General features: G+C 71.5%; 50 protein-coding genes (1 of these 50 only partly in view). 16 read left to right on the forward strand and 34 right to left on the reverse strand.

What is annotated here, in order from left to right:
- On the forward strand, positions 1-422 hold the 3' portion of the coding sequence (locus tag OG711_RS13535) for an Mrp/NBP35 family ATP-binding protein (RefSeq protein ID WP_073785588.1). Its footprint begins 712 nt before the window's first position; only the last 422 of its 1134 coding nucleotides appear in the window; its start codon lies off the left edge, out of view; the stop codon is at positions 420-422.
- A 204-nt stretch (positions 423-626) separates the two neighbouring features.
- Here OG711_RS13535 and OG711_RS13540 read toward each other — a convergent pair whose 3' ends face one another.
- The 5 genes from OG711_RS13540 to sigE all read right to left on the reverse strand — a co-directional run bounded on the left by OG711_RS13540 (position 627) and on the right by sigE (position 5970).
- Positions 627-1292, reverse strand: coding sequence for a hypothetical protein (locus OG711_RS13540; RefSeq protein ID WP_073784646.1), 666 nt, complete (start codon positions 1290-1292; stop codon positions 627-629).
- Between the two features lie 287 nt (positions 1293-1579).
- Positions 1580-2053 carry a sec-independent translocase gene (locus tag OG711_RS13545; RefSeq protein WP_073784644.1) on the reverse strand — a complete coding sequence of 158 codons (474 nt, stop codon included), beginning with the start codon at positions 2051-2053 and terminating at the stop codon, positions 1580-1582.
- A gap of 171 nt (positions 2054-2224) precedes the next feature.
- On the reverse strand, positions 2225-3973 hold the full coding sequence (locus tag OG711_RS13550) for a S1C family serine protease (RefSeq protein ID WP_329559343.1): 1749 nt from the start codon (positions 3971-3973) through the stop codon (positions 2225-2227).
- A 156-nt stretch (positions 3974-4129) separates the two neighbouring features.
- Complete coding sequence (locus tag OG711_RS13555) at positions 4130-5206, reverse strand: anti-sigma factor family protein (RefSeq protein ID WP_329559344.1); 1077 nt, start codon at positions 5204-5206, stop codon at positions 4130-4132.
- Positions 5203-5970: an RNA polymerase sigma factor SigE gene (gene sigE / locus OG711_RS13560; protein ID WP_178390943.1), complete on the reverse strand. Its 768-nt coding sequence runs from the start codon at positions 5968-5970 to the stop codon at positions 5203-5205. The genes OG711_RS13555 and sigE overlap by 4 nt, the downstream gene beginning before the upstream one ends.
- 206 nt (positions 5971-6176) lie before the next feature.
- Here sigE and OG711_RS13565 point away from each other — a divergent pair, with 206 nt between their 5' ends.
- Positions 6177-6833 carry an O-methyltransferase gene (locus tag OG711_RS13565; RefSeq protein ID WP_079184343.1) on the forward strand — a complete coding sequence of 219 codons (657 nt, stop codon included), beginning with the start codon at positions 6177-6179 and terminating at the stop codon, positions 6831-6833.
- A gap of 401 nt (positions 6834-7234) precedes the next feature.
- Here OG711_RS13565 and OG711_RS13570 read toward each other — a convergent pair whose 3' ends face one another.
- Positions 7235-7402 (reverse strand): DUF3117 domain-containing protein, encoded by a 168-nt coding sequence (locus tag OG711_RS13570; RefSeq protein ID WP_069086806.1) that lies wholly within the window; start codon positions 7400-7402, stop codon positions 7235-7237.
- Between the two features lie 351 nt (positions 7403-7753).
- Here OG711_RS13570 and chcB point away from each other — a divergent pair, with 351 nt between their 5' ends.
- Positions 7754-8557, forward strand: a complete 804-nt coding sequence (chcB, locus tag OG711_RS13575; RefSeq protein ID WP_073784634.1) for a 2-cyclohexenylcarbonyl CoA isomerase — start codon at positions 7754-7756, stop codon at positions 8555-8557.
- A 27-nt stretch (positions 8558-8584) separates the two neighbouring features.
- Here the strand turns inward: chcB and OG711_RS13580 are convergent, their stop codons facing one another.
- Positions 8585-9178, reverse strand: coding sequence for a DNA-3-methyladenine glycosylase I (locus OG711_RS13580; RefSeq protein ID WP_266508127.1), 594 nt, complete (start codon positions 9176-9178; stop codon positions 8585-8587).
- Positions 9175-9573, reverse strand: coding sequence for a DivIVA domain-containing protein (locus tag OG711_RS13585; RefSeq protein WP_073784630.1), 399 nt, complete (start codon positions 9571-9573; stop codon positions 9175-9177). Before OG711_RS13585 ends, OG711_RS13580 begins: the two co-directional genes overlap by 4 nt.
- Before the next feature lie 146 nt (positions 9574-9719).
- On the opposite strand from OG711_RS13585, the gene folP reads away from it, so the two are divergent.
- Positions 9720-10580 (forward strand): dihydropteroate synthase, encoded by an 861-nt coding sequence (gene folP / locus OG711_RS13590; RefSeq protein ID WP_073784628.1) that lies wholly within the window; start codon positions 9720-9722, stop codon positions 10578-10580.
- A 733-nt stretch (positions 10581-11313) separates the two neighbouring features.
- Here the strand turns inward: folP and OG711_RS13595 are convergent.
- A complete protein-coding gene (locus OG711_RS13595; protein ID WP_073784626.1) occupies positions 11314-12063 on the reverse strand; it encodes an LOG family protein in 750 nt (249 codons plus the stop codon).
- 130 nt (positions 12064-12193) lie between these two features.
- Entirely contained in the window at positions 12194-13321 is a 1128-nt protein-coding gene (dapE, locus tag OG711_RS13600) for a succinyl-diaminopimelate desuccinylase (RefSeq protein ID WP_329559345.1), read from the reverse strand.
- A 138-nt stretch (positions 13322-13459) separates the two neighbouring features.
- Between dapE and OG711_RS13605 the strand changes: the two genes are divergently transcribed.
- Together OG711_RS13605 and OG711_RS13610 are read left to right on the forward strand one after the other, a co-directional pair.
- Complete coding sequence (locus OG711_RS13605; protein ID WP_329559346.1) at positions 13460-14404, forward strand: heavy metal transporter; 945 nt, start codon at positions 13460-13462, stop codon at positions 14402-14404.
- Positions 14405-14706: 302 nt separating this feature from the next.
- A complete protein-coding gene (locus OG711_RS13610; protein ID WP_073784620.1) occupies positions 14707-15105 on the forward strand; it encodes an ATP-binding protein in 399 nt (132 codons plus the stop codon).
- Between the two features lie 482 nt (positions 15106-15587).
- On the opposite strand, the gene dapC is transcribed toward OG711_RS13610, so the two are convergent.
- Together dapC and fdxA are read right to left on the reverse strand one after the other, a co-directional pair.
- Positions 15588-16691 (reverse strand): succinyldiaminopimelate transaminase, encoded by a 1104-nt coding sequence (gene dapC, locus OG711_RS13615; RefSeq protein WP_266508136.1) that lies wholly within the window; start codon positions 16689-16691, stop codon positions 15588-15590.
- A 130-nt stretch (positions 16692-16821) separates the two neighbouring features.
- Complete coding sequence (gene fdxA, locus OG711_RS13620) at positions 16822-17142, reverse strand: ferredoxin (RefSeq protein ID WP_073784614.1); 321 nt, start codon at positions 17140-17142, stop codon at positions 16822-16824.
- 140 nt (positions 17143-17282) lie between these two features.
- Here fdxA and OG711_RS13625 point away from each other — a divergent pair, with 140 nt between their 5' ends.
- A complete protein-coding gene (locus OG711_RS13625) occupies positions 17283-18290 on the forward strand; it encodes a GNAT family N-acetyltransferase (RefSeq protein ID WP_456341296.1) in 1008 nt (335 codons plus the stop codon).
- 140 nt (positions 18291-18430) lie between these two features.
- Entirely contained in the window at positions 18431-19255 is an 825-nt protein-coding gene (locus OG711_RS13630; protein ID WP_073784612.1) for a transglutaminase family protein, read from the forward strand.
- A 306-nt stretch (positions 19256-19561) separates the two neighbouring features.
- Here the strand turns inward: OG711_RS13630 and OG711_RS13635 are convergent, their stop codons facing one another.
- The 4 genes from OG711_RS13635 to OG711_RS13650 form a co-directional block, all read right to left on the reverse strand.
- On the reverse strand, positions 19562-21481 hold the full coding sequence (locus tag OG711_RS13635; RefSeq protein ID WP_329559348.1) for a hypothetical protein: 1920 nt from the start codon (positions 21479-21481) through the stop codon (positions 19562-19564).
- 180 nt (positions 21482-21661) lie between these two features.
- Complete coding sequence (locus OG711_RS13640) at positions 21662-22102, reverse strand: DUF6113 family protein (protein ID WP_245876630.1); 441 nt, start codon at positions 22100-22102, stop codon at positions 21662-21664.
- Positions 22099-23076 (reverse strand): N-acetyl-1-D-myo-inositol-2-amino-2-deoxy-alpha-D-glucopyranoside deacetylase, encoded by a 978-nt coding sequence (gene mshB / locus OG711_RS13645; RefSeq protein ID WP_329559349.1) that lies wholly within the window; start codon positions 23074-23076, stop codon positions 22099-22101. Before mshB ends, OG711_RS13640 begins: the two co-directional genes overlap by 4 nt.
- Positions 23077-23223: 147 nt before the next feature.
- Positions 23224-23418, reverse strand: coding sequence for a hypothetical protein (locus tag OG711_RS13650; protein ID WP_073784606.1), 195 nt, complete (start codon positions 23416-23418; stop codon positions 23224-23226).
- Positions 23419-23583: 165 nt separating this feature from the next.
- On the opposite strand from OG711_RS13650, the gene OG711_RS13655 reads away from it, so the two are divergent.
- Positions 23584-25725: a S9 family peptidase gene (locus tag OG711_RS13655; RefSeq protein WP_329559350.1), complete on the forward strand. Its 2142-nt coding sequence runs from the start codon at positions 23584-23586 to the stop codon at positions 25723-25725.
- Positions 25726-25934: 209 nt separating this feature from the next.
- Here the strand turns inward: OG711_RS13655 and OG711_RS13660 are convergent, their stop codons facing one another.
- From OG711_RS13660 to OG711_RS13725, 14 genes are all read right to left on the reverse strand, one after another.
- Positions 25935-27173: an ABC transporter ATP-binding protein gene (locus tag OG711_RS13660; RefSeq protein ID WP_329563794.1), complete on the reverse strand. Its 1239-nt coding sequence runs from the start codon at positions 27171-27173 to the stop codon at positions 25935-25937.
- A gap of 19 nt (positions 27174-27192) precedes the next feature.
- On the reverse strand, positions 27193-28167 hold the full coding sequence (locus OG711_RS13665) for an ABC transporter ATP-binding protein (RefSeq protein ID WP_073784602.1): 975 nt from the start codon (positions 28165-28167) through the stop codon (positions 27193-27195).
- Positions 28168-28180: 13 nt separating this feature from the next.
- Complete coding sequence (locus OG711_RS13670; RefSeq protein ID WP_073784600.1) at positions 28181-29158, reverse strand: ABC transporter permease; 978 nt, start codon at positions 29156-29158, stop codon at positions 28181-28183.
- Entirely contained in the window at positions 29151-30074 is a 924-nt protein-coding gene (locus OG711_RS13675; protein WP_073784598.1) for an ABC transporter permease, read from the reverse strand. The genes OG711_RS13670 and OG711_RS13675 overlap by 8 nt, the downstream gene beginning before the upstream one ends.
- A 99-nt stretch (positions 30075-30173) precedes the next feature.
- The gene (locus OG711_RS13680) at positions 30174-31820 is read right to left on the reverse strand and encodes a peptide ABC transporter substrate-binding protein (RefSeq protein WP_329559351.1); all 1647 of its coding nucleotides are present in this window, start codon (positions 31818-31820) and stop codon (positions 30174-30176) included.
- 574 nt (positions 31821-32394) lie between these two features.
- On the reverse strand, positions 32395-33093 hold the full coding sequence (locus OG711_RS13685) for a hypothetical protein (protein WP_329559352.1): 699 nt from the start codon (positions 33091-33093) through the stop codon (positions 32395-32397).
- The gene (locus OG711_RS13690; RefSeq protein ID WP_073784592.1) at positions 33090-33623 is read right to left on the reverse strand and encodes a SigE family RNA polymerase sigma factor; all 534 of its coding nucleotides are present in this window, start codon (positions 33621-33623) and stop codon (positions 33090-33092) included. Before OG711_RS13690 ends, OG711_RS13685 begins: the two co-directional genes overlap by 4 nt.
- Positions 33624-34207: 584 nt before the next feature.
- A complete protein-coding gene (locus OG711_RS13695; protein WP_073784590.1) occupies positions 34208-35371 on the reverse strand; it encodes an ABC transporter ATP-binding protein in 1164 nt (387 codons plus the stop codon).
- On the reverse strand, positions 35364-36422 hold the full coding sequence (locus OG711_RS13700) for an ABC transporter ATP-binding protein (RefSeq protein WP_329559353.1): 1059 nt from the start codon (positions 36420-36422) through the stop codon (positions 35364-35366). The genes OG711_RS13695 and OG711_RS13700 overlap by 8 nt, the downstream gene beginning before the upstream one ends.
- Positions 36423-36433: 11 nt before the next feature.
- A complete protein-coding gene (locus tag OG711_RS13705) occupies positions 36434-37378 on the reverse strand; it encodes an ABC transporter permease (protein ID WP_329559354.1) in 945 nt (314 codons plus the stop codon).
- Positions 37371-38303, reverse strand: coding sequence for an ABC transporter permease (locus OG711_RS13710; protein ID WP_073784586.1), 933 nt, complete (start codon positions 38301-38303; stop codon positions 37371-37373). Before OG711_RS13710 ends, OG711_RS13705 begins: the two co-directional genes overlap by 8 nt.
- 151 nt (positions 38304-38454) lie before the next feature.
- Positions 38455-40083, reverse strand: coding sequence for a peptide ABC transporter substrate-binding protein (locus OG711_RS13715; protein ID WP_329559355.1), 1629 nt, complete (start codon positions 40081-40083; stop codon positions 38455-38457).
- Between the two features lie 832 nt (positions 40084-40915).
- Complete coding sequence (gene typA / locus OG711_RS13720) at positions 40916-42814, reverse strand: translational GTPase TypA (RefSeq protein WP_073784581.1); 1899 nt, start codon at positions 42812-42814, stop codon at positions 40916-40918.
- Between the two features lie 432 nt (positions 42815-43246).
- Positions 43247-45532: an ABC transporter family substrate-binding protein gene (locus OG711_RS13725; protein WP_266508163.1), complete on the reverse strand. Its 2286-nt coding sequence runs from the start codon at positions 45530-45532 to the stop codon at positions 43247-43249.
- An 800-nt stretch (positions 45533-46332) separates the two neighbouring features.
- Between OG711_RS13725 and OG711_RS13730 the strand changes: the two genes are divergently transcribed.
- The 5 genes from OG711_RS13730 to OG711_RS13750 all read left to right on the forward strand — a co-directional run bounded on the left by OG711_RS13730 (position 46333) and on the right by OG711_RS13750 (position 52089).
- The gene (locus OG711_RS13730) at positions 46333-46674 is read left to right on the forward strand and encodes a hypothetical protein (RefSeq protein WP_073784577.1); all 342 of its coding nucleotides are present in this window, start codon (positions 46333-46335) and stop codon (positions 46672-46674) included.
- Between the two features lie 57 nt (positions 46675-46731).
- Complete coding sequence (locus tag OG711_RS13735) at positions 46732-47553, forward strand: hypothetical protein (protein WP_073784575.1); 822 nt, start codon at positions 46732-46734, stop codon at positions 47551-47553.
- On the forward strand, positions 47553-49532 hold the full coding sequence (locus OG711_RS13740) for a fumarate reductase/succinate dehydrogenase flavoprotein subunit (protein WP_329559356.1): 1980 nt from the start codon (positions 47553-47555) through the stop codon (positions 49530-49532). Before OG711_RS13735 ends, OG711_RS13740 begins: the two co-directional genes overlap by 1 nt.
- Entirely contained in the window at positions 49529-50314 is a 786-nt protein-coding gene (locus OG711_RS13745) for a succinate dehydrogenase/fumarate reductase iron-sulfur subunit (protein ID WP_073784571.1), read from the forward strand. The genes OG711_RS13740 and OG711_RS13745 overlap by 4 nt, the downstream gene beginning before the upstream one ends.
- A gap of 656 nt (positions 50315-50970) precedes the next feature.
- Complete coding sequence (locus tag OG711_RS13750; protein ID WP_073785580.1) at positions 50971-52089, forward strand: LacI family DNA-binding transcriptional regulator; 1119 nt, start codon at positions 50971-50973, stop codon at positions 52087-52089.
- A 57-nt stretch (positions 52090-52146) separates the two neighbouring features.
- On the opposite strand, the gene OG711_RS13755 is transcribed toward OG711_RS13750, so the two are convergent.
- From OG711_RS13755 to OG711_RS13765, 3 genes are all read right to left on the reverse strand, one after another.
- On the reverse strand, positions 52147-53226 hold the full coding sequence (locus OG711_RS13755; RefSeq protein WP_329559357.1) for an acetylxylan esterase: 1080 nt from the start codon (positions 53224-53226) through the stop codon (positions 52147-52149).
- A 154-nt stretch (positions 53227-53380) separates the two neighbouring features.
- A complete protein-coding gene (locus OG711_RS13760; RefSeq protein WP_329559358.1) occupies positions 53381-53593 on the reverse strand; it encodes a heavy-metal-associated domain-containing protein in 213 nt (70 codons plus the stop codon).
- The gene (locus tag OG711_RS13765; protein ID WP_073784569.1) at positions 53590-54003 is read right to left on the reverse strand and encodes a nuclear transport factor 2 family protein; all 414 of its coding nucleotides are present in this window, start codon (positions 54001-54003) and stop codon (positions 53590-53592) included. The genes OG711_RS13760 and OG711_RS13765 overlap by 4 nt, the downstream gene beginning before the upstream one ends.
- A 127-nt stretch (positions 54004-54130) precedes the next feature.
- On the opposite strand from OG711_RS13765, the gene OG711_RS13770 reads away from it, so the two are divergent.
- The gene (locus OG711_RS13770; RefSeq protein ID WP_329559359.1) at positions 54131-54754 is read left to right on the forward strand and encodes a TetR/AcrR family transcriptional regulator; all 624 of its coding nucleotides are present in this window, start codon (positions 54131-54133) and stop codon (positions 54752-54754) included.
- 611 nt (positions 54755-55365) lie between these two features.
- Here the strand turns inward: OG711_RS13770 and OG711_RS13775 are convergent.
- Positions 55366-55848, reverse strand: a complete 483-nt coding sequence (locus OG711_RS13775) for a GNAT family N-acetyltransferase (RefSeq protein ID WP_266508177.1) — start codon at positions 55846-55848, stop codon at positions 55366-55368.
- A gap of 574 nt (positions 55849-56422) precedes the next feature.
- Between OG711_RS13775 and OG711_RS13780 the strand changes: the two genes are divergently transcribed.
- On the forward strand, positions 56423-57667 hold the full coding sequence (locus tag OG711_RS13780; protein ID WP_266510393.1) for a sugar ABC transporter substrate-binding protein: 1245 nt from the start codon (positions 56423-56425) through the stop codon (positions 57665-57667).
- The last annotated feature ends 4 nt before the right edge of the window (positions 57668-57671 follow it).

Raw genomic sequence — 57671 nt, forward strand, 5'->3', positions numbered from 1 at the left:
AGCTCGTGCCCAACGCCGAGATCCTGGTGGTGACGACCCCGCAGCAGGCCGCGGCCGAGGTCGCCGAACGCGCCGGGTCGATCGCGGTGCAGACCCATCAGAAGATCGTCGGCGTCGTCGAGAACATGGCCGGACTGCCGTGTCCGCACTGCGGCGAGATGGTCGACGTGTTCGGCAGCGGCGGCGGACAGTCCGTCGCGGACGGACTCACCCGTACGACCGGGGCGACCGTCCCCGTACTCGGCTCCATCCCCATCGACGTCCGGCTGCGCGAGGGCGGCGACGAGGGCAAGCCCGTGGTCCTCACGGACCCCGACTCGGCGGCGGGTGCGGCGCTGCGCGCGATCGCGGGCAAGCTCGGCGGCCGTGCGCGGGGGCTGTCCGGTCTGTCGCTGGGGATCACCCCGCGCAACAAGTTCTGACGGCCGGGCGGGTCCCCCCGCCGGCCGGGTGACGGACGGCGGGCCTCCCGGACCCGGTCGCGTGACGGGCTTACGGCGGCCCGTGGGGCCCCGGGGGGACCGGGACCGCCCCGGGGTTCCGGTCCGGGGCTCCGCGGGCCTCCAGGGGCCCAGGGGTGGCACCGGAAGGGTGTCGGGGCCGGGCGGGTGCCCGGTCCGTGAGTGTTACGCGTACTCCTGGATGTCCTTGACGGCCGAGAAGCCCAGCCCGTACGCGCTCATCCCCCGCCCGTACGCGCCGAGATGGACGCCCTCGCGGGTGGACCCGGCAAGGACCCAGCCGAACTCCGACTCGCGGTAGTGGAACGGGGTGGCCTCCCCGTCCACGGGCAGGGTCAGCGAGGCCCAGTCGTCGCTGCCGAGGTCGTCCGCGAGGACCCACGCCGTGTCGGTCTGCTGCTCCAGCCAGTCGTCGCGCAGGCTGTGGTCCATCTGCGCGGGCCAGGTGACGGCGAGCAGTCCGGACCCGGCGAGCCAGGCCGCCGAGGACACCGAGGTGGCCTCCAGCACCCCCGTGCCGTCCGCGGTGCGCCGCAGCGGGCTGGCGGCGACGGTGATGACGACGGCGAACCGGTCGCGGTCCGCGCCGTCCCGGGCGTCGGCCCGCAGCGAGGGCTCGTCCCCGTGGCCGATCGAGCCGTGCTCGACCACTCCCTCGGCGGACGTACCCGCCTGGAGCAGCCACCGGGCGCCCGTGAACGCCCCGTCGAGGCCGTACCAGGGGAACGGTGCCAGCAGGAAGTTGTCGACCGTGCGGCGTGCCGACGCGGCCTGCTGCCCGCCTGCCGTCGCGGCGGGCACCTCCGTGCCCACCTGACCAGTGGTTTCCATCGCCGGACGCCTCCTCGCGCTCGTCGGACCGGAGCGGCCCGCCCCCCTCGGGCGACCTGGTGTCGGCCCGCACAACAACTAGGGAGAATAGCCACCCGCGTTCCCGGGCCCACGCCAACTGCACCGAAGTGGGGGGCAAAGCGGGCACAAACAGGCGACTGGCGGCACCGCGCGCCATCCGGACGGCCAGGGCCGCAGGACGGAAGCACCTGGAGCACCCGGGGGCACACGGCCGGGGCACGGAGAGGTCCCGCTGCCCGGGTGCGGGCGGCGGGACCGGGGTCGGATCAGGTCGCGTCGGAGTCGAAGGGCGGGCGCTCGTCCGCGTCGCGGCCGGGCTTCTTCAGCATGTCGATCCGGCCGCCGTCCGTGGCCGCCCCGGAGGACGAGCCGGACCGGCCGCCGGAGGGACCGTCGAGGAAGTCGTCGGAGGAGTCGCCCCGGTCGTTCACCGCGTCCGACAGATCGGACATCTCCTTGCGGAGGTCGAAGCTGTTGCGGATCTCCTGGAGGCCCAGCTCGTCATTGCCGAGCTGCTTGCGCATGAAGGTCTTCGGGTTGAGGTCCTCGAACTCGAAGTCCTTGAACTCGGGGCCCAGTTCATCGCGGATGTCCCGCTTGGCGCTGTCCGAGAAGTCGCGGATCTTGCGGATGGTCCGCGAGACGTCCTGGATCACCTTCGGAAGCTTGTCCGGGCCGAAGATGAGCATGCCGAGCACGGCCATCGCCAGGATCTCAAGCATACCTATGTCATTGAACACCTAGCGCTCCTTGAGATGTCCTCCGGCCCGCAGCAGGTCTTCCGTGGTCCCGGACCGCTCCCACGGTACCCGGCGACCAGGTGCGTCCGGTACTGTCCGGCCCGCCCCGGATGCGAGGTGTCTTCCCCGGCCGACGGGCGCGCCCGTCGGTCCGGTGTGCTGTTCCCCGTGTCATCCGCTCCGCGCGGAGCCGAGCACGAGTGTCACCTTCTTCTCCTGGCCGCCGCGTTCCAGGGTGAGCTGGAGCCGGTCGCCGGGCCGGTGGGCGCGGATCTTGACGATCAGCTCCTCACCGGAGTGCACCCGCTGACCGTCGACCTCGGTGATCACGTCCCCGGACCGGATGCCCGCCTTCTGGCCCGGTCCGCCGACGGTGACGGGCGGCGCGCCGTCGTTGCCCTCGGTGCCGACCCGGGCGCCGTCTCCCGTGAAGTCCATGTCGAGGGTGACCCCGATGATCGGGTGCGTGGCCTTCCCGGTGTTGATCAGTTCCTCGGCGACCCGCTTGCCCTGGTTGACGGGGATGGCGAAACCGAGGCCGATGGAACCCGACTGGCCGCTCTCCGGGCCGCCCGCGCCCTCGGCGGAGCGGATCGCGCTGTTGATCCCGATCACCCTGGCCCGGGAGTCCATCAGCGGGCCGCCGGAGTTGCCGGGGTTGATCGGCGCGTCGGTCTGGAGGGCGTCGACGTACGAGATGTCGCTGCCGTCGCCCTTCTCGCCGCCTGCCGTGATGGGGCGTTCCTTGGCGCTGATGATGCCGGAGGTGACGGTGTTGGCCAGGTCGAAGGGGGCGCCGATGGCGACGACCGGGTCACCGACCTGGACGTTGTCGGAGTTGCCGAGCGGCAGCGGCTTGAGGCCGGACACCCCGCTGACCTTGACCACCGCGAGGTCGTAGCCCGCGTCCCGGCCGACCACCTCCGCCGCGGCGACCTCGCCCCCGCTGAACGTCACCGATATCTCGCCCCCGGACCCGGCGGGCTCGACGACGTGGTTGTTGGTGAGGATGTGCCCGCGGCCGTCCAGCACGAAGCCGGTGCCGGTGCCCTGGTCGGAGCCGCCCCGCACATGCAGGGTCACCACCCCGGGCAGCGAACGCGCGGCGATCCCCGCCACGCTGTCGGGCGCCCGGCCCTCGGCCTCGGTACCGGCCTGCGGCAACTCGACCTGGACGGCGCGCCGGGCCTCCAGATTCGCCCCGACCACACCGCCGATCATGCCCGCCACCACTCCCAGCACCAGCACGCCGACCAGCGCACCGCGCCGTGCGCGGGGCTTGCCGGTGCCGTGCGGGCCCGCGCCGGTCTGCTGGAGCGGCGCCTGGGCCCATGGGTCGTACCGCCCCCAGGGACCCGGCTCCGCTCCCCCGCCGCCCGCGGGCCCGGCCGGGCCCATGTCGTGGGGCGGCGGAGCCGAGTCGTACGGGGGCGGGGACGTGTCGTAGGGCGGCGGAGCGGCGTCGTAGCCGGCCGGTGCCGGTGCCCGGTCGTAGCGGGGGGCGCCCGCGAGGGGGGTGCCGTGGCCGAGGGTGCCGGGGCTGTCCTGCGGCGGCGCTGTCACCGGTGCGGCGGGTCCCGGCACACCGTGCGCGGGGGTGCCGTGCGCGGGGGTGCCGTGCGCGGGGGTGCCGTCGGCGGGCGTGGTGGGGCCCTGGAGGGGCACACCGTGCGCCGGGGTCGTCCCGGGGTGCTGGACGGGTGGTGCGGGGGCCCAGGGGCCGGGCTCGCCGTAAGGCGGGGTGCTGTAGCGGTCGGGGTCGTGCAGGGGGATCCGGCGCTCGGGTCCGCGGTCCGTGGCGTGGCCCGCGCCCGGGTCGGACCCGGGATCGGGCGCACCACCGCCGTGCCCGTCGCCGGGCGGCCCGGCGGGGTCCGCGGGACCGGGGCGGCTCCACCACTTCGGCTTGCCCTCGTCCATCTTCTCCCCACACCCGGCTACGCGGCGGTGACCGCTCGTGATTCGTCGGCTCGGCGGCACGGGCCCTGCCGGGCGCGCGCCGTGCGGGAATTCAATCAGGTCCCATGGGTGGGGACGGAGCGGACGGCCCCGGGAAGGGGCCGCCGCCGGTCGGGCTCAGCGGGGGGACCCGGCACCGGGAGCCGCGCCGCCGGGTATCCCCGTGGTGGGCAGCGCGGAGGACGGCAGCCCCGGAAGGCCCGCCAAGGCAGGCTGCGGGGCCCTGAGCGGCCCCAGTACACCGGTGGCCGCGGACGACACCAGGGACGGCCGCTCCGGGTGCCGGAGACGGCCCTGGGGCGCCGAGCCGCCGATCGCTGGATCGTCCGCCGGGTGGACCCGGGGCGGGCGGGCATGGCCGTGCCCGGGCGGGACGAACTGCGGCAGTGGATGGAGCAGCGGCGATGCCACCGACGCACCGGCCAGCAGGGGTGCGGCCAGGGCGTGCACGGCCGCCGGTGGCGGCTGCGCTGGTGTCCCGGCCACCAGCGGGGCACCGGCGGACGCGGGGGCGACGGGTGCGGCGAGGGCGCCGCCGGTCCGCTGCCCCAGCATCGGTGCGGTGGCCCGGCGGCGGACGGCGTCCCCGGCCGGGGTGCCGCCGCCCTGGGTACGCAGCGGAGTGACGTTATTGCTGCTGGGACCGCGGGCGTCACCGCTGTCGACGGTGGCGGGGCCGGTGTTGACCCCGCCGAGGGCGATCGCGGCCAGCGAGACCGCGCCCGCCGCGGCGAAGGCGAAGCGGCGCCGGCCCCGGGCGGCGGACCGCTCGGACTCGGGCCTGCCCACGGCATGGATACGGAATCCGGGGGCAGTCGTGGGAAGGGCGGGTGCGGGCCGGGTGGCGGGAGCGAGGACGAAGGTGTCGGCGCCCATGTCGAAGAGGCCGCCGCCGAAGGCGTCGCGCTCATGCCTGGGGCCGCCGGGGCCTCCCGGACCGCCGGGATCGCCGGAACCGCCGCCGGGCAGGCCCTGAAGGCGTGCCAGGAAGCTCTCGGAGGGGGGCGGGGGCGCCGCTTCGGCGAAGACGTTCTTCAGCCGGCGCTGGGCGTCGGCCTCGGCCTTGCAGCGGGCGCAGGTGGCTAGATGGGCGAGGACCCGGTCGCGGGAGTCATGGCCCAGTTCGCCGTCGACGAGGGCGGCGAGCCGGTCCCCGAGGTGCTGTTCGACAGGTGTCGGACGTGATCCGGTCACGCGGGCGCGCCTCCTCCTCCCAGCACGGGGACACCGGAGGCCACGGGGGCGCGGCGCTCGGCGCGCGCGTGCGGCGACCGGTGCTGAAGGGCCTTGCGCAGCTGGGAACGGCCGCGGTGGATACGGCTGCGGACCGTACCGAGCTTGACGCCCAGGGTCGCGGCGATCTCCTCGTACGACAGGCCCTCGATGTCGCAGAGGACCACGGCGGCACGGAACTCCGGCGCGAGGGTGTCCAGCGCCTGCTGGACGTCCGCGTCGAAGTGGGTGTCGTTGAAGACCTGCTGCGGCGACGGCTCGCGGCTCGGCAGCCGCTCGGCGGCGTCGTCCCCGAGGGAGTCGAAGCGGATGCGCTGCCTTCGCCGCACCATGTCCAGGAAGAGGTTGGTGGTGATGCGGTGCAGCCAGCCCTCGAAGGTGCCGGGCGAGTACGTGGACAGCGAGCGGAAGACGCGGACGAAGACCTCCTGGGTGAGGTCCTCCGCGTCGTGCTGATTGCCCGTGAGGCGGTAGGCAAGGCGGTAGACACGGCCGCTGTGCGTGCTGACGATCTCCTCCCAACTGGGCGGAGTCCACGTCTGTGCGTCCGCGTCGGCGGTGAAGGTCGCTGTCTGTGCGGACTGGGCAACGTGGTCAGCGGTGTCGGTCACGGATTTCGGCTCACCCACCGCTCTGAAGAGGCGCCGCAGCACTCCTCCCCTGTCCGCGGGCGCAGCCGCACCTCCCCTATCGGCTCTGGTGGTGTCCAGTGGAGCCCCTACCATAGCCACCTCGCCCGTTAGCTCCGGATAAGCAGTTTTACGTGAATTTGGTACGCGCTTCAGGTCTTGCGTCAGCACTTGCCGGCCGAGCCCGTCCATTCCTCGCCCCCTTGTCCGGTGAATCCCCTCCCGGAGCCTTCCCCTGCCCTTCTTAACGCGCGGTCCCATCTGCGGGTTCCCGGCGGCAGCGGATACAGTCACGGCCAGACATCCCAGGGGGACAGGAGAGGGTCATTACCGGCAACCGGCAGACAGGCTTGGCCTTCGCTGACGCCTTTGTCGCCGAGGAGGAGGCGGTGCACTGGGCCCGTGACCGGGCCCGGGAGTCCGCGCTCCGCCCGGTGTCGCCCTCCACCGGCGCCGCGCTGCGGATGCTCGCCGCGACGGCCGGCGCCAAGGCCGTCGCCGAGATCGGCACCGGTACCGGGGTCTCCGGGATCCATCTTCTGCACGGGATGCGGCCCGACGGGGTGCTCACCACCGTCGACCCCGAGCCCGACCGCCAGCAGCTCGCGCGGCAGGCGTTCCGTCTCGCGGGATTCGCCACCAACAGGGCCCGCTTCATCCCGGGCCGGGCGCTGGATGTGCTGCCGAGGCTCGCGGACAGCGGATACGACCTCGTCTTCTGCGACGGCGACCGTATGGAGTGCGTGGACTACCTCGCCGAATCGTTGCGGCTCCTGCGCCCCGGCGGCCTGGTGTGCTTCGAGGGCGTCTTCGCGGACGGCCGGACGGTGGACTCGGGTCCGCAGCCGATGGAGGTACTGCGGCTGCGGGAGCTGGTCCGGGCGGTGCGGGAGAACACGGAGCTGGTGCCCTCGCTGCTGCCGGTCGGGGACGGGCTGCTCTGCGCGGTCAAGCGCTGAGCGCAGCTGCGCGGTGCGGTGCGGTGCAGCCCGGGTTGCGCCGGGATGGTCACGGCAGCCGGGTTCCGCTTCCGGGTGACGGTTCCGCTTCCGCTTCCGCTTCCGGGTGAACACGTCCCTGGTGACCGGTGCCCGTGCGGATGAGGTGCTCGTACCTTCCGGGCCTCCGTACGGGACCCCCGACGAGTGACCTGTCAGGACCCGCCGGGACCCACCCACCGGAACGGTCCCCGACTCCTTCGACACGGAGAGTCACGGCCGACGCCTCCCCCGGCACCCGCGCGGCGGACGTGTCGCATCCCACACCGGCGTGACGTCGGCGGACACAGCAGTGCCCCGGCACCGCGTACGATGCCGGGGCAACTGGGAAAGCCGAACAAACGCCAGGACGGCTTCCTCTGTTAGCCGACGACCTTCTTGAGGGCGTCGCCAAGAGCGCCCGCCTCGTCCGGCGTCAGCTCTACGACGAGCCGACCGCCGCCTTCGAGCGGAACGCGCATGACGATGCCCCGCCCCTCCTTTGTCACCTCGAGCGGGCCGTCGCCCGTCCGCGGCTTCATGGCCGCCATGCTCGTTCCCCTTCCTGAAACCAGCTCATCGTCAGCCGACGACAGCCCTATCGCAGGGCACGCGTCCGGCATCGAACACATTGCTTCCCAGCCATTATCCCGCATGTCGGGACCCGATGACCAACATCGGTCGGCATCGCTTGGGCAACGTGCGCCCGCAAAACCACTCAATTCGGCGGTGTGACCGCGTTACTTCGCCTCAGTCCCGGGTACACGAGGCCCAGAATTCTTTGATGCAGGTCACATACGGATGCCCGGCGATCTCCGCCATGCTGTGCTCGGACCGTGCTGAGTGAACGTACCGCACATGACCGCGTGTGCCCGCAGCCCAAAGCCGGAGGGACCCCCGCCATGGCCGACACCGTGCTCTACGAGGTGAGCGACGGACTCGCGACGATCACCTTGAACCGCCCCGACGCGATGAACGCGCTCGACACCGTGACCAAGGTCGCGCTGCGGGACGCCACCGAGGAAGCCGCGGCCGACCCGGCGGTCCGCGCGGTGCTGCTGACCGCGGCGGGCGACCGGGCGTTCTGCGTGGGGCAGGACCTCAAGGAGCACATCGGGGTGCTCGCGGCCGCCAGGGAATCGGGCTCCGGGCAGACCATGAGCACCGTCCGTGAGCACTACAACCCGGTACTGCGGGCACTGACCGGGATGGCGAAACCGGTGGTGGCGGGGGTCAACGGGGTCGCGGCGGGGGCGGGATTCGGCTTCGCGCTCGCCGCGGACTTCCGGGTGGTCGCGGACACGGCGTCGTTCACCACCGCGTTCGCCGGGGTGGCGCTGACCGCCGACTCCGGGGTGTCGTGGACGCTGCCCCGGGTCGTGGGTCCCGGCCGGGCCGCCGACCTGCTGTTCTTCCCCCGCTCGATCAAGGCGGCGGAGGCGTACGAGCTGGGAATCGCCAACCGGGTGGTCCCGGCGTCGGACCTGGCGGCCGAGGCCCGGCGGGTGGCCCTCGGACTGGCGCAGGGGCCCACGGTGGCGTACGCGGCGCTCAAGGAGTCGCTCGCGTACGCCCAGTCGCACTCCTTGGCCGAGACGCTCGCCAAGGAGGACGAGTTGCAGACCCGGGCCGGGGCGTCTGAGGACCACACGATCGCCGTGGCCGCGTTCGTCGACAAGGTGAAACCCGCGTTCGTGGGCCGCTGAACCGGCCGTCCCGCGGACCGGCGGGGCCTACCCGGCGCCGCGGGCGAAGCAGTCGCTCAGATGGTCGTCCACGAGGCCGCAGGCCTGCATCAGGGCGTAGGCCGTCGTGGGGCCGATGAAGCGCAGGCCGCGCTTCTTCAGCGCCTTGGACAGGGCCGTGGACGCGTCGGTGACGGCCGGGACGTCGCTGAGGGTACGCGGGGCCGGACGGGTGGCCGGGTCGGGGGCGTAGGACCAGACGAACCGGTCCAGCTCCCCCTCGGGCCACTCGGCGAGGAGCCGGGCGTTGGCGAGGGTCGCGTCGATCTTGGCGCGGTTGCGGATGATCCCGGGGTCGGCGAGCAGACGTACGGCGTCCGCGTCCGTGAACCGTGCCACCTCGGCGATCCGGAACCCCGCGAAGGCGGTACGGAAGCCCTCCCGGCGGCGCAGGATCGTGATCCAGGACAGCCCGGACTGGAACGCCTCCAGGCACAGCCGCTCGAACAGCGCGTCGTCGCCGTGGACGGCACGGCCCCACTCGTCGTCGTGGTACGCGATGTAGTCGTCGGCGGACAGTCCCCAGGGGCAGCGCGGACGGCCGTCCGGGCCGGGCACCGCGCCGCCGTCGTCAGCCGTCATCGCTCCTCCTCCGTCACGGGCCGCTCCACGGCCTTGGTGAGTACCGGCCGGTACTCCGCGTGCCCGGTGGGGTCGGCGGGGTCCTGGCGGCGGGCGTACGCGTCCGAGAGCGCGCTCTCCAGTTCCTGGATACGGGCGTCGCGCTCGGCCAGCTCCGCGCCGAGCCGCCCGAGCGCGTCGTCGACCTCGGCCATGCGGTAGCCGCGCACGGCGAGCGGGAACCGCAGCGCCTCGATGTCATCCCGCCCGACCGGACGGTCCGGGGGCAGGGGCTCGGCGTACCGCTCGGGTTCCGCCTCCGGCAGCGGACCGCTCTCGCCACCGCCCACGACGGCGAGCGTCACCGCGGCGACCACGACGACGAGCGCGATCAGCAGGAACAAGAACATGACCATCTCGGCGGTCCCCACGTCCGGTGGCCGGCCCGACCGGACCGGCGCGAAGAATGTCAGGCTCCGATCGTGCCATGCGCCTGTGACGGTTAAGGTCGCAGGCGACCCATCGGCACCACTTACGACCGTACTTCGGAGGGACACAGGGGATGCTCAGGCTGGGCAGGCGCGAGTTCGACGCGCACGAGCCGGTGATCATGGCGATCGTCAACCGCACCCCGGACTCCTTCTACGACCAGGGGGCCACGTTCCACGACGAACCGGCGCTCGGCCGGGTGGAGCAGGCGGTCGCCGAGGGGGCCGCGATCATCGACATCGGCGGCGTCAAGGCGGGCCCCGGCGCCGAGGTCACCGCCGAGGAGGAGGCCCGCCGCACGGTGGGTTTCGTGGCCGAGGTACGGCGCCGGTTCCCCGACGTGATCATCAGCGTGGACACCTGGCGGCACGAGGTCGGCGCGGCCGTGTGCGAGGCGGGCGCGGACCTGCTGAACGACGCGTGGGGCGGGGTCGACCCCAAGCTGGCGGAGGTGGCCGCGCGGTACGGGGTGGGGCTGGTCTGCACCCACGCGGGCGGGGCGGAGCCCCGGACCCGGCCGCACCGCGTCGGGTACGACGACGTGATGGCGGACATCCTGCGGGTCACCGTGGGGCTGGCCGAGCGGGCGGTGTCCCTCGGGGTGCCGCGCGAGTCCGTGCTGATCGATCCCGGGCACGACTTCGGGAAGAACACCCGGCACTCGCTGGAGGCCACGCGGCGGCTCGGGGAGATGGTGGTCACGGGGTGGCCCGTGCTGGTGTCACTGTCCAACAAGGACTTCGTCGGGGAGACGCTGGACCGGCCCGTCAAGGAGCGGGTGATCGGGACGCTGGCGACGACCGCGGTGTCCGCGTGGCTGGGGGCGCAGGTGTATCGCGTCCATGAGGTCGAGGAGACCCGGCAGGTGCTGGACATGGTCGCGACGATCGCGGGCCACCGGGCCCCGGCGGTCGCCCGCCGCGGCCTGGCGTGACGCCTTCGCTTGCGCTTTTGAGGTCTTCCCGGGTGGGCGCGCTTGTTCCCGTGCGGGTCGCTCGTGGGGTGCGCGGTTCCCCGCGCCCCTGGGTCTGTCCGGGTGGGCGCACTTCGTTCCTGTACAGGTCGTCCGTGGGTGCGCAGTTCCCCGCGCCCCTGGGTGGCGCCCCCCTTGCCGTCGCTCTTCGGGTGCGGGTCCGCCCTCGTCTTTTGCGCGGTTCCCCGCGCCCCTGGGTCTGTCCGGGTGGGCGCACTTGTCCCTGTGCCGTCGCTCGGTGGGTGCGCAGTTCCCCGCGCCCCTTTGGGGCTGTCCGCCATGCGGGTCCTTCGCTTGTGGACCCCCCTTCCTCCCGCAGTCGCGCTGCTGCGGGAGGGGGTGGGCGGGAATCTCTGCCCGCAGACTCCGATGCTCTTCAGTAGGACCACAGGGACGTCGTACCGAGCGCGTTGGAGCGAGGACGGAGAATCCCGACCGGCACCGACCCGAAGAACCCACAGGACGCGCCCCAAAGGGGCGCGGGGAACTGCGCGAAGGCGAGGGCCGACCCGCACCCTAAGAGCGACCGCAAGGGGGCAGCATCCAGGGGCGCGGGGAACTGCGCACCCCACGAGCGACGGCACAGGAACAAGCGCGTCCACCCGGACGGACCTCGGAAGCGCAAGCGAAGGCGACCCGCACAGGGAACAGGTACGCCCAGCCGGAGGGACCTCGAAAGCGCTAGCGAAGGCGGCTAGCCGGAGACCTCCTTCGTGACCATCTGGACGGCCTCCTCGACACTGTCGGTGACATGGAAGAGCAGCAGGTCCTTGTCCGCCGCCTTGCCGCTCGCGACCACCGTGTCGCGGAGCCAGTCGACGAGCCCGCCCCAGTACGCGGAGCCGAACAGCACGATCGGGAAGCGGGTGACCTTCCGGGTCTGCACCAGTGTCAGCGCCTCGAAGAGTTCGTCGAGCGTCCCGAACCCGCCGGGCAGCACCACGAACCCCTGGGCGTACTTCACGAACATCGTCTTGCGGACGAAGAAGTAGCGGAAGTTCACGCCGATGTCGACATGCTCGTTGAGCCCCTGCTCGAAGGGCAGCTCGATCCCGAGCCCGACGGAGATGCCCTGGGCCTCGCGCGCGCCCTTGTTCGCGGCCTCCATCGCGCCGGGGCCGCCCCCGGTGATGACCGCGAAGCCCGCGCCGACCAGCGCCTTGCCGATCTGCACCCCGGCCTCGTAGTCGGGCGTGCCGGGCCGGGTGCGGGCGGAGCCGAAGACGCTGATGGCGCTCGGCAGTTCCGCGAGCGCGCCGAAGCCCTCGACGAACTCGGACTGGATGCGCATGACCCGCCAGGGATCGGTGTGCACCCATTCCGAGTCACCCTCGGTGTCCAGCAGCCGCTGGTCGGTGGTGCCGGGCTGGATCTGCTCGCGCCGACGCACCACGGGCCCGAGTACCTGCTCCTCCGGCGGTCCCTGTGCTTCCGGAATGCCCATAGAACTCCCCTTCCACTGACGGTCTTGCGACTTCAGCCTAGATCCACCGGGGTGGCGAACGGGGCAATGCCGGATGTCCGGCGGGAGTCACACGCGGTTACGGGCGGGTGGACGGGCCGGACCGGGGCGGTCAGGAGGTGAGCCAGACCCGCAGCCGGTCCTCCGCCGCGAGGATCTTGCCGGTGTCCACCCGCTCGTCCCGCTTGTGCGCGAGGTGCGGGTTGCCGGGCCCGTAGTTCACCGCGGGCACGCCCAGCGCGCTGAACCGCGACACATCCGTCCAGCCGTACTTGGGCTGCGGGGTGCCGCCCACCGCCTCGATGAAGGCACGGGCCGCCGGGTGCGACAGCCCCGGCATCGCGGCGCCGCTGTGGTCGTCGATCACGAACTCGTCGATCCCGCAGTCCGCGAAGACCTCCCGCACATGGGCGAGCGCCTCGTCCTCCGTGCGGTCCGGGGCGTAGCGGAAGTTGACGGTGACGGTGCAGAGGTCCGGGATGACGTTCCCGGCGACGCCGCCCTCGATGCGTACGGCGTTCAGCCCCTCGCGGTACTCCAGCCCGTCGATGACCGGGTAGCGGGGCCGGTAGCCGGCGAGCCGGGCGAGGATCGGGGCGGCGGCGTGGATCGCGTTGGAGCCGAGCCATGAGCGCGCGGAGTGGGCGCGTTCGCCGCGGGTGCGCAGCAGGACCCGCAGGGTGCCCTGGCAGCCGCCCTCGACCTGCTGGTCGGAGGGTTCGAGGAGGACCGCGAAATCGGCCTCCAGCCAGCTCGGGTGGGCCGCGGCGAGGTGCTTGAGCCCGTTGCGCTCGGCGGCGACCTCCTCGTTGTCGTAGAACACGAAGGTGAGGTCGCGGTTGGGCTCGGTGACGGTGCGGGCGATCCGCAGCTGCACGGCGACACCGGACTTCATGTCGCAGGTGCCGCAGCCCCACAGGACGCCGTCCTCGTCGAGGCGGGAGGGGACGTTGTCCGCGATGGGCACGGTGTCGATGTGCCCGGCGAGCACGACGCGCTGCGCGCGGCCGAGTTCCGTGCGCGCGACGACGTTGTTGCCGTAGCGGTGGACCGTCAGGTGCGGGAGCGCGCGCAGGGCCGTCTCGATCGCGTCCGCGAGGGGCTTCTCCGTGCCGCTCTCGGACGGGATGTCCACGAGCCGGGCGGTGAGCTGGGCGGCGTCCTGGTCGAGGTCGAGGTCCAGGACGGGCGCGGGGCGCTCCTGGGACGACGGGGTTGCGGCGGGTGCGGTGCGGTCCATGGCTCCGACCCTAATACCCCGAACCGGGGGACGAACAAGGGCGATCCGGGCATTCCCCTTCGTCCGGGCGGGCGTCGGCCCGGGAAACCGCCTTCCGCCGCACCCCGTTTCGCCGGGTGGCTCCAGTAACGTGGACGTGTGTCCGAACCCACCCGCCCCGTACGGCGCGGCCGCCTCCTGAGACTCGGGGCGGCCGTGGTCGTCCTGCTCGCGGTCGCGGGCTATGTGGTGACGCACTACCTGACCGGTGGGCGGGGCGCCGCGCGCTGTGTGGTCGTGTCCGGGATGGGTGACGGGGCGTCCTACGAGTTCTCGTCCGACCAGGCGGTCAACGCGGCGACGATCGCGGCCGTCGGCACCGCGCGCGGGATGCCCGAGCGGGCGGTGACGATCGCGCTGGCGACCGCGCTCCAGGAGTCCGGGCTGCGCAACATCACGCACGGCGACCGGGACTCGGTCGGACTGTTCCAGCAGCGGCCCTCGCAGGGCTGGGGCACCGCGGAGCAGATCCAGGACCCGGTGTACTCGGCGGCCGAGTTCTACCGGCATCTGGACGAGGTGGCGGGCTACTCGCGGCTGCCGCTGACGGTCGCGGCCCAGCGGGTGCAGCGCAGCGGCTTCCCGCAGGCGTACGCGAAGCACGAACCGGACGCCACCCTGCTGTCGGCCGCACTGACCGGCCGCTCCGAGGCGTCACTGACCTGCGAGGACGGCGACGCGGTCCGCGCCGCCTCACCGTCGGCGGTACGCACCGCGCTGGTACGGGACTTCGGGCGCGGGGTGCTCCAGCCCGCGGGCGCCACGGTGGCGGGCGAGGACACTCCCCCGGCGTCCGCGGCTCCTTCGCCGCGCATGGGGGGCCGGGCGCTGCTGGTGCCCGTACCGCGCGGCCAGGAGGACGGGCGCGGGAGCCGTCAGCGGGGCTGGGAGCTGGCGCACTGGGCGGTGGCGAACGCGGCGGCGCTCGGGATCGACAAGGTCTCCTACGCGGGCCGGGAGTGGACGGGCGACCGCTGGCGCGACACCGGTGCGGGCGCGGCGGGGCGCGGGCCGGATCAGGTCCGAATCGTCACTGGACAGTAGCCCCGCGGCTCACCCACCAGGGGGACACGGTCGGGGGCGTCCCGCGGGCCCGCCGCGGACCGTCGGGCGCACCCTCCCGAAAGGGCCTCGGCCCTTGGGGGGCCAAGGGTCGGACGGGTCCGGCACCGTCGCCCCCCGAGGGGGTTTGCCCGCCTTTGCGCACGGCAGATAATGCGATGCATTACCAAGTCTTTGCTTTGCGATGCCGCAACCTTCGGCGGCTTCGAGCGGTAGTCACGGCGTCCGAGGCGTCCACCGGGCTTCGCGGACAAACCGTTCGTCCCCTGTTCTGAAGGAGCATCATGTCCCTCCCCCTGACCCGCCGGATCGCTCAGGCCGCGCTGCTGCTCGCGGCGACAGCGGCACCCGTGGTCGGTGCGGCCGGCTCCGCCAGCGCCGTCGACCTGCCCACCGCCGCCCCCCTGGGCGGGCTCTCCGCGCTCGACGGGGCCAACGTCGGCAACACCGTCGACGGCGCCGCGACCAATGCCGGCAAGACCGCCGGGGACGCCGGGAGCAAGGCCGTCAAGAAGGCCGTGCCGCAGGCCGGGAAGACCGTCGGCAAGGGCGCGAAGAAGGCCGCGCCGGCCGCGCAGAAGACCGCGGGGAGCCTTGGCGGCGGCGCGGGTGAGGTGCTCGGTGGGGTGACCGGGTCCGCCGCCAAGGGTGGGCTGCCGGGTGGTGGGCTTCCCCTCGGCTGATGCTGCCGCGGCGGGGTCCGGGGAGCCGTGCGGCTGCCTGGGCCCCGCCTTTGCGTGTCGCCTTCGCTTGCACTTCTGGGGTTCCACACCCTGGCGTACCTGTTCCCGTACCGGTTCCCCGTGGGTGCGCAGTTTCTCGCAGGTCGCCTTCGCTTGCGCTTCTGGGGTTCCACACCTGGGCGTCGCCACGTCCGTGCGGGTCGCTCGTGGGGCGCAGTTCCCCGCGCCCCTAGGTCTTCCCTGGTGGGCGTACCTGTTCCTGTGCGGGTCGCTCGTGGGTGCGCAGTTCCTCGCGCCCCTTAGGTCAACTCACCTGGGCGTCGCCACGTCCGTGCGGGGCGTTCGTGGGGCGCAGTTCCCCGCGCCCCTGGGGTTCCACACCTGGGCCGACTTGTTCCTGTGCGGGTACTGACGTGGGTGCGCGGTTCCTCGCGCCCCTTTGGGGCCCTCGTGGGCGTGCCCCCTCCGTGCGGGGAGTGGGGTCAGGTGAGGCGGGTGGCTGCTGCGGTTACCCGGTCATCGGTGGCTGTGAGGGCGATGCGGATGTGGCGGGCGCCCGCCTCACCGTAGAAGTCGCCGGGGGCCGCGAGGATGCCCAGGGTGGCCAGGTGGGCCACGGTGTCCCAGCAGGGCTCGTCGCGGGTGGCCCACAGATAGAGGCTGGCCTCGCTGTGGTCGATACGGAAGCCCGCGGCTTCCAGCGCCGTGCGCAGGGTGGCGCGGCGGGCCAGGTAGCGGGCGCGCTGCTCCTGGACATGGGTGTCGTCGGAGAGGGCCGCGACGACGGCGGCCTGGGTGGGCGCCGAGGTCATCATGCCGCCGTGCTTGCGCAGCTGGAGCAGCGGGCCGAGGACGGCCTCGTCGCCCGCGACGAACGCGGCCCGGTACCCCGCGAGGTTGGACCGCTTGGACAGCGAGTGGACGGCCACCAGACCCTGGTGGGAGTCGCCGCACACGTCCGGGTGGAGCACCGACACCGGGTCGGCCTCCCAGCCCAGCTCCAGGTAGCACTCGTCGGAGACGACCAGCACGCCGTGCGCACGCGCCCAGGCGACGGTTTCGGCGAGTTCCGCGCGGGACAGCACCCGGCCCGTCGGGTTCGACGGGGAGTTCAGCCACAGCAGCCGCAGACCGGTGGGATCGAGGTCGAGGGGGTTGTCGTACGTGACGTACTCGGCGCGGGCCAGGCGCGCGCCGACCTCGTACGTGGGGTACGCCAGGCGCGGGTAGGCGACCTTGTCCCCGGGGCCGAGGCCCAGTTGGGTGGGCAGCCAGGCGACGAACTCCTTGGAGCCGACGACCGGCAGGACGCCCTTGTGGGTGAGCCCCTTCGCGCCGAGCCGCCGCGCGCACCAGCCGGTGAGCGCGTCCCGCAGCTGCGGGGTGCCCCAGACGGTGGGATAGCCCGGTGAGTCGGCCGCCGCGACCAGCGCCTTCTGGATCAGGTCCGGGACGGGGTCCACGGGGGTGCCGACGGAGAGGTCGACGATGCCGTCCGGGTGGGCGGCGGCCGTCGCCTTGTACGGCTCCAGCCTGTCCCACGGGAAGACGGGCAGACGGTCGACGGGCGCTTCGGTCGCGGACACGGGATCAGATCGCTTTCTGCCGGGCGCGGGGCGGGGCTGTGCGGGGGACTCGGCCGGGGGCACGGACACCACGGTCCCGTACGACGGCGGGCCGTACGGGACCGTGGTGGTGCGTGGGTGGGTGGACCGCCTACTGGTTCTGCGGCGGCAGTGCGGCGATGAAGGGGTGGTCACGTTCGATCAGCCCGAGCTTGCTGGCACCACCGGGGGAGCCGAGCTCGTCGAAGTACTCGACGTTCGCCTTGTAGTAGTCCTTCCACTCCTCCGGGGTGTCGTCCTCGTAGAAGATCGCCTCGACCGGGCAGACCGGCTCACAGGCACCGCAGTCGACGCATTCGTCCGGGTGGATGTACAAGGACCGCGAGCCCTCGTAGATGCAGTCGACCGGGCACTCCTCGATGCACGCCTTGTCCTTGACGTCGACACAAGGCTGCGCGATGACGTAGGTCACGCTGTCGTTCCTCCTCGATAGGGCGCTGGCGGGCCTCCATAGGCTCCGCCGCCTGGCGCGCGGGAGCGCGGCGTCGTCGATGCCCACACCTAGTATCTCCGTTCTGGGGCATGATCCGAACAGGAGGGGTGGACAGAACCGTGGAATTCGGCACGCCAGGGCGGCTTGAGGTCCGTATCACACCTGCTGACGTGGGCAAACGCGTCTCGATTCGCAGACTCCACCACTCGGCGGAAGATGCGGCGAAGTTCACCGACACGGTCGGGGTTCTCACATCCTGGGACGCCGGTGTCCTCATGGTGACCAGGCGCACCGGGGAGGCCGTCCGGATCGCCGAATCGTCCCTGGTGGCGGGGAAGGTCGTCCCGGACGTCCCGGCGCGGCGGCGGGGTCCGGCGGCCTCGTACGAGGAGCTGGCGCGGGTCGCGGCGCGGTCCTGGCAGCCGGTCGAGAGCGGACGCCTCGGGGACTGGGAGCTGCGGGCCGCCGGGGGATTCACCCGGCGCGCCAACTCGGTGCTGCCGCTCGGTGATCCGGGAGTACCGCTGGACGAGGCCCTGACGCGGGTACGGGAGTGGTACGCGGCACGGGAGTTGCCCGCGTACGTCCAGACCGCCACCGGGTCCCCCGGGGCCCAGGACGCGCTCCACTCGGAGTTGACGTCCCGTGGCTGGCTCGTGGAGGTGTCGGCGGAGCTGCGGACCGGCGCGCTGGCGCCGCTCGCGGACACGGGCGCCGGGCCCGGAGCCGTACGGCTGGAGCGGGGTTTCGACGACGGCTGGCTGCGCCGGTACCAGCGTTCCCCGGAGTCCGGGGAGACGGTGCGCCGGGTGCTCGCGGCGGGTCCGTCGGTGTGGTTCGCGTCGGTCGGCGGCGGGGCGGGCGAGGTACCCGCAGCGATCGGGCGCTGTGTCGTGGACGGCCGCTGGGCCGGGTTCATGGCCGTCGAGGTCGACCCCGGGCAGCGGCGGCGGGGGCTGGGCACGGCCGTGATGGCCGCGCTCGCCGGTCGGGCGCTCGCGGAGGGCGCGTCGGCGGCCTGGCTCCAGGTCGAGGCGGACAACACGGCGGCGCGCGCGATGTACGACCGCGCGGGGTGCCGTACCCATCACACGTATCACCACCACCGGGCGCCCGAAGGGCCCTGAGCGGCGTTTGGCGGGCCCGGGGGCCGCGGTGGGCTTCACCGGGAGCCCCGGGCCCCCGGGGGACGGTCACGGGCCGCCGGGAGGTCCGTGCGGGGGCGGGGGACAGCGGGGGCAGGACGAGAGAGGGACGGACGGCGGACGTGCGGGAGAGCGAGTGGCGGCGGAGGTTCGCCGAGGAGGCCAGGGCCGAACGCCCGGATCTGGCGACGATGTGCCTGCTCATCGGGGCCGAGGCCGATCCGGCGCGGACCGCGGCCGATCTGGACGCGGCGCACGCGGAACTCGACCGGCTGGCGGGCGAGCTCCCCTACCGGCCCGGCGGCGCGCGGGAGTGGGCCGTGGCCGTCGGGGAACTCCTCGGCGGGCGGTACGGGTACCGGGGCGCCCCGGAGGACTACCGGCGGCTCACGTCGTCACTGCTGCCGGAGGTGCTGGAGCGGCGGCGCGGGCTGCCGATCCTGCTGTCCGTGGTGTGGCTGGAGGTCGCCCGCCGGGCCGGGGCGCCGGTGTACGGGGTGGCGCTGCCGGGGCACTTCGTGGTCGGGTTCGGGCCGCCCGGGGAGCAGGTGCTCGCTGATCCGTTCGACGGCGGGCGGCTGCTGACCGGGGATGACGCCGAGGCGCTGGTCAGGGGTGCGACGGGGGCGCCGCTCGATCCCTCGGCGCTGCGGCCCGCCGATCCGCTGGAGATCGTCACCCGCGTCCTCGACAACATCCGCGTGTGGGCGCGGGAAAGGCCCGAGCGGTCGGACGTGTCGCTGTGGGCGGTCGAGCTGGCGCTGACGCTGCCCTCGCATCCGGCGCGGCTGCGCTACGAGCGGGCCCAGCTGCTGGTGCGGCGGGGCGATTTCCCCGGCGGCGCGGCGGAGCTGGAGGCGTACGCGGAGGTGGTCGCGGCGGTCGACCCGGACGCGGCCCGGGAGCTGCTGGCGCAGGCCCTCGCCGCGCGGGCGCTGCTGAACTGAGCGGGGAGCCCGAGGGCGGGCGGGCGTCCGACGGCGGGCGGGCCGGGTGGCTCGTCCGGCGGGCCCTGGCGCCTCGTCCGGCGGGTGTCCGTCCGGCCCGCGCGGGCTCGTCCATCGGTGACCGGCCCGCGCGGCTGGTCCGGCAGGTGACCAGCCCGCGCGCGGCTGGTCCGCAGGCGGCCAGGCCATGCACCACCCACGCGCCACCCACCGCCCGTCCCCGCCCGTCCGGGCCGTTCGCCGCTGGAACCGGGTCCGCCCCCGGCGGAGGGCCGGGGGCGGACGCGGATGTGCGGGATGTGCGGGTCAGGACGGGTTCAGGGGGATGTCGACGGTGCGTTCCATGCCGGTGGCGCGGAGGGCCTGCTTGAGGGCGACGGCCACGTCCTGGGGGGTGACGGGGGTCTTCTCGCCCGTGCCCCGGGTGATCAGGACTCCGTCGAAGGTGCTGCCGTACAGCTCCTCAAGGGCCTTCAGGTCGTAGGTGTCGACGAGCTTGCCGTCCACCGCCTTCACGCCGATGATCTTCGGCAGCGAGAGGTCGGGGCCGAAGGGGATGCCCTGGCCGCCCGCCGTGATCTTCACCAGACCGGACATCGCGGGCCGGGCGAAGTCCTTCATCATCCGGTCGACCTCGGCCTTGCTGATCGTGGGCTCCCGGTCGGTGACCGCGAGCCGCACCGGGGTGGACCGGCCCGTGCGGACCTGGGTGCGGTACGCCTCCTCGACGGCCGGGAGGGAGCTCTTCACGTCGATGCCCTTGCCCGGCTTGCCGTAGACCGCGACGGCCTTGCCCGGCTCGAAGCGGATCGTGCCGTCACCCGCCCCGGTGCCCGCCCCGGCGGCGCGTTCCAGCTGGACCTGGAGCTTCTCCGTGTCGACGGGCATCTCCGGGGACACCACCCGCTCCTCCCCGAACAGCGAGGTCACGACGGAGACCGGGTGGTAGTCGCTGCCCGCGGCGGAGGCCACCGTGGCGGCGGTGTCGAGAGTGAGGCCCGACTGGTCGGGGCGCAGCGGGACGTTCTCGCCGTCGACGGAGAGCTGGAGCGGCTTGGCGATCCGCTCGCCGAGCGCCGCTTCGAGCTTCTTGACGGCCTCGTCACGGGTGCCGCCGCCGATGTCGACCCCGAGGACGGTGGTGCCCTTGGGGACGTCGGAGTGGTTGAGGAGCAGCCCGGCGCCGTAGGTCCCCCCGGCCGCGACGACGAGCAGGACGCAGAGCATGACGAGCTTGCTGCGGCCCTTCTTCTTCGGGCGGGGCGCGGCAGGCTTGGCGCCGCCGCCCGCCGGGGGCTCCGGTGTCCGCGGCTGGGTCCGCGGGCCGGTGCCGTCCGCTGCCGGGCCGGCCGGGAACGCGTCGTCCCGCGCGGCGGGCACCACGGGGATCCCGCTGGTGAGGGTGTGTCCGGAGACGTTCTCACCGGGTCCGCCGGGGGCACCGTCGAGGGGGCCGCCGGGGGCGCCCGGCTGGAGCGGGGCGAGCTGCTGCGGGGTGAGGATCGCGGTGTCGTCGCTCATCCTGGGCGCGGCCGCGCCGGGGGTCCGGGGGAGTTCGCCGGTGGCCTCGGGTCCCGCTTCGGGCGGGCCGGGGGTGAAGTACGGCAGGTCGCCGCCCTGCGACTGCGGGCCGCCGACGGGCAGCCCGCCGAGGTTGCCGCCGCCGGTGGCGGGGCCCCGGGCCCCGGGCCGCGCGGCTGCGGGCGGCGGGGTGCGCTGGGCGGGGGCCGCCGGGAGCGCGGCGGGTGAACCGCCGTGCTCGCCGGTGCCGTTCTGCTCGGGGGTGCCCGGACCGCCGCGTGGCGCGCCGGACTTGCGGGGCGCGAACCACTCGCTCGTCTTGTCCGGGCGTCCGGGCTCGCCGGGTGCGCCCGGTCCGGGCGGTGCGGCGGGGCCCGGGGTCCCGGGGGCCGGGGCGCCGGGCAGCCGGGTGGCCCCGGTGTCCGGTTCGGCGGCGGGTCCGGCGTTGATGTCGGACACGGGGGTCCGCATCACGACCGGCGGAATCGGCCGGGAACCGGGGATGTTGATCCGGACCCGGGTGGTCAGGGTCGTCTCGGTCTTGCGGTCCTCTGCGGGAGCGTCGACACTCTGGCGCTCGTTGTCCGCTCCGACCGCTGCGGCACCACCCTCGGTGGGTGTGCCGTACGGCGGCGTACCCGAGGGGTACGCGGCTCCGCCGCGCCCCTGGGGCCCGGAGGACGAACTGTCAGTTTCACGACTCAAGGCAGGATCTCCCGGTTGGCTCCACCGCCCGACTCGACCTCGCTCTGGGGTTTCCCCGGCCGGAGGTTGGGGAAGCTCGGCGGCGCGCACCACCATACTGGCCGCGGGCGGCCCGCGAACTGCGGCACTGGGTGAAACCCGTACCGTTCCCGGGCCGTCGTGCTACGGCGAAGTGGTACGTCACTTCCCAAGTCGGGAGGGAACGCCACCCGGTTGCACCCTCGCGCCGAGGGTGGCGGACATCACAGCGACCGCGATCCCGCCGAGAAGATACACGTACGAGCCGACCCCGGTGGCGAAGAGGAAGTCGCCTTCCGGGCGGCTGGAGGTCAGCAGGACGACCATGACGAGCCAGCCGGCGGCGGGGGCGACCGCTCCGCCGCGGGTGCGGGTGAGGAACGAGCCGCCGAGGAACAGTCCGGCCGTGCCGGCGAGCGCGAGCAGCAACCCACCCGGGAACAGCCCGCCTTGGACGAGTGAGCCCGCCACGCCGATCACCAGGCCCAGGGCGAAGAGCACCGCGTAGGCGGCGATCCGGGCCGGGGGCGGCGGGCCCTGGAGCAGGAAGCCGCCCGGGGCGGGACCGCCGCCGGCCGCGGCGCCCGGCCGGTCGCCGCTCATCGGACCTGGCTCCGGCCGCCGGGCGCGCCGGACGTGCCCGCGGGCCGCCCGTCCGTGTGGCCGTTGCGGGCGGCGGGCGGGGCGGGGGACGCGCCGGTGATCCCGGCGAACAGATCCGTCTCGGGGGCGCCCGCGGCGGTGCCGCGCGCCAACTCGTAGTATTCGGTGGCGAACAGCGGCTGCGCCAGCTGGTTGGAGAGCGCGAACCAGGGGCCCTCGACCACGACCTGGGTGACATGGGCGCGCATCGCGTCGGCCTTGCGGGTCGCGTAGGCGCTGCCGTCGATGACGGTGGTGACCGTCTCGTCGGCGGCGACCCCCGGGACGTCCCCGACCTCGGCGGCCCGGGGGAACGGCAGACCGGGCAGGGCCGCGTCGAGCCGGGCGAAGCCGTCCTCGGCGACCGACCTCGGGACGCGGTTCCAGTAGATCTTCTCGATGGTGTGCGGTTCACCGAGGTCACGGCGGTACGCGCGTTCACCCGCGAGGTCGGCGGCGCGGACGGCGACCCGGTGCGCCTTGACGTGGTCGGGGTGGCCGTAGCCGCCGTCGGGGTCGTAGGTGACCAGGACCTGCGGGCGGACCTCGCGGATGATCTCGACCAGATGGGCGGCGGCCTCGTCCAGGTCGGCGCTCCAGAAGGAGCCCTCGCGGCGGTTCTGGGGCAGGCCGGTCATACCGGAGTCGCGATAGCGGCCGGCACCCCCGAGATAACGATGATCATGGACGCCGAGGGCCTGCATGGCGGCCGCCAGCTCGCCGGCCCGGTGGGCGCCCAGGACGTCCTCCCGGTCGGCGGTCAGCCGCCCCAGACCGGGCGGGATGACCTCGCCCTCCTCGCCCAGGGTGCAGGTGACCAGGGTCACGCGGGCGCCTTCGGCCGCGTACTTGGCCATGGTGGCCCCGTTGGTGATCGACTCGTCGTCGGGGTGCGCGTGCACGAGGAGCAGGCGCCGCGCGGGCAGTTCCATCATGTGGACAGCCTACGATTCCGAGGCGGATCTTCGCCGGAGAACGTCCCGGTACCCCGGACGCGGGCGGCCGGGGGGGGTACGCGCTGTTCCTCGCGCCCCGGTCAGGGGCGGGCCCCACGCGCCTGGGCGGGCGCGGCGGGGCGGCGGTCAGAAGTCGATGTCGCCGATCATGCCCGCCACGTTCGAGGTGACCTCGGTGATCGTGGGCGCGATCGAGGAGCTCGCCAGATAGAAGCCGAGCAGCATGCAGATGACGGCGTGACCGCCCTTCAGTCCCGATTTCTTGATCAGGATGAAGACGATGATCGCCAGCAGCACCACCGCCGAAATCGAGAGTGCCACGGCGGTTCACCTCCCAAAAGACCGTCACGGTTCGAAACTTCGGACGCCAGCAGGTTGTTGATACCCACCTTGCGTCACGGATCATAACTTTCCGCGTGATCGTATGGATCGCACAAGGTCGGCTCACAGCAGCACAGGGGGGCGCATGCGCCCTACGCTCGGACAATGACTTCCGAGCCCCTGTCATTCCCGCGTCAGTATGCCCGTACTCAGCGCTTCACTCTGGGTGCTCCCCGCACGTTCAGGGTGTCCCCTGATGGGGAACGCGTCATTTTTCTCCGGTCGCGTTCCGGTACCGATCGGGCGAATCTCCTCTGGGTGCTGGACCTGGCGACGGGCGCCGAACGCGTCGTCGCGGACCCGTCGCAGCTGCTCGCGGGCGGTACGGAGCGGCTGTCCCCCGCCGAACGGGCCCGTCGTGAGCGGCTGCGGGAGGGCGGCGCGGGCATCGTCGGGTACGCGACGGACGACGCCGCGGAGTTGGCGGCTTTCACACTCTCCGGACGGCTGTTCGTGGCGGAGCCGCGTACCGGCGCGGTACGTGAACTCGCCGTACCGGGACCGGTGATCGATCCCCGGCCGTCCCCGGACGGGCGTCATGTCGCCTATGTGAGCGACGGCGCCCTGCGGGTGGTGCGGGTCGCGGCGGACGACGGCACCGGCGGGGGGCCCGACGACAGGGCGCTGGCCGCGCCCGAGGCGGCGACCGTGACCTACGGGCTCGCCGAGTTCATCGCCGCCGAGGAGATGGAGCGCTCCCGCGGCTTCTGGTGGTCGCCCGGCTCCGACCGGCTGCTGGTGGCCCGCGCCGACGACGCCCCGGTGCGCCGGTGGTGGATCACCGACCCGGCGCACCCCGACCGCGCGCCGGAGCAGATCGCCTATCCCCTGGCGGGCTCCCCGAACGCCGAGGTGCGGCTGTTCGCGCTGGGGCTCGACGGCTCCCGCACCGAGGTGGTCCACGACCGAGAGCGCTATCCGTACCTGGCGCGGGTGCACTGGTCGGCGGCCGGTCCCCCGCTGCTGCTCGTCCAGGCGAGGGACCAGCGGTCGCAGGTGTACCTCGCGGTGGACCCGGACAGCGGTTCGACCCGGATGGTGCACGCGGAGGACGCGGAGCCCTGGCTGGATCTTTTCCCCGGCGTCCCGTGCTGGACACCGGACGGACGGCTGGTGCGGATCACCGACGAGGGCGGCGCCCGGGTCCTGGCGGTGGGCGACCGGCCGCTGACCGGAGCGCAGTTGCACGTACGCGCCGTGCTCGACGTGTCCGCCGACGATGTCCTGGTGTCGGCCTCCGCGGGCGCCGAGGCGGCCGACCCGGAGACCGGCGAGGTCCATGTGTACCGGGTCGGCGAGCTGGGCGTGGAGCGCCTCTCGCAGGAGCCGGGGGTGCACGGGGCGACCCGCACCGGCGAGGTGACCGTACTGATCTCGGCGGTGCCGCACACCCCCGGCGCACGGACACGGGTGTGGCGGGACGACAAGCCCGTGGCGGAGGTGACGTCGTACGCCGAACGGCCGGATCTCACCCCGCGCGTGACGCTCACGGAGGGGGGCACACGCCGGATTCCGTGCGCCGTCCTGCTCCCCTCCGGCCACCCCGTGGACGGTGCGCCGCTGCCCGTCCTGCTCGACCCGTACGGCGGCCCGCACGCCGCCCGGGTGCACGCGGCGCACAACGCCTATCTGACCTCCCAGTGGTACGCGGACCAGGGCTTCGCCGTCGTCGTCGCCGACGGACGCGGCACCCCGCACCGCTCCCCCGGCTGGGAGAAGGCGATCCACCAGGACCTGACGGTCACCCTGGACGACCAGATCGACGCCTTGCAGGGGCTCGCCGGACGTTTCCCGCTGGACCTGTCCCGGGTGGCGATCCGGGGCTGGTCGTACGGCGGCTATCTCGCGGCGCTCGCCGTGCTGCGGCGGCCGGATGTGTTCCACGCGGCGGTCGCCGGCGCCCCCGTCACGGACTGGCGGCTGTACGACACCCACTACACCGAGCGGTATCTCGGGGACCCCGCCGAGCACCCGGCCGTGTACGCGGCGAACTCCCTGGTCACCGACGACGGCCTGGCCGCGCCCGCCGGGCAGCACCGGCCGCTGATGATCGTGCACGGACTGGCCGACGACAACGTCGTCTTCGGGCACAGTCTGCGGCTGTCGTCGGCGCTGCTCGCCGCAGGCCGGCCGCACGAGGTGCTGCCGCTGTCCGGGGTCACCCATATGGCCGCACAGGAAGAGGTGGCCGAAAACCTGCTGCTGCTCCAGGTGGACTTCCTGCGCCGGTCGCTCGGTCTGGACTAGCCGGACCGTCCGGCGGTACGGGCCGTGAACGGATCACCGGCCGGGGCGACATGGCGCGCCCCGGCCGGTCCACGGCACCCGCACGGCCGTGCGTGCGTCAGCCTGACGGGTCCGTATATCGACGCCGTGGCGAGCGGATTGCCGGGGCGTTAACGGGGTTCTCGTACGGGTGACGCGGCGGACGGCGGACGACGGGCGGTCGGCTCGGGTCAGACATGGGGCGGCCGGGGGCCGTCGGGGGGTGTGCGGTCAGGAGGTGCGCCGTCCGGGGGGCCGTCGGGGGGCGCGCCGTCCGGGGGGCTGTCCGGGGGGCCGTCCGGAGGGGTGTCCGGCGGAGGGCCGTCCGGGGGGCCGGATGCCGGGTCGGATGCCGGGTCGCTGTCCGGGTCCGGGGGGACCACCCGCTTCTCCTCCGCGAAGTGGCAGGCCGACGCGTGCGCCGCCAGTCCCCCGGCGTAGCGGAACTCGGCGGGGACCGCGAGCAGCGGCACCTCCAGCGCACAGCGCTCCTGGGCCTTCCAGCAGCGGGTGCGGAAGCGGCAGCCGGACGGCGGGTTCGCCGGTGAGGGCACGTCCCCGGTGAGGATGACGCGCTCGCGGTGCTCGCGCGCCTCGGGGTCGGGGACCGGCACCGCGGACAGCAGTGCCTGGGTGTACGGATGCGTCGGGTGGTCGTAGATCTCCAGATCGGTGCCGAGTTCCACGATGCGGCCCAGGTACATCACCCCGACCCGGTCGGAGATGTGCCGGACGATCGACAGATCGTGCGCGATGAAGAGGTACGAGAGGTCGAACTCGTCCTGGAGCCGCGCCATCAGATTGATGACCTGCGCCTGCACGGACACGTCGAGCGCGGAGACCGGTTCGTCGGCGACGATGATCTCCGGTCGCAGCGCGAGGCCGCGGGCGATACCGATGCGCTGGCGCTGACCGCCGGAGAACTGGTGCGGGTAGCGGTTGATGTACTCCGGGTTGAGCCCCACCACATCGAGCAGTTCCCGTACCTTGCGGCGCCGGTCGCCCTTCGGGGCCACCTCGGGGTGGATGTCGTACGGCTCACCGATGATGTCCCCGACGGTCATCCGGGGGTTCAGCGAGGTGTACGGGTCCTGGAACACCATCTGGATGTTGCGGCGCACCGCCTTCAGCGCGCGCCCCGACAAGCGGGTGATGTCCTCGCCCTTGTACTTGATCACTCCGGCCGTGGGGCGTTCCAGATGGACGAGCATCTTCGCGACGGTCGACTTGCCGCAGCCGGACTCCCCCACGATCCCCAGCGTCTCGCCCTGGTGCAGATCGAAGTCGACACCGTCGACGGCCTTGACCGCGCCGACCTGCTTCTTGAAGAGGATGCCCTGGGTCAGCGGATAGTGCTTGACCAGCCCGCGGACCTCCAGGATCGGCTCGCCGGGGGCGACGGGCGCGTCCAGCCGTTCGTCGACGGGCAGACCGGGCGGGGCGGTGGGGTCAGCCACGGAGCGTCTCCCTCCAGAAATGGCACGCGCTGCGGCGTTCGGCGGAGACCTCGGCGAGCGGGGGCTCGTCGGTGCGGCAGATGTCCTGGGCCATCGGGCAGCGGGGATGGAAGGCGCAGCCCGACGGGATGTGCATGAGGTTCGGCGGCAGGCCCTTGATGGCGAAGAGCTCCTGGCCCTTCTGGTCGAGGCGCGGGATCGATTCGAGCAGGCCCTTGGTGTAGGGGTGGGCGGGCGCCTTGTAGATGTCGTGGACGGGGGCGGTCTCCACGATCCGGCCCGCGTACATCACCGCGATCCGGTCGGCGACGTCCGCGACGACACCGAGGTCATGGGTGATGAGGATCAGGCCCATGTTCAGTTCCCGCTGGAGGTCCGCGAGCAGTTCCATGACCTGGGCCTGGACGGTGACGTCCAGGGCGGTGGTGGGTTCGTCCGCGATGATCAGGTCCGGTTCCAGGGCGAGCGCCATCGCGATCATGATGCGCTGGCGCATACCGCCGGAGAACTGGTGCGGGTACTGGCCGACGCGTTCGGCGGCGGCGGGGATGCGTACCCGTTCCATCAGCTCGACGGCCTGGGCGCGGGCGGCCTTGCGGGACGCGCCCCGGTGGACGCGGAACATCTCGCCGAGCTGGTCGCCGACGGTGAGGACGGGGTTCAGGGAGGACAGGGCGTCCTGGAAGATCATCGCCATCTCGGCGCCCCGGACCTTCCGCCGGGCGTCCTCCTTGAGGGTGAGCAGATCGCGGCCCTTGAAGAGGATCTCGCCGCCGGTGATCCGGCCGGGCGGGATGTCGAGGATGCCCATGATCGCCTGCGCGGTCACCGACTTGCCGGAACCGGACTCGCCGAGCACGGCCAGGGTCTCCCCGGCGTCGAGGGAGTACGACACGCCGTTGACGGCCTTGGCGACACCGTCCCTGGTCCGGAACTCCACCTGTAGTTCGCGTACGTCGAGCAGCATCTCGGCCGCCTCCTCAGCGCAGCTTGGGGTCGAGGGCGTCGCGTACGGCGTCGCCGAGCATGATGAACGCGAGCACGGTGACGGCCAGCGCTCCGGCGGGCCACAGCAGCGCGTGCGGGGCGTTGCGGATGTAGGGGGACGCCGAGGAGATGTCGATGCCCCAGGAGACGGTCGGCGGTTTCAGACCGACGCCGAGGTAGGACAGCGTGGCCTCCAGCGAGATGTACGTACCGAGGGCGATGGTCGCGACGACGATGACCGGGGCGACGGCGTTGGGTGTGATGTGGCGCAGCAGCATGCGGGAGCTGGACGCGCCGAGCGCGCGGGCGGCCTGGACGTAGTCGTTCTGTTTGGCGGTGATGACCGAGCCGCGGGCGATCCGGGAGATCTGGGGCCAGCCGAGCAGGATCATGAAGCCGATGACGGGCCAGACGGTGTTGCTGGTGACCACCGACAGCAGGACGAGTCCGCCGAGGACGACGGGGATCGCGAAGAACACATCGGTGAGCCGGGACAGCAGCGCGTCCCAGGTGCCGCCGAAGAATCCGGCGAGCCCGCCGAAGAGGGAGCCGAGCAACGCGACCCCGAGCGTGGCGCAGACACCGACGGTGACGGAGGTCCGGGCCCCGTACACGGTACGGGTGTACACATCGCAGCCCTGACCGTTGAAGCCGAAGGGGTGACCGGGTTCGGAGCCCTTCTGGGCGTCGGCGAGATTGCAGTCGAGGGGGCTGCCGGTGGTGATGGCGCCGGGCCACAGGGAGATGAAGACCAGGAAGAGGATGACGAAGGCGGAGAGCAGGAAGACCGGGTTGCGGCGCAGATCGTGCCAGGCGTCGGACCACAGGGAGCGTGCCTTGTGCTCGGGTCCGGTGCCCTCGGGCCCGCCGGGGACGCGCTCCAGGCTCGCGCCCTCGGCGGTGGCGAGATCCATGGCCCCGCCCGCGCCGGTCGAGGCGATCGCGCCGTCGTCGGGCAGTTGCTCAGGCATAGCGGATCCTCGGGTCGAGTACGGCGTAGAGCAGGTCGACGAGCAGGTTCGCCACCAGGAAGACCAGCACCAGCACGGTCACGAAGCCGACGACGGTCTGGGTGTTCTGCCGGAGGATGCCCTGGTAGAGCTGGTAGCCGACGCCGTGGATGTTGAAGATGCGCTCGGTGACGATGGCGCCGCCCATCAGTGCCCCGATGTCGGTGCCGATGAAGGTGATCACCGGGATGAGCGAGTTGCGCAGCAGATGCCGGCCGACGACGCGGCGCCGGGGCAGCCCCTTGGCGACGGCGGTACGGACGTAGTCGGCGCGCCGGTTCTCCGCGATGGAGGTCCGGGTCAGCCGGGTGACGTACGCGAGGGAGACCGAGGCGAGGACGAGACCGGGCACGATCAGCTCGTCCAGCGGGGCGCCCGGTGAGACGGACGGCCGGATCCAGCCCCACTCGACGCCGAGGAGCAGTTGCAGCAGCAGTCCGGTGACGAAGGTGGGCACCGAGATCACGACCAGGGTGAGCACGAGGACCCCGGTGTCGACGGGGGCGCCCCGGCGCATCCCGGTGATCACCCCGAGGGTGATGCCGATGACGATCTCGAAGAAGATCGCGACGAGGGTCAGCCGGATGGTCACCGGGAACGCGGACGCCATCAGCTCGGTGACCGGCTGGCCGTTGAAGGCGGTGCCGAAGTCACCGGTGAAGACATTGCCCATATAGGTCAGGTATTGCTGCCACACCGGTTTGTCGAGGCCGAACTCCTTCTCCAGCTGGGCGGCGGTCGACGCGTCGCAGGCCCGCTGTCCGCACAGACCCGCGATGGGGTCGCCCATCACGTTCACCATCAGGAAGATCAGCAGGGTCGCGCCGATGAAGACGGGGATCATCTGGAGCAGACGCCGGATCACATACCGTCCCATGTACCGCTCCGGGGGTCGTGGTTCGCCGGGGGGAGGACCGGGGGCCCGGCCCCGCGCGAGGCGGGTGCCGGGACCGGTGGACGGGCCGCCGCGTCGGCGTCAGCCGACCTTGATCTCGTTGTAGACGGGCACGCTGAACTGGTTCAGCGCGACGTTCGAGATCCGCTCCGAGTAGCCCGCGCTGCCGTTCTGGTACCAGAGCGGGATGGCCGCCATGTTGTCCCGGACGACCTCCTCCGCCTGCTGGAACAGCCCCACGGCCTTGGCCTGGTCGGTCTCGGCGTTGGCCTGGTCGACCAGCTTGTCGAAGTCCGGATCGGACCACTTGCCGTCGTTGGAGGAGGCGTTGGTGTAGTAGAGCGGCTGGAGGAAGTTCTGGATGAGCGGATAGTCCATCTGCCAGCCCGCGCGGAACGGGCCGGACATCTTGGACTGGGTGATCTGGCTGCGGAAGTCCGCGAAGGTGCCGATCGGGTTGCCGACACACGCCTCGCTGTTGCCGAGCGCGTTGTTGATGGAGTTGCAGACGGCGTCCACCCACTCCTTGTGGGAGCCGGTGTCGGCGTTGTACGAGATCTTCACCTGTCCGCCGGGCAGACCGCCGCCCTCGTCGATCAGCTTCTTGGCCGCGTCCGGGTCGTAGTCGCAGGAGTCACCGCACAGCCCTCCCTTGAAGCCGCCGTCCTCGCCGAGCACCGGGGAGGTCCAGTCGGTGGCGGGGGTGCGGGTCTGGTGGAAGATCGTGTCGGTGATCTGCTTGCGGTCGATCCCCCGGGACAGCCCCTGGCGGACCTTCAGGACCTTCTCGTCCGACCACGCCTTGTCGTAGAACGGGAAGGCGAGGGTCTGGATGATCCCGGCGGGGGTGTTGATGTAGCGGTCGCCGAGGTCCGCCTTGACGTTCCCCAGCTGGGCCGCCGGGATGTCGTCGACCAGATCGAGGTTGCCGGCGATCAGATCGGTGTACGCGGTGTTGTTGTCGGTGTAGACCTTGAGGTCGATCCCGCCGTTCTGCGCCTTGTCGGAGCCCGGGTAGTCGGCCCAGGCCCGCAGCGACATCTGGGAGCCCCTGTTGTACGAGTCGACGGCGTACGGGCCGTTGCCGACGGGCTTGGCGAGCCACGCCTGCCGGTCGTCGAAGAACGTCTGCGGCAGCGGGGCGAACGCGGCGTACCCGAGGGTGTCGGGGAACGTGGAGAACTTCTGGTTCAGCTTCACCGTGAACGTCAGATCGCTCTCGACCTTCAGCCCGGAGAGGGTGTCGGCGCTCTGGCTGCCGGAGTCCGGGTGGACCTTGTCGTAGCCGTCGATGTACCCGAAGAAGTACGCGTTCTTCTGGTTGTTCTTCAGGCTCGCCCCGTAGTTCCAGGCGTTGACGAAGGAGTGCGCGGTGACCGCCTCGCCGTTGCTGAACTTCCAGCCGCCCTTCACCGTGATCTTGAAGTTCTGCGAGTCCGACGTCTCGATCTTCTCCGCGAGCATGTCCTCGGCGGCGCCCGTGCCGGCGTTGTAGCGCTTGAGGCCGCGGAAGATCATGTCGAGGACCTTGCCGCCCTGCACTTCGTTGGTGTTGGCGGGTTCCAACGGGTTCTGCGGGTCCCCCCAGGAGGAACTCACGACCCCGGAGCCGTCGCCGCCGCCGCCACTGCTGCCGCCGCCCCCGCAGGCCGTCGCCGTCGCCGCGAGGGCCACGGCGGTGGCCGCGGTGGCCCTGGCGGCGCGGGTAGCGCGCGTGACTCCACGCATGCGGTGCCTCCTCGGTTCGCTCTCTTCACTTAGGCCCAAATATCGCCTCACTCTCCGCATTGCGCATATTCAGCCCACCCGGGTGGGTGCATGTCGCCTTCGCTCGCGCCCCCGGGGTTTCCTGTGCTGGACGCGCTTGTCCCTGTGCGGGTCGCCTTTGCTCGCGCCCCCGGGGTTTCCTGTGCTGGGCGCACTTGTCCCTGTGCCGTCGCTCGGTGGGTGCGCAGTTCCCCGCGCCCCTGGGAGGTGCCCCGGTCCGTTGTTCGTCGGCTGCGGGTCCGCCCTCGTCCTTTGCGCGGTTCCCCGCGCCCCTGGGTTTCCTGTGCTGGACGTACTCGTCCCTGTGCCGTCGCTCGGTGGGTGCGCAGTTCCCCGCGCCCCTGGGAGGTGCCCCAGTCCGTTGTTCGTCGGCTGCGGGTCCGCCCTCGTCTTTTGCGCAGTTCCCCGCGCCCCTGGGAGGTGCCCCGGCCCGTGGTTCTTCGGGTGCGGGACGGTTCTCGCTTGCGCGCGGTTCCCCGCGCTCCATTGGGGTGCCCGCTTCGGGGCGATCGTCGGCTTCGGGTCTGTCCGCTGGTCACTTGGGGGTGGGGGGGCGGGTTTCTGCGAGGTAGATCCAGTTGGTGGCGTGTTCGAGCATGACGTTCACCTTGCGGCCCTTGGCGTCCACGCCTGTGTAGCTGTCGGACGCGGACCGGCCCTTGTAGCCCGCCGCCTCACCCGAGCCCGCCTTCGTCAGGCCACAGGCCGTCAGGGCCTTCTGGATTCTGGTGAAGTCCGCCCTGGCGTCAGCCGGGTCCTCGAACTCCGCGTACCGCTGCATGGCGGTGGCGCCGCCCTTGCCCACGTGCTCCGAGCTGTACCCGTGGTTGCCGCGGTCGATGCCCGGGCCGCTGTCCGCGCCCCGGCACCTCAGATCGAGGGACAGCTCCGTGATGTTATCCGGCGATGTCCAGATCCCCGCACGGGTCTTCCACTGGGCGCGGTCGGCGTCCGGCAGGACATCCGGCTCCAGCAGCATGACGTCGTCGTCCACGCGGTACGGGGTCGAAGGCCGGCCGTCCGTCGATATCACGCTGGGCGAGCTCGCCGGACGGGACTCTCCGGGGCCGCTCTCCGGTACGACGGACCAGGCGATGACCCCGGCGGCCACCGCCACCGCCGCTCCGGCGCCCGCCAGGCGGCGCCCCCGGCGGCGGGCGGCCCGCGCCCTCAGCTCGGCCCCGCTCGGCATCAGCGTCACCGTGTCGTCCAGCAGTTCCTCGACCTCGTTCATCGGATCGCCCCTTTGCCACTCAGTTCGCCGCGAAATGCTTTGTCGTTCTCCGTGAGGCGCTCGCCGAGCACCTTGCGGGCCCGGCTCAGCCGGGTCCGCACCGCGCCGTTCGACGCGCCCGTCTCCCGGGCGACCTGCTCCACCGGCAGGTCCAGCAGATGGTGCAGGACCACCACCTGGCGCTGGTCCGGGGTCAGCTGCCGCAAGGCCGCCATCAGTGCGACCCGGTCCGCGGACAGCTCCGGTACGTCCCGCTGCGGGCCGTGCCGGAAGTGGGCGCGCATCCTGCCCTTCGTCCGGCGCCAGGTGCTGATCGCGAGGCGCAGGGCCACGCGGCGCACCCAGGGGAGGGGGTCACCCTCCCGAGTGAGTTTGGGCCAGCGCTGCCATGCCCTCACGAACGCTTCCTGTACCGCGTCCTCCGCCTCCGCAAGATCGCCTGTCGTCGCGTACACCGTCGCGACCAGGCGCTTGGCGGTGGCGCTGTAGAACGCGTCGAAATCCTCCGACGCGGTGGTGATCGTCGCCATCGTCCCCCCGTTCTGACCTGGGTCGGTCCGTCCTTCCTGCCATAAGCACGCTTGGGGGACCCCGGACGTTACAGATCACTTCCGCCGTCGCACCCCGGAGGTTCCCTGTGCTGAACCCACTTGTCCCCGCACAGGTCGCTCGTAGGTTGCGCAGTTCCCCGCGCCCCTGAACCTGACGGGGCACCCCTCTCCTCGTGCAGTCGCCCTGCTGCGGGAGGGGGTGGGCGGGAATCTCTGCCCGCAGACTCCGACGCCACCAATACCGCCGCTGGACGTCGTACCGAGCGCGTTGGAGCGAGGACGGAGAATCCCGACCGGCACCGACCCGAAGAACAATCCGGGTGCGCCCCAAAGGGGCGCGGGGAACTGCGCAAAAGACGAGGGCAGAGCCGCACCCGAAGAACAACACCAGACAGGCAGCGCCCCCAAAGGGGCGCGGGGAACTGCGCGAAGACGAGAACCGGCCCGCGCCCGGACAGCGACAGCACGCGGCAGCACCCGCAAGCGCGAGCGAAGGCGACCCGCGACCCCCGGGAAACGCGAAAGCGCCCCCTCGGGAGGAGGGGGCGCTTCGGGGAGGGGGATCAGGTCGCGTGGACCACGTCCATCTCCTCGGCGAAATGACACGCGGACTCATGCGCCGCGGGCGAGTCCGACCCCTGGAACCGCTCGGGGATCGCCAGCAACGGCACCTCCTCCGCACACCGCTCCTCCGCCTTCCAGCAGCGGGTACGGAACCGGCAGCCGGACGGCGGGTTCGCCGGTGACGGCACATCCCCGGTGAGGATGATCCGCTCACGGTTCTCGCGGGCCTCGGGGTCCGGGACCGGCACCGCCGACAGCAGCGCCTGGGTGTACGGATGCGTCGGGTGGTCGTAGATCTCCGTGTCCGTACCGATCTCGGCGATCTTGCCGAGGTACATCACCCCGACCCGGTCCGAGATGTGCCGGACGATCGAGAGGTCGTGCGCGATGAACAGGTAGGACAGGTTGAACTCGTCCTGGAGCTTGGCCATCAGGTTGATGACCTGCGCCTGCACGGACACGTCGAGCGCGGAGACCGGCTCGTCGCAGATGATGATCTCGGGGTTCAGCGCGAGGCCGCGGGCGATGCCGATGCGCTGGCGCTGACCGCCGGAGAACTGGTGCGGGTACCGGTTGATGTACTCCGGGTTGAGCCCCACCACGTCCAGGAGTTCCTGCACCTTGCGGCGCCGGTCGCCCTTGGGCGCCACCTCGGGGTGGATGTCGTACGGCTCACCGATGATGTCGCCGACCGTCATCCGGGGGTTCAGCGAGGTGTACGGGTCCTGGAACACCATCTGGATGTTGCGGCGCACCGCCTTCAGCGCGCGCCCCGACAGCCGGGTGATGTCCTGGCCCTTGTAGAAGACCTCACCGGCGGTGGCCCGCTCCAGGGTCATCAGCAGCTTGGCGACGGTCGACTTGCCGCAGCCGGACTCACCCACGATGCCGAGCGTCTCGCCCTGGTACAGGTCGAAGTCGACACCGTCGACGGCCTTGACCGCGCCGATCTGCTTCTTGAAGAGGATGCCCTGGGTCAGCGGGAAGTGCTTCTTCAGCCCGCGGACCTGGAGGATCGGCTCACCGCGTTCGGCCGGCGCCTCGACCGCGGCGACCGCCTCGGCCTCGGAGTGGGCGTCGACCACGGTCACACCGGAGACGTTCGGCATGACGGCGGCGTCCTGCGGCTCGCCGGACTTCGAGAGCTTCGGGGAGTCAGCCATGGATCGTCTCCTTCCAGAAGTGGCAGGCGGAGCGGCGGCCCGGGAGTGCGGAGCCGTCCCGCTCGGTCACCGCGTGCAGCACGGGGACATCGGTGCGGCACTCGTCCTGCGCCATCACACAGCGCGGGTTGAAGGCGCAGCCGCTCGGGACCCGCAGCAGGTTGGGCGGCAGGCCCTTGATCGCGAAGAGCTCCTGGCCCTTCTGATCGAGGCGCGGGATCGATTCGAGCAGGCCCTTGGTGTACGGGTGCGCGGGGCGCTTGTACAGCTCGTGGACCGGCGCGGTCTCGACGATCCGGCCCGCGTACATCACCGCGATCTTGTCGGCGACGTCCGCGACGACACCGAGGTCGTGGGTGATGAGGATCAGGCCCATGTTGTACTCGCGCTGGAGCTCCGCGAGCAGGTCCATGACCTGGGCCTGGACCGTCACGTCGAGGGCCGTGGTCGGCTCGTCCGCGATGATCAGGTCCGGCTCCAGGGCGAGCGCCATCGCGATCATGATGCGCTGGCGCATACCGCCCGAGAACTGGTGGGGGTAGTCGCTTACCCGGGAGGAGGCGGCCGGGATCTTGACCCGGTCCATCAGTTCGATGGACTTGGCCTTGGCCGCCCTCTTGGACAGTCCCTGGTGGACCCGGAACATCTCGCCGAGCTGGTAGCCGACGCTGAGGACCGGGTTGAGCGAGGACAGGGCGTCCTGGAAGATCATGGCGATCTTCTGGCCGCGGATCTTGCGCCGCTCCTCGCCGGACATGGTGAGCATGTCCTGGCCGCGGTAGAGGATCTGGCCCTGCGGGATCTTCGCCGGCGGCATGTCGAGGATGCCCATGACCGCCTGCGCGGTCACCGACTTGCCCGAGCCGGACTCACCGAGCACGGCCAGGGTCTCGCCCGCGTCGACGCTGTAGTTGACGCCGTTGACGGCCTTGACCACTCCGTCACGGGTGTGGAACTCGACGTGCAGGTCACGGACGTCCAGCAGGGGTCCGCCCTGTTCGGCGGCGTCCCGGGGACCCGGGACCGGTGCGGTCTTCTCGATGGTGGTCACGTACGCCTCCCTCAGCGTGTCTTCGGGTCAAGGGCGTTGCGGACGGCCTCACCGAGCATGATGAACGACAGCACCGTGATGCTGAGCAGGATCGACGGGTACAGCATGATGTGCTGCGCCACACGGATCTGGTTGCCGCCCGTGGAGATGTCGTTGCCCCATGACACGCCGCTCAGGCCGAGGCCCAGGTAGGACAGCGTGGCCTCCGCCGAGATGTAGACACCCAGCGAGATGGTGGCGACGACGATCACGGGCGCGACGGCGTTCGGCAGGATGTGGCGGAAGAGGATCCGCTTGGTGTCCGCGCCGAGCGCCTTGGCGGCCTGGACGTAGTCGGCCTGCTTGATGGTGATCACCGAACCGCGCATGACACGCGCGGTCTGCGTCCAGCCCAGGAAGGCCAGCGCGCCGATGACGATCGGGACGGTGCGGTCCGTGAACGAGTTCAGGACGACCATCGCGCCGAGCAGGAACGGGATACCGAAGAAGATGTCGGTCAGTCGCGACAGGATCGAGTCGATGATCCCGCCGTAGTAACCGGCGAGCATGCCCATGATCCCGCCGAGCAGGGTCACCAGCACGGTGGTGCCGATGCCGACCATGACGGAGGCACGAGTGCCGTAGATGGCACGGGCATAGACGCTGCGGCCCTGACCGTCATACCCGAGCCATTCCGGTGCGAAGAAGTGCCCGAGCTCGGGCTTCTTCAGGAAGTTGTTCTGGAGGTCGCCGACGATCGGGTCGGCGCTGGTGAACAGGCCGGGGAAGGCCGTGATCGCCAGCAGAAGGGCGATCATCACCGTGGAGACGATGAAGATGGGGTTGCGTCGCAGATCGATCCAGGCGTCGCCCCAGAGGCTGCGTGCCTTCTCCGCCTTCGGCTGCGGTGCCTGTTCCACCGTGGGAACGGATTCCTGCACGGCGGCGTCGGCGGCGGTCTTTGTCAGATCAGGCATAGCGAATCCTCGGGTCCAGGACCGCGTACAGCAGGTCGACGATCAGGCTGGCGGCGAGGTAGATGAGGACCAGGACGGTCACCAGGCCGACCAGGGTCGTGCCCTCGCGGCGCTGGATGGAGTCGAAGATCGTGCCGCCCACGCCCTGGATGTTGAACAGGCCCTCGGTGATGACCGCGCCGCCCATCAGGGCGCCGATGTCGGTGCCGAGGAAGGTGACCACGGGGATCAGCGAGTTGCGCATCAGGTGCACACCCACCACCCGGCGCTTGGGCAGGCCCTTGGCGACGGCGGTGCGGATGTAGTCGGCGCGCAGGTTCTCCGCGACGGAGGTACGGGTCAGACGCCCCACATAGGCCAGGGAGACCGCGGCCAGCACGATGGCCGGCATCAGTAGTTCGCCCATGTTCATGGAGTCGTTGACGTTCGGCTCCAGCCAGCCGAGCTGGAAGGCGAACACCGTCTTGAAGATGAAGCCGAGGACGAACACCGGGACCGAGATCAGCAGCAGCGAGAAGAGCAGGATCAGGGTGTCGGCGAGCTTTCCGGCCTTCATACCGGCGATGACGCCGAGACCGATACCGAGGATCACCTCGATGGTGAACGCGATGGCGGCGAGCCGCACCGTCACCGGGAACGCCTCGCCCAGGATCTCGGTCACCGGCCGCCCACTGGCGACCTGCGTACCGAAGTCGGCGTGCAGGACCATGTCCTTCATGTAATTGAAGTACTGCACGAGGATCGGCTGGTCGAAGCCGTACTCACGTCTCAGCGCGGCGATCGTCGCTTCGCTGCCGCCCTTGTCACCGAAGAGCCCGCGCACGGGGTCACCGGGCAGGGCGTAGACCATGAGGAAGATCAGCAGGGTCGTCCCGATGAAAACCGGGATCATCTGGAGCAGTCGTCGTGCGACATAACGCCCCATCGTGCCTCCATGTCAGTCACAGCGGCAGCCGTCAGGCCCCTTCCTCGCGAACCTGCTGAGTTCGCGGGGAAAGGGCCCCCCGGCCGCCCGTCCGTCCCACGACGGGACCGGCCGCGTGGGCCGGTCCCGTGGGGTCACGGGCTGTTTGCGGTTACTTCTTGACCTGGACGTCCGTCAGAACGGGGTCGCCCTTCTGGTTGTACTTGACGTCGCTGACGTTCTCGGAGTAACCAGCGTTGACCTTGTAGTACCAGAGCGGGATGCTCGGCATGTACTCGGGAAGCTTCTTCTCCAGCTCCTGGTACAGCTTCGTGGACTCCTCCAGCGACTTGGCGCCGTCGGCGGCCTTGATCAGAGCGTCGACCTCCTTGTTGGAGAAGCCGCTCTGGTTGCCGTCGGAGCTCGTCCCGAACAGGTCCCGGATGAAGTTGGCGTTCATCGGGAAGTCCAGGTTCCAGCCACTGCGGTACAGGGACTTGACCTGCTCGGCGGCGCGCGCCTGGAGGTCGGCCTGGAAGTCCGGCTTGGAGTCACCGGTGCACGCGACACCGGTCGCCTTGGTGATCGAGCCGCAGACGGCCTCGACCCACTCCTTGTGACCGCCGTCCGCGTTGAACTGGATGGTGATCTTGTTGCCCGGGACGCCGCCACCCTCCTTGATGAGGGCCTTGGCCTTCGCGGGGTCGAACTTGACGGCGTCGCCGGCGGCGTTCTCCTGGTAGCCGAGGACACCCTGGGCGACCCAGCCGGTCGCGGGCTCGCGAGTGCCCTGGAGGACCGTCTTGGTGATGGTCTCCCGGTCGATCGCCATCGACAGGCCCTTGACGACCTTGGGGTCGATGTCCTTGAACTGGTCGGTGTAGAACGCGGGAGCGATCGTCTGGATCGCCGAGTTCGAACCGTCGACCGCGCGGTCACCGAGGTCCTGCTTGTAGACCGGCAGGTCCTTCGGGGCGATCTGACGCAGGACGTCGACGTTGCCCGACTTCAGGTCCTCGTAGGCCGTCTCCAGGTTGGTGTAGTTCTTGAAGAGCACACCACCGTTCTTGGCCTTGTCAGGACCGGTGTACGCGTCGTAGCGCGCCACCTCGATCTGCTTCTTGTGCTGCCAGTTCACGAACTTGTACGGGCCGTTGCCGACGGGCTTCTGGCCCGCCTTCGCGGGGTCCGCGTAGAAGGACTCGGGAAGCGGCGAGAAGACCTCGTAGCCCAGCTTGTACACGTAGTACGGGATGGGGGTGGACAGCTCGATCGTGAAGGAGGTCTCGTCGACGACCTTCAGACCGGACAGCTCGGTGGCCTTGGGGGCGCCCTTGGTGGGCGAGACCTCGGCGTAACCCTTGATGTCGGAGAACCAGAAGCTGTTCTTCTGCTTGTTCTTCGGGTTCGCGGCCCAGTTCCACGCCTTGACGTACGACTCGGCGGTGACGGGGGTGCCGTCGTGGAACTTCCACCCGGCCTTCAGCTTGACCGTGTAGGTCTTGTTGTCCTTGGTCTCCACCGACTCGGCGTTGACCATCTCGATGTTGCCCTTGGCGTCGTAGTTCACGAGCTGTGAGAACAGCGCGCGAGTGACGATGCTGCCGTTGGACTCCATGGTGTTGGCCGGCTGAAGCGGGTTCTCCGGCTCGCCCACCTCTACGGAGAACTTGGCGTTCGGGTCGACCGCACCCTTGTTGCCGCTGTCCTTGCCGCCGCTCTCGCCGCCGCCACAGGCGGTTGCACCCAGCGCCACAACCGCTGCTATGGCGACCCACTTGGCGCTCTTGGCACCGCGCATGGGTTTTCCTCCTCATGAGTCCACTTGGTTCACTGCGAATGAGGGCACTTCCGATCACGCCGACACCCCTGACGGCGACGATCGGGTACCCAAGTGTGCTCGTGAGTCGGCGCTCCCCACAGCGCGTGACCCATTGACCCGAGCTCTACGCGGTCAACTATTAGCCATGGACTACGGCCCGACCACACTCTTTTGGTCTCGGTTAGATCACACCTGATGTGTACTTCTCCCAAAATCCGGACAAACCGATCCGATATAGATGGCCGCGAAACGGACGTGTTACATATCTATCGGTCAACGGTGTCCGCATTTCGGACAACATCGGGAGGAAAAGCGGTTGCGTAGCCGGGCGTAAGGTGAGATAAGCAACAATCACCCGAACAGGAGGGGGGCGGTGCGGACGTGGCGCCCCGGTCCCCGCGCGTAGAACGCTACCCCGCAGGGGTCTTCCCCTAACACACCGGTACGGCCTGTCGACCGCCGTCATGCCGGTCGGATGTCCAACTCGCCCCGTATCCGGCCCGGTTGCGCCTCCCGCTCCTGACCCGTCGGTCAGCGGGACCCGGCTTCCGTACGACCGCGCCGCGAGCCGTCACCCGTCCCGGATCTGTCACATCCCGGGGCGACCCGGCCCAGCGGCCCTGATCATCGCCCCGGCGGCCGTCCCGGTCACACTCCGTCACCGTCGGCGCGATCGGCGTACGCCGGCGGCCGTGCGGTCGGAGCGCGCCCCGGGAGACCCGCCGCCGTCACCGTGCGTGCCGTCGTGCGGGCATGTGACGGCCCCCCGGTCGAAGGACCGGGGGGCCGTGACGATGCGAGGGAGAAACGATCAGCCGTGCTTGGCGCGGCTCGCGGCCCGCGCGCGCTCGCGCCCGTCCAGGTTCACCTTGCGGATACGCACCGCCTCGGGAGTCACCTCGACGCACTCGTCGTCGCGGCAGAACTCCAGGGACTGCTCAAGCGACAGCTTGCGCGGCGGCACGATCGACTCGGAGACGTCCGCGTTGGACGACCGCATGTTCGTGAGCTTCTTCTCCTTGGTGATGTTCACGTCCATGTCGTCCATCCGGGAGTTCTCCCCGACGATCATGCCCTCGTACACCTCCGTACCGGGCTCGATGAAGAGGACACCGCGCTCCTGGAGGTTGGTCATCGCGAACGCGGTGACCGCGCCGGCGCGGTCCGCCACCAGGGAGCCGTTGTTCCGGGTCTTCAGCTCGCCGAACCACGGCTCGTGGCCCTCGTGGATGGAGTGCGCGATACCCGTACCGCGCGTCCCGGTCAGGAACTCCGTACGGAAGCCGATCAGACCGCGGGACGGGACGATGAACTCCATGCGCACCCAGCCGGAGCCGTGGTTCGACATGTTGTCCATCCGGCCCTTGCGGGTGCCCATGAGCTGCGTGACCGCGCCCATGTGCTCCTCGGGCACGTCGATCGTGATCCGCTCGATCGGCTCGTGGACCTTGCCGTCGACCTCCTTGGTGACGACCTGCGGCTTGCCGATGGTCAGCTCGAAGCCTTCCCGGCGCATGGTCTCCACCAGGATCGCCAGCGCCAGCTCGCCGCGGCCCTGGACCTCCCAGGTGTCGGGACGCTCGGTGGGCAGGACGCGCAGGCTGACGTTACCGACCAGCTCGCGCTCCAGGCGGTCCTTGACCAGCCGCGCGGTGACCTTGCGGTCCTTGACCACGGCGGTCGACGCGCCCTTGCCGGTCGCGCCCCGGCCGACCAGCGGCGAGTTGTTGGTACCGATGGTCATCGAGATCGCGGGCTCGTCCACCGTGATCAGCGGCAGCGCCACCGGGTTCTCGGGGTCCGCGAGGGTCTCGCCGATCATGATGTCGGGGATACCGGCGACGGCGCAGATGTCGCCGGGACCGGCGACCTCGGCGGGCTTGCGGGTCAGCGCCTCCGTCATCAGCAGCTCGCTGATCCGGACGTTCGACACGGTGCCGTCACGCTTGATCCACGCGACGGTCTGGCCCTTGCGCAGCTCGCCCTGCTCGACCCGGAGCAGCGCGATACGGCCGAGGAAGTTGTCGGCGTCCAGGTTGGTGACATGCGCCTGGAGCGGGGCCTGCTCGTCGTACGAGGGGGCCGGGATGGTGTCCAGGATCGTGGAGAAGAACGGCTCCAGGCTGGTGCTGTCCGGCGGGACCGTGCCGTTCTCCGGCTTGGTCAGCGAGGCGATGCCGTCCCGCGCGCAGGCGTAGACGATCGGGAACTCGATCTGGTCCTCGTCGGCGTCGAGGTCCAGGAAGAGGTCGTACGTCTCGTTGACGACCTCGTCGATACGGGAGTCCGGGCGGTCCGTCTTGTTGATGCAGAGGATCACGGGGAGCTTCGCGGTCAGCGCCTTGCGCAGCACGAACCGGGTCTGCGGGAGGGGGCCCTCCGACGCGTCCACCAGCAGGACGACGCCGTCGACCATCGACAGACCGCGCTCGACCTCACCGCCGAAGTCGGCGTGGCCGGGGGTGTCGATGATGTTGATGGTGATCGGGTCGCCACCGGCCTTGGGGTGGTACTTCACGGCCGTGTTCTTGGCGAGGATCGTGATCCCCTTCTCACGCTCCAGGTCGTTCGAGTCCATGACCCGGTCGTCGACATGCTGGTGCGCGGCGAAAGCTCCCGCCTGCTTGAGCATGGCGTCGACGAGTGTGGTCTTGCCGTGGTCGACGTGGGCGACGATGGCGACGTTGCGGATGTCGTGGCGCGTGGCCATATTGCGGCGCTTCTCCCGGGGTGAGTGGACGGCTGCTCGTACGACTGCTGTACGGCGCCATGCCGGGCTGGACACGCCACGGCCTCACCCCATCGTACGGGGCCCCGCGGGGGGTGGCCTCCGCGGGTCGTGGGGGACGGCGGCCACGCAGCCCGCGGGGCGGGGAGGCGGATCTGGGGGGAATCCGCTGGTCCGGGTGATTTCCGGGGGTCAATGGGGGGTGGTTCGACAGTGCAGGGCCCGTGCGGGGGGCGGCAAGGGATTTGAGGGAGTTCTGAGGGTTCTGGTGCGGACGGCCGGGGCCCCGCGCCGGTGTTCGTGCTCCGGGCGGGGCCTGGGCCGGGGGTCGCTGTTCGGCCAGGTCACGGGCCGGTGGGGGCCTGGCCCGGTCGGGTCATGGACCGGGGGCCGGTCGGGGAACGGCCGGAGGCGCTACTTCCGGCCGGGGGACTTGGCGAGGCCGATGTTCTGGTAGATCGGGGTCTCGAAGCCGAAGGCGCCCGCGTTGACGACGTTCTTGCGGACGGCGACGAGCTCGGGGCGCTGGTAGAGCGGGATCGAGCCGGCCGCCGCCCAGATACGGGCGTCGGCCTGGCGTACCAGGTCCCGCGACCGCTTCTCGTCCAGCTCGCTCGACGCCTGGTCGAGCAGCTGGTCGATGTGGTCGGTGCCGACCCGGGTGTAGTTCTGCTCCACGTTGAGCGAGCCGTCGGCGGCGGGCACGGGCTTGGCGTAGATGGGCCGGGCGTCCGTCGCGGGATAGGCGGTTCCCGGCCATGAGTACAGGGCCAGGTCGTACTGCCCGGAGGCGATGTGGTCCTTGAAGTAGCTGTCGTCCGCGACCTTCGTGGTCTCGGTGCGGATGCCGATCCGCTCCAGCATCCGGGAGATCCGCTCCCCCACGGCCCGCAGGGCCTCGGAGCCGGGTCCGGAAGGCAGGACGAACCGCAGGGTCAGCGGCTTGCCGTCCTTGGCGAGCGGTCCGGCCGCGGCCTCGGCGGGGGACGCGCCGGCGCTGGGGTCCCGGGGTGCGGCGGTGCCCTTGGGCGCGTAGGCGCCGGGGGCGCCGCCCTGCCCGATCCGCTGGGGTCCGTCCTGGCGGCGGGCCTGCTCGCCGTCCTCCCCGGCGGCCGGGGCGAACAGGGCCGCCTGACGCGCGACGGCGGTCCGCTGGGCCGCGGCGGCGGGCGCGGGGAGCGACACGGGGAGGTCGCCGGGCTTGGGGTCGTCCCGGCCCACGATGTACGCGCCGTCGGAGCCGTCCTGGCCTGATCCCGCTGCCTTGTCCGGGTCGGCCCCGGCCTTCTTCGCGTCGTCCTCCGCCTTCTCCTTGGCGTCCTTGGCGTCCTTGGTGCCCTTGACCGGGCCGCCGGGGACCCAGCCCGCGTCCGCGAGCAGGGCCCGGGCCTCGGCGGTGTCCTGCTTGCCGAGCGCGCCGCTGCTGTCGGTGTAGGCGGGCTGTCCGGCGAGCGCGAGATGGCTGCCGACGGGCTTCGCGGGCAGCCCGAGCGGCGACAGGACGACGGACGCGAGCTCGGCGCGGTCCAGCGCGCGGGCCACCGCGCGGCGGACCCGTTCGTCGGACAGGGGACCGGTGGAGCCGTTGAGGGCCAGCTGGGTGTAGGCGGGTTCCAGTGACTTGCGGACGGTGAGGTCGCGCAGTCCGGCCTGCTCGTCGGCGTACTTCTCGACGGCCTTGCGGGTACGGGCCCGGGCGAGCTGCTCCGCCTCGGCCGCCTCCTCGTCCTCACCGTGGGCGAGGGCCCAGGAACGCAGGGCCTGGCCGGGGGTGATCGCCGCGCCGGGGCCGTGGGCGAGCGGGCCGGAGGTGCCCCGGTCGCGGGCGGCGAGGGCGATCCGGCGGGCCTCACCGGGATCGACCTCGGCCAGGTCGACCTTGCCCGCGGCGAGCGCGGCGGCCCGCTTGTCGCGGGGGACGGCCCGCAGGACGAGCTTGTCGAGTTTGGCGGGGCCACCCCACCAGCGGGCGCTGCGCTGGAGGGTGGCCTCGCCCGCCTTGGTGTCGAACTTCTGCACGGCGAAGGGGCCCGCGGACACCTTCAGCTTGCCGCGCGCCCCGTCGTTGAAGCTGTCGGGGGTGCCCATCACGTCCTTGGGGTACAGCGGGGTGAACAGCGCGCGCCAGTCGGCGAAGGGCTTGGCGAAGGTGACCCGTACCTCCAGGTTGTTCGCGCCCCGGTCGATACGTTCGATGCGTTCGTAGCCCGCGTTGCGGGCCGTCCAGTACGCGGTGTCCTTGCCGGACAGGGCGCGCCACTGGGCGGCGAAGTCGTCGGCGCCGATCTCCCGGCCGTCGCTCCACACCGCCTGTTGGTTGAGCTTGTAGAGGACGACCTGGCGCGGTTCGGTCTCGACGACCTCGGCGGACTCCAGGAAGTCGGGGTCGCGCTGGGGGCGGCCCTGGGCGTCGAGACGGAACATCGCGGGCAGGGTGGCCTGGGCCACCCTGGTGGTGGCGGCGTCGGCGTCGGCCTGGAAGGCGTTGAGGGTCTCGGGGAGGGCGTCCACGGCCCAGGTGAGCGTGGCCCCGTCGGCGACCTTGTCGCGGGGGGTGAGGGCGATGTCCTGGGCGGCGGCGGGTGCCGAGGCCCGGTCGTCCGAGCTGCACGCCGTGAGGACCGGGAGCGTGAGGGCGCCCGCCGTCAGGAAGGCGACCGAGCGCATCACCGCGCGCGTGCTGAGGCCGTCGTGGGACATCCGTGTACCTCCGGGGTCGCCCGGCCCCCGGGGGTACGGCGCCTCCCGGCAGGGGTCGGTGTGATCACGTTCAGTGCGGGTGGACTGGTCGCGTCGGTGTGATTTGGCGCTGATCACATGTATGGCCGACGGCTCCACGGAACCCGAAGCGGCGCGTGCCCCGGCCACGACACGGCGACACCCGCCGGAACCTCACCCGCGCGGCGCAACGGAACCGCCGGTGCGGCGGGCGCCGTGGCGGCGGGCGCCGTGGCGGCGGAGGCGGTGTCCTGGGGCCGGGGGCACCCCCACCGGCCCCCGGGAGGACCCCACCCCCGCCAGGCCCGCACAGGACAAGTACGCCCACCCGGACAGACCTCAGCGGCGCGAGGAACCGCGCACCCACCGAGCGACGGCACAGGAACAAACACGCCCACCCGGGCAGACCTGGGGGGCGCGGGGAACCGCGCGCCCACCGAGCGACCCGCACAGGGACAAGTGCACCCACCGGTGGACCCCACGGCCGCGAGCGAGGGCGACCCGCACCGGGACAGTCACGGCCGGAGGGCGGACCCGGGGGCGCCGACCGAGGACCGACGGGAGGCGAACCGGTCAGCCACGCGAGGACCACCGAACCGCGCCGAAGGCGTTCCGCGGGTCCCCCACCTGCGCACGAACAGCCCCATCCGCACCGTGCAACCCACAAGTACCGGCCAGTGTCAAGAAAGCGCGGCCGGTGTCTTCCCAACCCGTGATGTGACACGGAACACTCACAGTCGCATGAACGTTGCCGCCCGCGACTGCGGAAGAGAGGGCAAATCATGTCAGTTCAGGATGACTTGACGGCTGTACAGCGCTGCATCGACGACCTCACACGGACCGTGGGACAGCTCACGGACCGGATCGGCCGGGAAGCACTGGAGGTCAGACGGGTCCGGACCGACGCCGCCCATCTGCGCGAGAGCGTGGAACTCCTCCGGGAGCTCATGACCGCGGGCGGCGGACCAGTCACCAGGGGCGGTGTCCCTCAGCACCGCGCCGTACCACCCCGCCCGGCCGACCGGCCGGACATCGTACGGATTCCCGACACCCCGTACGACAGCTCGCTGTGGACGGACTCGGACGACGAGGGACTCGGCGCCCGGGCCCGTCAAGCCCCCTGAGCCACCGCCGGCCCGGGGGCGATTCGAGTCCGAGTCCCGACCCGAGTGGAGTCCTCGTTGGCCACTGGCACGGAACCCCCCATCCAGCGCGGTGGTGTCCGCACGGGCACCCGCGCCGCGATCGGCGCAGCACATCTGCGGACCGATCGCTGGTGGCTCGCGCCCGCCGGAACAGCGGCCGGGCTGCTCGCCTTCATCGTCTACTCGACCTGGCGCGCGTTCGCGAACACCGACTACTACGCAGCCCCGTACGTGTCCCCGTTCTACTCCCCCTGCCTCGCCGAGAACTGCGCGCCGATGCGCGACGGGCCCAATCTGGAGATCATCGGCAGCTGGTGGGGACTGTCCCCCGCCCTGATCATCCTGGTCTTCCCGCTGGGCTTCCGGCTGACCTGCTACTACTACCGCAAGGCGTACTACCGCGGCTTCTGGGCGTCGCCGCCCGCCTGCGCGGTGGCCGAGCCGCACAAGAAGTACTCGGGTGAGACGCGCTTCCCGCTCATCCTCCAGAACCTGCACCGGTACTTCTTCTACGCGGCGCTGCTGGTCGCCGTGATCCTCACGTACGACACCGTCCTCACGTTCCGCGACGAGCACTACGCGTGGGGCCATATGGGCCTCGGTTCGCTGGTGTTCCTCGTCAACGTCGCGCTGATCTGGGCGTACACGCTGTCCTGTCACTCCTGCCGCCATATCGTCGGCGGCCGGCTGAAGCACTTCTCGAAGCACCCGGTGCGCTACCGGCTGTGGGGCTGGGTCGGCAGACTCAACGCCCGTCATATGCAGCTCGCATGGGCGTCCCTGGTGAGTGTGGGACTCGCCGACTTCTATGTGTATCTCCTGGCCAGTGGTGCTTTTGACGATCCGAGGTTGTTCTGATGGTTCAGGTGGAACGGCAGCAGTGGGACGTCGTCGTGGTCGGCGCCGGTGGCGCCGGGCTGCGGGCGGCGATCGAGGCCCGTGAACAGGGGCTGCGCACCGCGGTGATCTGCAAGTCGCTGTTCGGCAAGGCGCACACGGTCATGGCCGAGGGCGGTATCGCGGCGGCGATGGGCAATGTGAACTCCGGCGACAACTGGAAGGTCCACTTCCGGGACACGATGCGCGGCGGGAAGTTCCTCAACCAGTGGCGGATGGCCGAACTGCACGCCCAGGAGGCCCCCGACCGGGTATGGGAACTGGAGACCTGGGGCGCGCTCTTCGACCGGACCCGGGACGGCCGGATCTCCCAGCGGAACTTCGGCGGCCACGAGTACCCGAGACTCGCCCATGTCGGCGACCGTACGGGCCTTGAGCTGATCCGCACCCTCCAGCAGAAGATCGTCTCCCTCCAGCAGCACGCGGCGCTGGAGTCCGGCGACCACGAGTGCTGTCTGAAGGTCTACCAGGAGTGCACGGTCACCCGGGTGCTGAAGGGCCCGGACGGCAAGGTCGCGGGGGTCTTCTGCTACGAGCGGGAGACCGGGCGGTTCTTCGTGATCGAGGCACCGGCGGTGATCATCGCGACCGGCGGGATCGGCAAGTCCTTCAAGGTCACCTCGAACTCATGGGAGTACACGGGCGACGGGCACGCGCTCGCGCTGCTCGCGGGGGCTCCGCTGCTGAACATGGAGTTCGTGCAGTTCCATCCGACGGGCATGGTCTGGCCGCCGTCGGTGAAGGGCATCCTCGTCACGGAGTCGGTGCGCGGGGACGGCGGGGTGCTGCGCAACTCCGAGGGCAAACGGTTCATGTTCGACTACATCCCGGACGTCTTCAAGGAGAAGTACGCGCAGACGGAGGCGGAGGGCGACCGCTGGTACGAGGACCCGGACCACAACCGCCGGCCACCTGAGCTCCTCCCCCGCGACGAGGTGGCCCGGGCGATCAACTCCGAGGTCAAGGCGGGCCGGGGCTCCCCGCACGGCGGGGTCTTCCTCGATGTGTCCACCCGGATGCCCGCGGAGGCCATCCGGCGGCGGCTGCCGTCCATGTACCACCAGTTCAAGGAGCTGGCGGACGTCGACATCACGGCCGAGCCGATGGAGGTCGGTCCGACCTGTCACTACGTGATGGGCGGGATCGCCGTCGAGTCGGACACGGCCGCGGCCCGGGGCGTGCCGGGACTGTTCGCCGCGGGTGAGGTCGCGGGCGGGATGCACGGCTCCAACCGCCTCGGCGGCAACTCCCTCTCCGACCTGCTGGTCTTCGGCCGCCGCGCGGGGCTGCACGCGGCGCGGTACGCGGCCCGCTTCAAGGACGAACGCCCGGTCGCGGACGAGGCCCAGATCAGCGCGGCGGTGGAGGAGGCCCTGCGCCCCTTCGGCGCGGGGGAGGCGTCGGGTGCGTCCGGTACGACCCGCGCGGCCGGTACGACCGGCAGGCCGGGTGCGGCCGGGCCGGAGAACCCGTACACGCTGCACCAGGAGCTCCAGCAGACGATGAACGACCTGGTCGGCATCATCCGGCGCGAGGGCGAGATGGCCGACGCGCTGGAGCGGCTGGCGGATCTGCGGGTCCGGGCCCGCGACGTGGTCGTGGAGGGGCACCGGCAGTTCAACCCGGGCTGGCACCTCGCGCTCGACCTGCGGAACATGCTGCTGGTCAGCGAGTGCGTGGCGCGGGCCGCCCTCGAACGCACCGAGAGCCGGGGCGGCCACACCCGCGAGGACCGTCCCGGGATGGATCGCGCCTGGCGGAACGTGAACCTGCTGTGCGCCCTCACCGACCCGTCCGGGGCGGAGCAGGCCGGCGATCCGCGCCGTCCCCGGATCGAGCTGTCCCGGGTGGAGACGGAACCCATCCGCCCCGACCTGCTGGCCCTCTTCGACAAGGAGGAGCTGGTCAAGTACCTCGCCGAAGAGGAGCTGTACGAGTGACGACCACCGCATCCACCAGTTATGAGGCGCTCTTCCGGGTCTGGCGGGGGGACACCGGCGGCGGTGAGCTCACCGACTTCCGGGTGGAGGTGAACGAGGGCGAGGTGGTCCTGGACATCATCCACCGGCTCCAGGCCACCCAGGCCCCCGACCTCGCGGTCCGCTGGAACTGCAAGGCGGGCAAGTGCGGGTCGTGCAGCGCCGAGATCAACGGGCGGCCGCGGCTGCTGTGCATGACCCGGATGTCGGTCTTCTCCCGTACGGAGACGATCACGGTGACCCCGCTGCGGGCGTTCCCCGTGGTCCGGGACCTGGTGACCGACGTGGGGTTCAACTACACCAAGGCCCGGGAGATCCCGTCGTTCGTGCCGCCCCCGGACCTGGCCCCCGGTGAGTACCGGATGCTCCAGGAGGATGTCGACCGGTCGCAGGAGTTCCGCAAGTGCATCGAGTGCTTCCTGTGCCAGGACACCTGCCATGTGGTCCGCGACCACGAGGAGAACAAGACGGCGTTCGCCGGTCCGCGGTTCCTGATGCGGGTCGCCGAGCTGGACATGCATCCCCTGGACGCGGCCGACTCCGCCGGGCTCGACCGCAAGGCCACGGCGCAGGACGAGCACGGGCTCGGTTACTGCAACATCACCAAGTGCTGCACGGAGGTCTGCCCGGAGGGCATCAAGATCACGGACAATGCGCTGATCCCGCTGAAGGAACGGGCAGCGGATCGTAAGTACGATCCGCTGGTGTGGTTGGGGAACAAGATCCGGCGGCGGGGGGAATAGGGGGGCGGGTCGCCTTCGCTTGCGCTTTTCAGGTCTGTCCGGCTGGGCGAACTTCGTTCCTGTGCTGTCGTTCGTGGGGTGCGCAGTTCCCCGCGGGTCGCCTTCGCTTGCGCTTCGGAGGTCTGTCCGGCGTGACGCGCTTGTCCCTGTGCCGTCGCTCGGTGGGTTTTGCGCAGTTCCCCGCGCCCCTGTCGGGGCGCGTTCTGTCGGTTCTTCGGGTCGGTGCCGGTCGGGATTCTCCGTCCTCGCTCCAACGCGCTCGGTCGGACGTCCCCCTTGTCCTGCTGAAGAGCATCGGAGTCTGCGGGCAGAGATTCCCGCCCACCCCCTTACGTGAGTCCTGCGACTGCGCGAGGAGGAGGGTGAAAAACAACCTCAGGAGGCTGAAGCGCCCCCAAAGGGGCGCGGGGAACTGCGCGAAACCACCGAGCGACGGCACAGGAAACAAGTGCGCCCAGCACAAGAAACCCGGGGGCGCGGGGAACCGCGCACCCACGAACGACCTGTGCGGGAGCAAGGGCGCCCACCCGGGCAGACCTCGGAAGCGCGAGCGAAGGCAGGCCACCTTGCCCGACAGGGGCCGCCCGCCTAGGGTGAATGCGCTTACAAAGCGCGTGTACTGCGCATTCGGTTCGAACAGGCAGGCGGTCGGTCGGGTGAGCACAGTCCCCACGGTGTACGACGTCGCGGAGCGCTCGGGTGTCTCCATCGCGACGGTGTCACGGGTGTACCGCAACCCGGACTCCGTACGGCAGCAGACCCGGGACCGGGTGCTCGCCGCCGCCCGCGAACTGGGCTACGTACCGAGCGGGAACGCCCGGGGGCTGGCGAGCCGGTCGACCGGCGTCCTCGGACTCTGCTTCCCGGACTCCTCCGACCCCGACACCGAGTCGGAGGCGGGGGAATCGGACGACGACGACGCCGCGATGCTGTACTCGGACCAGATCATCCGCGGGATGGAACGCGCCGCCCGGCGCCACGGCTACGCGCTGCTGATCGCCGCCTCGCTCAAGGTCGGGCCGGAGAGCCTGGTCGCCAAGGTCGCGGGCCGGGTGGACGGCTTCGCCGTACTGGCGCGGACCGTGCCCACCGAGGACCTGGAGGTCATGTCCCGGCGGCTGCCGGTCGTGATGCTCGCCGGTCCCCGTGAGTCCGAGCAGCTCGATCATCTCGACCACATCGAGGTCGCCAACGAGTACGGCGAGCGCGAGCTCACCCGGCACCTCCTGGCAGATCACGGACTGAGCCGGCTCGCGTTCATCGGCAGCGCCGAGGACTCCCCGGACGTCGCGGCCCGCTTCCGGGGCTACCGTGCGGCATGCGCGGCGGCGGGGGTCCCCGTGGGGGACGTACCCGATCTGCGGGCGCCGACGATGACCCAGGCGGAGGGCGCACGGGCCGCCGACGCGCTGCTCGACCGCGCCGCCGCCGAAGGCACGCCCCCACCGCAGGGCATGCTCTTCGCCAACGACCAGATGGCCGTCGGCGCGTTGCATGCCCTGGAACGCCGGGGCGTGCGGGTCCCGGACGACATCGCCGTGACCGGTTTCGACGGCATCCCGCTGAGCCGTCTCGTCCGCCCCGCCCTCACCACCGTCCGCCAGCCGATGCGGCGGATGGGCGAGGCCGCCGTCGAGCTGCTCGTCCAGCGGCTGGCCGGACGGAACGGGACGGGGACGGGCGCCGGGAGCGATCTGACGGTGCGGCCCGGGGTACCGGTGTCGCTGATGCTTCCCGTGTCGGTGGCCCGCCGGGCGAGCTGCGGCTGCGGCTGACCCGCCCGGGAGACCCCGGCGGCGGTTGTCGGGAGGCCCGTGAGCAGCGGTCGACGGTCAGGGCTTCTCGTCCGCGACCAGCCAGGTGGCGAAGAACCGGCGGCGTGCGGCGTCCAGCGCGGCGTACTCGGAACGGGTCCCCGGGTGCTCGAAGTGCCCGGCCGTCAGCACATGCAGTTCCCGGGGCCCGGCGAGGGCGTTGTACACCGCGAACTGTCCCGGCGGCGGCACCGCCGGGTCGAACAGCGCGGGGGCGACGAGGGTGGGGGTCCGCAGCCGGGTCGCCGCCGTCGCCGCGTCGTACCAGCGGAGGACCTCCGTCACCCCGGGGTGCCCGGCCCGATGGGCGCGGACCGCCTCGCCGCTGCCCACGCACGGCAGTGTCAGCCGCAGCGGATGGTTCCCGAAGGTGGGCACGGTGAGCTGGGCCGCCCCGAACCGCTCGTCCCACGGCAGGGCCAGCGCCCCGAGCCCCCCGCCGAAGCTCTCCCCCACGTACCCGAGGCGCGGGGCACCGGGCCCGGCCAGCTCCGGTACCAGTTCCAGCAGCGCGGACGCCGCGCACCACAGGTCGGCGACGCAGTCACCGAGCACATAGGTGTCCCGTGCCGAGATCCCGTGCAGGACATGGGCGTCGGCGGTGTCCGGGATGCCCGGCAGCCGTCCGAGGCGGCCCATCCCCCGGACACAGGGCAGCAGGGCGGCGGCCCCGGCGAGCGGCAGCGGGAGCTCCGGCGCGGGGGTGTCCCGGCCCCCGTACCCGTGCCCGATCACGAATCCGTGGGTGACGGCCCGCCCGTCGGCGGGCAGCACCAGCCAGCCGCCGGTCCGGATGCCTCCGGTGGAGGCGTAGGTGACCCGGCGTACGCGGACGCCGTGCCGTTCGTCCTCCACCTCCACCGGACCGACCCGGGGCTCCGGCGCGACCGCTCGCGCCGCCGCGTACCGCGCCCGCCAGAACGCGTCGAACCCGGCGGGCGCCGGGGGCGCGGAGACACCGAGCAGCCGGGCCGGCGTGTAGCCGTAGGCCGGGTCGAAGGGGAATCCGTGCGCGAACCCCGGAACCTCGGATCCGGTGGAGTGGTCCGGGGGGCCGGGGTCGGCGGCCGGTTCGGGGCGGGGTTCGGGGGCGGGCATGGTCGGAGCGTAGGTCCCGGCCGGGGGGAAGGGTCGGCGGGGGGCGGCGGGGGTGTGGATCACCTTGCCCGTCCTGGGCTGGGCTGGACTGGGCTGTCCTGGGCTGAATCGCTCGGCGGGAACGGGGTCCGGCTCCGGCCGGGTGGCGGGGACGTCAGCGGTGCCGGATCTCGTAGCCCGCCTCCTCGACCGCCGCGCGGACCTCCGTGAGCGGCAGGGGGCGGTCGCTGGTGACCGTCACGGTTCCGGCCTCGACCGCCACGGACACCCCGGTCACCCCGGCGATCCGGGACACCTCCTCGGTGATCAGGTCCGCGCAGTTGCCGCAGACCATGCCCGGTACGGCGTACGTGACGGACCGGGTCACCGTTCCCCCTCGACCGGCCCGGGCAGCGCGCGGGTGAGCTGATGGGCCCGGCGCATCCGGCCGTCCGGGGCGAAGTCCCCGATGAAGTGCACCTCGGTGGCGAGGGTCCGGCCCTTGCGCATCCGGGCGTGCAGGGTGAACCGCGCCGCTACCCGCGATCCGACCGCGAGCACCTCATGCATCTCGTACCGGCACTCGACGGCGTTCCTGCGGACCGGGCGCATATGCGCGACCAGCCGTTCCCTGGTCAGCGCGATCCCATCGCTGATCTGCACGATGTCCGGGGTGAAGTGCCGGTCGACCGGTCCCCCGGGATCGTCGTCGCCGCTGAGGACGTCCTCCGTCAGCGAGGCGAAGAACTCGGTCAGGAACCGTTCGGGTTCGGTGGCCAGGAGGTCGGGCACGGTCATCGGGAGCTCCGTCGGGCTGGGGCTGGGGCAGAGTTCGGGTCGGCGCGCGATCTCTTACATGCATGTAAGAGGTGCGCGAGTAGTAAGGTATGCGCGGGAATCAACTTTGACAAGGGTGTAAGAATTCATGCCGTCCACCGCTTCTCCCGCCCCCCGGCCCCGACGGGCCGACGCCGAACGCAGCCGGGCGGCCGTCCTCGACGCGGCGACCGCCCTGCTCGCCGAGCGGCCGGACGCCGGCATGCGCGACATCGCCGCGGCGGCGGGTGTGACCCGCCAGACGGTCTACGCCCACTTCGCCTCCCGGGACGCACTGGTCGGCGCGGTGACGGAACGGGTCACCGGTGAGGCGGTCGCCGCGATGGACGAGGCGGGGCTGGAGGAGGGCCCGGCGGCGGAGGCGCTGACGCGGCTCCAGGACATCGGCTGGCGGCTGTTCCGCCGGAACCCGGTCGTGATCCAGGCGGGCACGGACCCCGTCCGGGGCGGTTCCGGCGAGACGCTGCACGAGCCCGTCGACGCCCGGCTCACCCGGCTCGTCGAACGGGGCCAGCGGGACGGGGAGTTCGACCCCGCTCCCCCGGCGGCGTGGCTGGTCGCCGTGGTGACCGCGCTGGGCCATGCGGCGGGCCACGAGGTCGCGGCGGGGCGGATGTCGGCGGACGAGGGCGCGGACGCGCTGCGCACCGCGACGCTCCGCGCCCTCGGCGCCCCGCCGTCCGTCCCGGGGGACGCCCCTTCGCCCCCCTGACCCCGGGTACCGTCACCGCCGCACGCACCCCGGACGGGCACGCCGCACGGACGAGCACGAGCGGGGTACGCCCACCTCCCACCTCGGTCCGCCTCCCGCCCCGGTCCGCCTTGGGTGCGCGCCCGTTCCCGCGCCCCTGGTCCCTCACGGGTTCGTCCACCTGCCCTAGGCCGGTCCCGCGCTGGTGAGTCCGCTTACCCCGGGCCGGTCCCGTGCGGGTGCGCGGTCCCTCGCGCCCCTGAGGTCTTCGACGGTGAACCCACTTGTTCCCATGCGGGCCTGACGGGGGTGCGCAGTTCCCCGCGCCCCTCCGGGGCCCCTCGCCCCGCCTCTTCGGACGCGCTGGCCAAGGCCGCAGCCGCTGGGCCCACTTGCCGCAGACCGGTCCCGTGCGAGTGCGCGAATTCCTCGCGCCCCTGAGGTCATGGACGGTGAACGCACTTGCTCCCGTGCGGGCCCGACGGGGGTGCGCAGTTCCCCGCGCCCCCTTCGGGGGCCCATGCCCCGCCTCTTCGGGGGCGCACGCCAGGGCCGCCGCCGCTGGGCCCACCCGCCCGGGGCCGGTTTCGCCCGGGTGCGCGAGCCCGCGCCCATTCGGGCACGCGCGGGGGCTACTTGCGTAGTTCCATGATGTGTCCGCTCGCGGCGAAGGACTCGTTGCCCTCCAGCTTTCCCGACTTCGTCTCGACGAGGGCGAAGCCCTCCCGCTCGTAGAGCGCGAGGGCGGCGGCGTTGCCCACCAGGACCGTGGTCCCGATCCGGGGACCGCCCCGCTCCACGGCATACCGCAGCAGCCGCGCACCGATGCCCCGGCGGTACGCGGCCGGGTCGACGTACAGCCAGGTGACCTCGTCGTCGGCCAGCGCCACGAATCCGGCGACGCGGCCGTCCGGTTCCTCCGCCACCCAGACCTCACCGTCGAAGAGCCCCTCGGTCTCGGCGGTCCGCTCCAGGGTGAGGAACGCCTCGACCCCGACGGAGTCGCGCAGCTCGTCCAGCCGGGCGGCGTCATGGATACGAGCGACGGCCTCCCAGTCACGGCCCTCGTAGTGACGGATGCGTACGGGGTGCTCACCAGCGCGCGTCGGCTTCATGGGCGCAGGATCACCGCGGGCCGACCTCCCCGCAAAGGCTTTTCCCGCGCCCCGACCTGTACCCCGGACGGCGCCCCGGACAGCCCCACGGCCCGCGCACCGCAGTCCGCGCACCGCCCGTCATCCGAGCCACCGAGCACGCGCACCCCCGCACCGGCTACTCCCCGGGACCGCCCCGGCTACACCCCGGCACCGTACGGCCACCGTCCGGACCTGCGGAAAGAGGGCGCCGCAGAAGCGTTTTGCGCCACATTCCCTTTCGGTACGTAAACATCCCGCCTAGCGTGCAAGGTGCATATATCTGCCCGTCCGGACCTCCACCCCCACACCGGCCCCCCACCATGCGATCACCTCCGCCGCACACCCCCACCGACCCACCCGGCCTCCGTTACCGGAGTGTGATGTGAAGCCCCCTTGCGTATCCCCGAGCGACTGTCGCAGAGTGATGTATGCGCTTACAGACAGCGCATACATCCGGACCGGCATCCGGGGTATCCGCAAGACATTCAGGGGTCTTCGGAGGAAGCAGTCAGGGATGCCAGGTACGTCCGGGAAGCTCAAGGAGGAGCCGTCCATGCACCGCGCCGCCAGAACCGCCACGGTCGCCATCGCCCTTGCGACGGCGTTCGGAATCACCGCTTGCGGAAGCTCGGGGGGTGAGGGTGTGGCCGCCGACGCGAAGCAGACCCTGACCGTCTGGGCCATGGGCGCCGAGGGCGAGAAGCTCGGGGATGTCGCCAAGGAGTACACCAAGGCGAACCCGAACGTGAACGTCAAGGTCACGCCCGTCGGCTGGGACGTCGCCCACCAGAAGCTGGTCTCGGCCGCCGCCGCGGGCACCCTGCCCGACATCGCGCAGATGGGCGGGACCTACATGGGCGAGTTCGCCGAGATCGGTGCGCTGGAGCCCGTCGACACCAAGGTGTTCGACGAGAAGGACTTCTTCCCGGCGAGCTGGGAGCAGGGCGTCGTGGACGGCGAGGTGTACGGCGTGCCGTGGTACGTCGACACCCGTGTCCTCTACTACCGCACCGACCTGGCGAAGGAGGCGGGCATCGACAAGGCGCCCGCCACCTGGTCCGAGCTCCGGTCGGCCGCCGAGGCCTACCAGGACAAGGCCGGCACCAAGTGGGGCCTGAACATCCAGCCGAGCGGTCTGGACACCGTGCAGTCCTTCTACCCCTTCCTGTACTCGTCGGGCGGCGAGATCATCGACAAGGACGGCAAGGCGGTCATCGACAGCCCCGCCGCGGTCAAGGCCTTCGAGGAGTACGGGACGTACTTCGACAAGGGCCTGGCCAAGAAGAGCGTCCAGCCCGGCTATGACGTGACCAAGGACTTCAACAAGGGCGATGTGCCCATGTTCTTCTCCGGCCCCTGGATCATGACGCTCCTCAACGACCAGTACCCGGACCTGGCCGGCAAGTGGGCCGTCGCCAAGGTCCCGGCCGGTGAGAAGTCCGTGTCCATGGCCGGTGGCTCCAGCCTGGTGATCTCCAAGGACAGCGACAACAAGGCCGCCGCCAAGGAGTTCATCACGTACCTGACGGACACCAAGGGCCAGGAGGACTGGTTCAAGCGGACCAGCGACCTGCCCGCCGCCACCGCCGCCTGGGAGTCCGGCCCCCTCGCCGAGGACCCGAACCTCCAGGTCTTCCGCGAGCAGATGGAGACGGCGAAGAACTCGCCCCCGCTGCCCCAGTGGTCGGAGATCACCTCGAAGGTCGACTCGGCCGTCGAGGCCGTGACCCAGGGCAAGGAGTCCGCCGAGGACGCGGCGAAGAAGGCCCAGTCCGAGGTCGAAGGTCTCGTGAAGTAGCCGT

The organism is Streptomyces uncialis, assembly GCF_036250755.1.
Classification (GTDB): Bacteria; Actinomycetota; Actinomycetes; order Streptomycetales; family Streptomycetaceae; genus Streptomyces; species Streptomyces uncialis.

Excerpts from the sequence above, each read along its gene's own strand:
- OG711_RS13540 (WP_073784646.1), bottom strand. The coding sequence starts at position 1,292 with ATGGAAACCACTGGTCAGGTGGGCACGGAGGTGCCCGCCGCGACGGCA.
- OG711_RS13680 (WP_329559351.1), bottom strand. The coding sequence starts at position 31,820 with ATGCGTGGAGTCACGCGCGCTACCCGCGCCGCCAGGGCCACCGCGGCC.
- folP (WP_073784628.1), top strand. The coding sequence starts at position 9,720 with ATGCTCAGGCTGGGCAGGCGCGAGTTCGACGCGCACGAGCCGGTGATC.
- OG711_RS13665 (WP_073784602.1), bottom strand. The coding sequence starts at position 28,167 with ATGCTGCTCGACGTACGCGAACTACAGGTGGAGTTCCGGACCAGGGAC.
- OG711_RS13580 (WP_266508127.1), bottom strand. The coding sequence starts at position 9,178 with ATGACGGCTGACGACGGCGGCGCGGTGCCCGGCCCGGACGGCCGTCCG.
- OG711_RS13675 (WP_073784598.1), bottom strand. The coding sequence starts at position 30,074 with ATGGGACGGTATGTGATCCGGCGTCTGCTCCAGATGATCCCCGTCTTC.
- OG711_RS13740 (WP_329559356.1), top strand. The coding sequence starts at position 47,553 with ATGGTTCAGGTGGAACGGCAGCAGTGGGACGTCGTCGTGGTCGGCGCC.
- OG711_RS13670 (WP_073784600.1), bottom strand. The coding sequence starts at position 29,158 with ATGCCTGAGCAACTGCCCGACGACGGCGCGATCGCCTCGACCGGCGCG.
- OG711_RS13570 (WP_069086806.1), bottom strand. The coding sequence starts at position 7,402 with ATGGCGGCCATGAAGCCGCGGACGGGCGACGGCCCGCTCGAGGTGACA.
- OG711_RS13770 (WP_329559359.1), top strand. The coding sequence starts at position 54,131 with ATGCCGTCCACCGCTTCTCCCGCCCCCCGGCCCCGACGGGCCGACGCC.
- OG711_RS13695 (WP_073784590.1), bottom strand. The coding sequence starts at position 35,371 with ATGGCTGACTCCCCGAAGCTCTCGAAGTCCGGCGAGCCGCAGGACGCC.
- OG711_RS13685 (WP_329559352.1), bottom strand. The coding sequence starts at position 33,093 with ATGAACGAGGTCGAGGAACTGCTGGACGACACGGTGACGCTGATGCCG.
- OG711_RS13595 (WP_073784626.1), bottom strand. The coding sequence starts at position 12,063 with ATGGGCATTCCGGAAGCACAGGGACCGCCGGAGGAGCAGGTACTCGGG.
- OG711_RS13690 (WP_073784592.1), bottom strand. The coding sequence starts at position 33,623 with ATGGCGACGATCACCACCGCGTCGGAGGATTTCGACGCGTTCTACAGC.
- OG711_RS13725 (WP_266508163.1), bottom strand. The coding sequence starts at position 45,532 with ATGTCCCACGACGGCCTCAGCACGCGCGCGGTGATGCGCTCGGTCGCC.
- dapE (WP_329559345.1), bottom strand. The coding sequence starts at position 13,321 with ATGGACCGCACCGCACCCGCCGCAACCCCGTCGTCCCAGGAGCGCCCC.
- OG711_RS13715 (WP_329559355.1), bottom strand. The coding sequence starts at position 40,083 with ATGCGCGGTGCCAAGAGCGCCAAGTGGGTCGCCATAGCAGCGGTTGTG.
- OG711_RS13705 (WP_329559354.1), bottom strand. The coding sequence starts at position 37,378 with ATGCCTGATCTGACAAAGACCGCCGCCGACGCCGCCGTGCAGGAATCC.
- OG711_RS13585 (WP_073784630.1), bottom strand. The coding sequence starts at position 9,573 with ATGGTCATGTTCTTGTTCCTGCTGATCGCGCTCGTCGTCGTGGTCGCC.
- OG711_RS13550 (WP_329559343.1), bottom strand. The coding sequence starts at position 3,973 with ATGGACGAGGGCAAGCCGAAGTGGTGGAGCCGCCCCGGTCCCGCGGAC.
- typA (WP_073784581.1), bottom strand. The coding sequence starts at position 42,814 with ATGGCCACGCGCCACGACATCCGCAACGTCGCCATCGTCGCCCACGTC.
- OG711_RS13765 (WP_073784569.1), bottom strand. The coding sequence starts at position 54,003 with ATGACCGTGCCCGACCTCCTGGCCACCGAACCCGAACGGTTCCTGACC.
- OG711_RS13755 (WP_329559357.1), bottom strand. The coding sequence starts at position 53,226 with ATGCCCGCCCCCGAACCCCGCCCCGAACCGGCCGCCGACCCCGGCCCC.
- OG711_RS13640 (WP_245876630.1), bottom strand. The coding sequence starts at position 22,102 with ATGAGCGGCGACCGGCCGGGCGCCGCGGCCGGCGGCGGTCCCGCCCCG.
- sigE (WP_178390943.1), bottom strand. The coding sequence starts at position 5,970 with ATGGTAGGGGCTCCACTGGACACCACCAGAGCCGATAGGGGAGGTGCG.
- OG711_RS13710 (WP_073784586.1), bottom strand. The coding sequence starts at position 38,303 with ATGGGGCGTTATGTCGCACGACGACTGCTCCAGATGATCCCGGTTTTC.
- OG711_RS13730 (WP_073784577.1), top strand. The coding sequence starts at position 46,333 with ATGTCAGTTCAGGATGACTTGACGGCTGTACAGCGCTGCATCGACGAC.
- OG711_RS13610 (WP_073784620.1), top strand. The coding sequence starts at position 14,707 with ATGTCCCTCCCCCTGACCCGCCGGATCGCTCAGGCCGCGCTGCTGCTC.
- OG711_RS13775 (WP_266508177.1), bottom strand. The coding sequence starts at position 55,848 with ATGAAGCCGACGCGCGCTGGTGAGCACCCCGTACGCATCCGTCACTAC.
- OG711_RS13655 (WP_329559350.1), top strand. The coding sequence starts at position 23,584 with ATGACTTCCGAGCCCCTGTCATTCCCGCGTCAGTATGCCCGTACTCAG.
- mshB (WP_329559349.1), bottom strand. The coding sequence starts at position 23,076 with ATGATGGAACTGCCCGCGCGGCGCCTGCTCCTCGTGCACGCGCACCCC.
- OG711_RS13780 (WP_266510393.1), top strand. The coding sequence starts at position 56,423 with ATGCACCGCGCCGCCAGAACCGCCACGGTCGCCATCGCCCTTGCGACG.
- chcB (WP_073784634.1), top strand. The coding sequence starts at position 7,754 with ATGGCCGACACCGTGCTCTACGAGGTGAGCGACGGACTCGCGACGATC.